The following is a 57,671-nucleotide window of genomic DNA, read 5'->3' as shown; positions in this document are numbered from 1 at the left end:
GCGCTGAACGCCATGTGGGATCTGGACCTTTCCCGAGCGGAGTTGACCGATCTGGCCGCCAAGCTCGGCAGCGATGTCCCGTTCGTTTTGCACGGCGGAACTGCGATGGGGACCGGCCGAGGGGAGAAGCTGCTTCCGATCCTCTCGCGCAACACATTCCATTGGGTACTCGCGTTGGCCAAGGGCGGACTGCAGACCCCTGCCGTGTTCGCCGAGCTGGATGAGCTGCGCGCAAAGGGCAACCCGCCGCGCCTCGGTGAGCCCGAGGCACTGATGCATGCGCTCGCGACCGGTGATGCGAATGCGCTTGCGCCGCTTCTAGGTAACGATCTGCAGGCTGCTGCTGTATCGCTGCTTCCGCAATTACGCCGGACCTTGCGCGCAGGGGTGAGCGCCGGCGCTCTGGCCGGGATCGTCTCCGGGTCGGGTCCCACGTGCGCTTTTCTGTGTGCCGACGCTGATACAGCAGTGTCGGTCAGTGCTGAACTATCCGGTGCGGGTGTCTGCCGCACCGTACGTGTCGCGAGTGGCCCGGTTCCCGGCGCTCGCGTAGTAACTAGTGAATCGATTGGTTTCTCCTGATGGTCAATCTCGTCAATCTCGAAAACGTCTCCAAGTCTTTCGGCGTCAAACCGCTGCTCGACGGAGTGTCCCTCGGTGTGCAGGAGGGCGAACGCATCGGCATGGTCGGCCTCAACGGTGGTGGTAAGACCACCACGCTCGAGGTCCTCGCCGGCATCGAGCCGCCCGACTCGGGGCGGGTCAGTCGGGTCGGTGGACTGCGGATGGCCGTCGTCACCCAGCGCGGTGTGCTGCCTCCGGGTTCGACCGTCGGGCAGGTCGTTCTCGATCCACTCGGCATGGCCGAGCACGAGTGGGCAGGCGACTCGCGCGTACGTAACATCCTGACCGGCATCGGTATTGCCGACCTCGGTCCTATCGGTAGCTCAGGGCTCGATGCGTCCATCGACAACCTGTCCGGCGGTGAGCGCCGAAGAGTCGCGTTGGCGGCGGCGCTCGTCCAGGATCTCGACCTGTTGGTGCTCGACGAGCCGACCAACCATCTCGACGTGGAAGGCGTGCAGTGGCTCGCCGCGCATCTGGTGTCGCGTCGGAGCGCTCTCGTCGTCGTCACTCACGATCGTTGGTTCCTCGATACGGTGGCGAACCAGACGTGGGAGGTCGTCGGCGGCGGCGTCGAAACCTACGAGGGTGGATACAACGACTGGGTGTTCGCCCGTGCCGAGCGCAGCAGGCAGGCCGATGCTTCCGAGGAGCGTCGACGCAATCTTGCGCGTAAGGAGTTGGCGTGGTTGCGTCGCGGCGCACCGGCCAGGACCTCGAAGCCCAAGTACCGGATCGAAGCCGCCGAAGCGTTGATCGCCGACGTGCCTGCGCCGCGCGACTCCGTTGCCTTGGCGTCGTTCGCGCAGCGTCGCCTCGGCAAGGTCGTCATCGAACTGGAAGATGCGCGACTCGAAACTCCGGACGGCCGTGAACTGGTCCGCGACTTCACCTGGCGCCTGGCGCCGGGTGAACGAGTGGGTCTGGTCGGGGTGAACGGTTCCGGTAAGACCACGCTCCTGCGCACTCTTGCCGGTGAGTTGGAACCCGCCGCCGGCAAGCGTATTCAAGGTCAGACCGTCAAGATCGGTTGGCTCAAGCAGGAATTGGACGATCTGCCCAAGAAGCTGCGAGTTCTCGACGCAGTCAAAGAGGTAGCTGAGCGAATTACCTTGGGCGACAAAGAGGTATCGGCGGGTCAGCTCGCCGAACGCCTCGGGTTCACCCCGGCCCGTCAGCGCACTCCGGTCGGTGATCTGTCCGGCGGTGAGCGTCGACGCCTGCAGCTCACACGGGTATTGATGGCGGAACCCAACGTGCTGTTGCTCGACGAGCCCACCAACGATCTCGATATCGACACACTGCAACAGCTCGAGGACCTGCTCGACGGCTGGGCAGGGACCATGGTGGTCATCAGTCACGACCGGTACCTCATCGAGCGGATCTGTGACTCGACGTGGGCGCTGTTCGGTGATGGCAAGCTCACCAACCTTCCCGGTGGCATCGAGGAGTACTTGCGTCGGCGCGCGGTGATGGCGGCTGAGGCCACACCGGATTCGCTGACTACCGGCGGTGTCGTCAAGACCGCTGTGCGTGATGCCGGATCCGAGAGGGCTGCTCGTAAAGAGCTCAGCAAACTGGAGAAGTCCGTCATTCGTTTGTCGAAGCGGGAAGCGGAGCTGCACGCCGAACTGGCGGAGGTGGCCACCGATCCGGGCAAGCTCGTGGCATTGGACACCGAGCTCAAGCAGGTGGTGGCGGACAAGGACGTCGCCGAGGAGCGTTGGATGGAGCTGGCCGCCGAGCTGGAGTGACCTGCACATGATGGCGGGGCACGACGGCAGTAGGTACTTTCGAGAGCAGGACGGTTCGGCGGATCGCGCACACCGGATACGAGAGGACCTACGAGTACATCGTGTCCACACTTTTAATACCCAGCTTCCAGCTGACAGCCAAGATGGAGTCCAGTCAGTGACGTCCGTGGTGCGCAAAGCCATGGGTGATTCGTTCGAGGATCTCCATCCCAAGGTCCAATGGCGCTTCGGGCTGTCCGCGGCGGACGGGCTCTGCCAGATCGGCGTCGGCGTCATGGAAGAGATGACCCATTCGGCGTTGGTGCCGCGGCCCGTTCTGTCGCTCGGGGCACGTCGGGGTTTGTTCCCCGGGGGCCGAGGAACCGACATTCCCTTTACCGTCGCCAACTACGCGTACACCGACGATCTCGGTCGGGAGACGATGTCGTTCGTGCGCCGATTTTCCTTCGTCGGAAAGCCACAGGGCATGAACTCGGTGATGGTCACACCGGCAGTGGCACAGGGGCACGATTTTGCGCTGGATTATCTGGGATATAGCTCGGACATGCTGGTACACACTCGATGCAGCGCGGACTCCGATGGTGGAATCCTGCTCGAGAGCGGCGCTCCACGGATACGCGGGCTACATGTCCCTGCGTTCGCGTCTGCCCTGACAACCGGACGTGAGTGGTGGGACGAGAGCGAGCAGCGTCATCGCATTCAGATCGACGTCACCAGCCCGATATTGGGTCGGCTGTTCCACTACCGAGGATGGTTCACAGCCGAAGAACGGGCGTGTGCTCCCGCCGACATTCCCGAAGATGCACGGCCGTCGCGGCTGGAAGAGCACGAATAGCCCTGGAAGCGGTGGAACCCTCTGGTGCTGGACATGGTCGAGCCAGAGGGTTCCGTCACATGTGGTGAGAGATCAGCGGTAGCCCTTGGCTGGGTTGAGCAGATCGAGCACGATGGTCTGTCCGTTGGACCGGACATGGATCTCAGGGTTCTGCAACCCACCGGAGGTGAGGTACTCACCGAGGAGCTGAAGTAGCTCGTCGGGGCCGACCGAGGTGTCTGGCGTACGGATGTCACCGGTGCGGCTGCCCAGCTCGTTCTGAGTGAGTCGGCCCGCTATGCGTACCGACGCAACACCCATAGCGGTCCGGCGGTCGGGGGCTGCGCCGCGCGCCGGGCTCGACGACGGGCCGCTGCCGGCGCCGTTCGATGCGTAAGTGCTCGATCGGCCGTTGGTCGGCAGGCCGTGCTCGGAGATCTGATCGCTAGTAGTCACTTCAACCTCGTTCGAATCTTTGGACGGCTGCTCGGGGGCGGCACTTGCGGGTTCCTGCTTCATGCCCGAATGCTCCACTTCCTGCCTGATCGCAGGCTTTGTGGGCGTAGTGGGTGCCGTCTCGACGGGATCCTTCGCCGGGGGCGTCGCGGTCTTCGGATTGGTCGATGCAGGCGACTCAGCCCAAGGCGGCAAGATGTCTGCGGCCAATTTCGGGGTCGGCGTACTCAACCGGTGGGCCGGTGTTTGGCCGATCTTGATTCCCGCCTGCGGATAGCTGGAACCCTGCGTCATAGAAGACCTCGCGTCGTGAAGAACCTGTGTCATGCCACGTCTCGGCGTGCAATGCTCTGCACTCGAGAATGAAACGTACCCGAAGCCCGTTCGGACTTCGGAAGCGTAACACTATGACTGTTTAGCCGGTCCGATTGCGAGTATTTTCCCGTTGCGGGTCACTCACCCGCAGCGACGAGGGGTTCCAGCGTCAGCTCGGGCATCTCCTTCTGGAGATACTGCAGACGCCACTTGTCGCTGACGAGAGCGAGCAGCACGCCATCCGTTCGCGTGAAGACCTCCACCCCGCGCTGGCGACCCAACTCGACCGCAGACTCGGTGTCGGTCCGACGAGCCAGTGAATAACCCAAGGGCTCCAGACGAGCATCGACACCGAACTCAGCTTTCATTCGGGCCATGACCACCTCGAACTGCATAGGACCGACAGCTGCGAGAACCGGCGAAGCGTCACCGCGAATATCGTTGCGCAACACCTGAACAACGCCCTCGGAGTCCAACTGCTCCACGCCGCGACGGAACTTCTTGTACTTGTCGGCGCTGTCCACACGCAATAGTGCGAAGTGCTCGGGCGCGAACGAAGGAATCGGCGGGTACTCGACCTTCTTCTCCGTGTACAACGTGTGCCCAGGCGCGAGCGCAGTGGCGTTGACGAGTCCCACGACGTCGCCGGGATACGCGTGCTCGACGGTGGTCCGCTCCCGGCCGAACACGGTCAAGGCGTACTTGGTGGTGAACGGCTTGCCGGTCTGCGAGTGCGTTACGACCATGCCGCGCTCGAATACGCCCGACACGACGCGCATGAACGCCAACCGGTCCCGGTGCGCGGTGTCCATTCCAGCCTGCACCTTGAACACCACAGCGCTGAACGGATCGGTCACTTCCCTCGCCGTGCCCTTGACGTCTTCCCTCGGTCCTGGCTGAGGCGCAAGCGCCACCAGGGTGTCCAGGATCTGGCGAACCCCGAAGTTGAGCATCGCCGAACCGAAAATGACCGGTGACGTCTGGCCGGCGAGGAACATTTCCTGGTCATGGCCCTGGCCGCTTAGAACCAGGAGTTCGCTCTCTTCCACTGCCGTGTCCCACTCGATGCCCTCACGCGCAGCGGCAGCGTCGGCATCCATCAATTCCTCGGGGGCGATCGTTGCGCCACCAGCGGTGCGAGTGAATCGGATGTAATTGCCTGCCCTGACGTCGAGCAGACCTCGGAAGTCCCCTGCGATGCCGACAGGCCAGTACAACGGCGTCGGTGTCAGTCCGATGCGCTGTTCGATCTCGTCGAGGAGTTCGAGTGGTGACTGGCCCGGCCGGTCCCACTTGTTGATGACGGTGATGACCGGAATGCCGAACTGGCGGCAGACCTGAAAGAGCTTGAGCGTCTGTGGTTCCAGACCCTTGGCTGCATCGATGAGCATCACTGCCGCATCGACAGCGGTCAGAACCCGGTAGGTGTCCTCGGAGAAGTCGGCGTGGCCGGGAGTGTCCACGAGGTTGATGACGTTGATCTCGTCGACGCTCGGGTCGAGCTGGTAGTTGAACTGCAGCGCGGTCGAACTCACCGAGATGCCGCGTGCCTTCTCCATCTCCATCCAGTCCGAGACCGTGGCGCGTCGACCGGCTTTGCCATGGGTGGCGCCCGCTTCCGAGATCACTCGCGCGTGCAGTGCGAGCGCTTCGGTCAGCGTGGACTTACCGGCGTCGGGGTGGGAGATGACGGCGAACGTGCGCCTGCGATGGACTTCGTGGACGAGTTCCTTGTGCGGGTTCTTCGGCTGCGCCGTCGACTCGGTGGCGGTACTGCTCTTGTCGACCGGAGCGTCTACCGAATCGGGCGGCGTACTCAAACGAACCTCAATCTCACGTTGTGCGGCATCGGGCTCGTACCAGGGTACTCGGACGAATCAGCGGTAACGGTTCACCTCCGCGCGAGGATTGAATAACCTGAACACCACCTGCCGCGACCACGCTCGCTCGACGAGGAGATGGCATTGAGTAAGTTCACCGAAGAAATGTTCGCGACGGCAAAATCCAGTCGTCGCGGACTCGTGACCGGCGAGCCTGACCAGCCGCTCCGTCAGTCCTGGGGTGAGATCCACCAGGATGCACGCGCTATGGCAGGCGCTCTGGCAGAGGCAGGCATCGGGCACGGAGACGCGATCGGTGTCCTCGCCGGGCAGCCGGTGGATATCGCACCTGCCTGTCAGGCGACGTGGATGAGGGGCAGCTCGGTCACGATGCTGCACCAGCCGACGCCGAGGACCGACCTTGCCGTGTGGGGGCAGGACACCGAATCCGTCGTGAAGATGATCGACTGCAAGGCCGTCGTTCTCGGCGCTCCATTCGACGTCGCCGCGCCGATTCTGGAGGAACGCGGTATCGCCGTATTGAAGATCGAAGACATGCGTCGCGGCACTCCCGTCGACCCGATCGACACCTCGGAGTCCGACATCGCGCTCCAACAGTTGACCTCTGGGTCCACCGGGTCACCCAAAGCGGTGCGGATCACCCATGAAAACTTTTTCGTCAACGCGTACGCCATGATCGATCGGATCGAGTTCGACGTCGACCGCGATGTGATGGTCAGCTGGCTGCCGTTGTTCCACGACATGGGTATGGTCGGGTTCCTCACCGTACCCATGCAGGTCGGTGCCGAGGTCGTCAGCATCACCCCACTCGACTTCCTGCGGTCGCCACTGCTGTGGGCCAAGCTGATCGACAAGTACCGCGGAACTGTCACGGCGGCACCGAATTTCGCCTACTCACTGCTCGCTCGACGGCTACGACAAGCCGATGACGATTTCGATTTGGATCTGAGTTCTTTGCGCTACGCCTGGAACGGCGCCGAGCCGGTCGATCCGGACACGATGATCGCGCTCGCCGAGGCCGGGCGGCCGTATCAACTCGACCCGCTGGCCCTTGCCCCTGTCTACGGTATGGCGGAAACGACTCTGGCCGTATCGATTCCGGATCCACTCCAAGGACAGGTGCTCGACGTCGTCGATGCAGACCTTCTCGAGGCGATGGGTCGGGCAGTACCAACCACCAAAGGCAACGTGCGGACCCTGGCGACGCTCGGCAAGATGGTGCCGAACCTCGAGGGGCGCGTGGTGGACAAGGAAGGGCAGGTACTGACACCGCGTGGTGTCGGCATCATCGAAGTACGCGGTAAAGCGGTGACTCCCGGATACATCACCGTCGACGGCCCGGTAGCAACCCAGGACGAGGACGGCTGGCTCGATACCGGTGACGTCGGCTATTTCACCGAGGACGGTCTCGTCGTGGTGTGTGGACGTATCAAGGACGTCATCATCATGGGCGGCCGCAACATCTATCCCACCGACATCGAGCGGGCTGCAGGGTCGGTGCGCGGAGTACGCCCGGGCAATGCCGTCGCAATCCGTCTCGACTCCGGTGACAAGCGGGAAAGTTTCGCAGTTGCCGTGGAAACCAACGATTTTCAGGATCCGGAGGAGGTCAAGCGGATCGAGCGTGAAGTGGTCCACGCCGTGCACTCGGAGGTAGGCGTGCGGCCCCGCACGGTCGCTGTCCTGGGACCTGGGTCGATCCCGAAGACGTCCTCGGGCAAGCTCCGTCGGGCCAATTCGGCTGCGTTACTGGGGTAGCGCGCACCCTTTTTGTAAAGCGCACACACCTGCTCGGATGCGAGCAGGGCGCGCAGGTTGGGAAAAACGGTGTTAGCTTCAGCGCGGCAAGCTCAGCGCGGATGAACTTGGTTCTGCGCAGCTTCGAGCCCGTCGCGCAGAAGCAGTTCCGCCGCATCGGCAGCTTCCTCGCAGATCACGCCGAGATCCTTGCGTTCGGCTGCGGAGAACGGCTTCAGGACGTACGCGGCAGCATCCATTCGACCTGGCGGTCGGCCGACCCCGACGCGTGTGCGCAGATAGTCCTTGGTGCCCAGCTGCTGCGAAATCGAACGCAGGCCGTTGTGTCCGCCCTCGCCGCCGCCGAGCTTGAGGCGAATCGATCCGAACTCGATGTCCAGTTCGTCGTGCACGATCACGATATTGCCCGGATCTACGGAAAAGAACCGCGCAAGTGCGGCCACCGGTTGGCCCGACAGGTTCATGAACGTGCGCGGCTTGGCCACCACAACTGGTCGATCGCTCAGGCGGGCCTGAATCACCTCGGAATTGGACTTCTTGTGAGAAGAAAACTTTGCACCGATTCGAGCGGCCAACACGTCGGCGACCAAAAAACCCACGTTGTGCCGCGTCGCCTCGTATTGCGGTCCGGGGTTCCCGAGTCCGACGATCAGGGCTGGCTCTACATTCACAGCGACCATGCTTCCATTACGTGACAAACAACGACGCGCCGCTCCCCAGTGCAGGGGAACGGCGCGTCGGCAGTACAGGGCCGAGATCAGCTCTCGGACTCTTCCGAGCTCTTCTCGTCTGCAGCTTCTTCTTCGGTTTCGGCCTCGCCCGTCTCGGAGATGGGCTCGGTGCCTTCGCCTTCGGCCTCGAGGTCCGCCTCGGACGGAGCCTCGACGACATTGACGAGCAGCATTTCGACGTCGGACACCAGAGTGACATTCTCAGGCAGCGTGACGGCGCCTGCGAGAATCTGCGATCCGGCCTCGAGGCCCTCGACCGAGACGGTGATCGACTCGGGGATCGACAGTGCGTCGGCGTCGATTTCGATGACGGTCGAGTCGGTGTAGACCAGGGTGCCGGCAGCGGCGTCGCCCTCGACGACGACGTTCACCTCTACGGAAACTCGCTCACCCTTCTTGAGGACGAGGAGGTCGGCGTGCTCGATGCTGCGGCGGATCGGGTGCACGACGATGTACTTGGTGAGTGCGACCTGCTCTGCGCCGTCGATGTCGAGCGTCAGCACGGCGTTGGTGCCGTGGTTACGGAGCACGGCAGCGAAGGCGCGGGAATCGAGTGCGAGGTGCTGCGGGTCGGTTCCGTGTCCGTACAGAACGGCAGGAACAAGGCCGTCGCGACGTGCGCGGCGGGCTGCACCCTTACCGAATTCGGTGCGAACGATCGCCTTGAGGTTGTTAACAATTTGCGCCATGTGGTGAATGCTCCTGGTGTATCGCTTGTGGCGGATAAGACTCGTCGGGGCTGACACGTACGAGCAAGGCCAGGGGCCGAGCCGCGTCGATCACGGTAGTTCCTGTGTAGGTTCTACCCTCGCCGAGACAACCCGGAAGACTTTACACGACGGCTCTACCGACACTGCGAGTGCATCGGTAACTCACCGGTCCCGGAGCACCTCGACCATCTCGTCCAGCTGCGCGAATGTGACGAAATAGTGTGGTGACGCCCGTACGACGGCGTCGAGCTTCCGACGCGTCATGTCGACAAGTGTCGAGCTGCGGGGACTCACGGTGACCGTGACGCCCTTGGCCGCCAGGAGGTCGCGGACGGCGGTCGGTGCGAGCGCCTCGACCGTGAAGGACACGATGCCGCTCTTGCGGTCGCCCAGATCGTGCACGGACACACCATCGACACCCCGTAGCGAAGTGCGCAGGTATTCGGCACGCTGAGATATCGCTTCTTCTGCGTTGTCGATGCCGATGTCGAGCAAGTAGTCGACGGCGGTACCGAGCGCTAGTCGAGCTGCGACGTCGCATTCCCAGAATTCGAATCGAGTGACGTCAGGCGCCAGTCGGTACTCGGACTCACCGATCCACTGGGCGCTGTGTAGGTCGAGGGCCGGCGGCTCCAGAGATGCGGACAGTTCCGGGCGCAAGTACAGGAAGCCGGTTCCACGGGGCCCGCGTAGCCATTTTCGTCCGGTTGCGCTCAGAGCGTCCACTCCGAGCTCGGCGACATCTACGCGAATTTGACCGATCGATTGACACGCGTCGAGCAATACGAGTGCGCCGAATCGATGCGCCAGATCGGCCACTGCGCGCGCCGGATTGATCAGACCGCCGTTGGTCGGAGCGTGCACGAGTGAGACAATTCGGACGCGTTCGTCGAGCATTGCTTCGAGCGCGAGGAGATCTATCTGCCCTGTCGGATCACTCGGCACGATCTCGACCCGCGCGCCCGTCGCCGCAGCGCGTTGCAGAGCTGCGATCGCGTTGCTCGCGTACTCCACTTCGCACATCAGAATTCGATCACCCGCGGTCAGTGGAATCGAATAGAAGAAGTCGCTCCATGCGCGGGTTGAACTGTCGCTCAACGCAATATCCGAAGTCCGCGCGCCGATCAACGTCGCGATCGAAGTCTTGACGGCGGCGAGATCGTGCGTGCGCTCGATGGCAGCGCGGTAACCCCCGACGACGGCTTCACGACGCAAATGCGCAACGGCTGTCTCGACGACGGGGGTCGGAGGCAACGAGGACCCTGCACTGTCGAGGAAGACTGAGGTCTCTGCAGCAGGGGTGTCGTGGCGAATTCTCTCGGGATCCAACACCGTAAGTGTGCCTTCCTGTACGAGAAAGTTGTCGGTGCGCTGTGATGCACTTCTGGTTATTGTCGATGCAGGGTTCCACAGTATCCGCGTTTCGTGCAGCACGGCTCTGGGTAGTTCGAGCTCTGGGGTAGTCCGATCCACCTTTGTACAGAAGCACGGGTCATGCGAGGAGGCACTTTTGTCGTCCAACGAGAAGTCGCTCGGGCTGAGTTCTCGGCCTGCGGCCGAGGCCTATGTGTCGCGGGTCTGCTTCAAGCTCGGGCCGCCTCAGCTCATCGGTGCCGAATTGGAATGGTTGACTTTTGCCGCGGACGGAGACAGACCGTCCCTCGAACATCTTGCCGCCGCGCTGGGGGACTACGCACCGCGCAGCATCGCACCTGATTCACCCGCCCTGACGTTGCCGGGCGGAAGCGCCGTCACCATCGAACCGGGCGGCCAGATCGAACTCTCCAGCTCACCGCATGCGTCGGTGACCGAACTGCAGAGCGCGTTGGATTCGGACTCCCGTGTAGTCACCGCCGTCATGGAAGCGGGCGGCATCTATATGGCATCGATGCCCGCAGACACCGAGCGTGAAGCGCGCAGAGTGCTGGTCCTGCCGCGCTACTGCGCAATGGAAAATCGCTTCACCACCATCGGCCCGTTCGGAAAGCTGATGATGTGCAACACCGCGGCAGCTCAGGTCAGCGTCGACGCAGGAGTCGATCGTGCCGAGGTCGCTGCACGGTGGGAGATGTTGGAGGCCGTCGGTCCCGCATTCGTGGCCGCGTTCGCTTCCTCGCCTCGTCTACGGGGCGCACCGAAAGGCACCTGGGCGTCGCAACGCATGCGTACCTGGCTCGAACTCGATGACAGTCGTACCGAAGTTCCCGCCACCGGTGATCCCATTGCGGACTATGCGAAATGGGCGCTCGACGTTCCGCTGCTGTGCATTCGTAGCGAAGGGGAAAGCTGGGAGGCGCCGTTCGGATCGACGTTTGCGGATTGGCTTGCAGGAGATGTCGCTGAACTGGCCGAAAGGCAGCCGACCACTGCCGACCTCGACTACCACCTGACCACACTGTTTCCGCACGTCCGCGCCTGCGGACACCTCGAGATTCGTTACCTCGACGCCCAACCCGACGGGCAATGGGTCGTTCCGGCGTCCGCGTTCGAATCGTTGTTGTCGACTCCGGACGTCGTCGAAGCGGCAACCGCGCTCGCGCACCGGACTGCAGGCCGATGGATCGATGCCGCACAGTTCGGGTTGGCGGATGCCGACCTACGTGAGACTGCCGTCGAGCTGCTGCGGTTGTCTGCAAGCGCGGGAGGTGATCACGGGGGCTCGTTGTCAGCGGCCTCTGAGCGATGTCGCCGGGGGGAGTCGCCCGAACCAGGAGACGCAGTGGCCCGTTCGATCAACGCGGGCCATTCCATGAGCAAGGAGACGGTGTCATGACAGTCGAGCAGCTTCGTGATCGAGTCGAGGCCGTGCTTACCCGTAGTCGTGCACGTAGTGCGCTGCTGACCGAGAGTGTCGACGAAAAAGAGCTGACCGCGCAGCACTCGCCACTGATGAGCCCGTTGGTGTGGGACCTCGCGCACATCGGCAATCAGGAGGAATTGTGGCTCGTCCGCGACGTCGGCGGCCGTGATCCGGTTCGCCGGGACATCGACGAGCTGTATGACGCGTTCAAGCACTCGCGTTCGAGCCGCCGGTCGCTGCCTCTTTTGTCACCGGATGAAGCTCGTGCCTACATCGGCACCGTGCGAGAGAAGGTGTGGGACATTCTCTCGTCCAGCCCGCTCGACGGGCGCAGACTCGAGCAAGATGCATTCGCGTTCGGCATGGTTGCACAGCACGAACAGCAGCACGACGAGACGATGCTTGCGACGCACCAGCTTCGGCTTGGGCCGGCGGTCCTGTCGGCGCCCGAGCCTCCCGCCCCGACCGTCGAAGCGACGGGCGAGGTCGTGATCGAGGGCGGCCCGTTCACGATGGGCACCACTTTCGATCCGTGGGCACTCGACATCGAACGGCCGGCGCACTCGGTGTTCGTTCCCACGTTCGCCCTCGACGTCGCACCGGTCACCAACGGTCGGTATGTGGACTTCATCGAAGACGGTGGTTACGACCGAGAAGATCTGTGGAGCGAGCGCGGTTGGTCACACCGGATCGCCGAGGGACTTCGAGCGCCGTTGTTCTGGGAGCGTGACGCAGGTGGTGCGTGGTGGCGCCGCCGATTCGGTGTCACGGCCCCGATTCGACCGAGCCAGCCTGTGGTTCACGTCGGCTTCTTCGAGGCGGAGGCGTACGCGCGCTGGGCAGGCAAGCGCTTACCGACCGAGGCCGAGTGGGAGAAGGCGGCGCGTTTCGACTCGTCGACCGGCTCGGTCCGCAAGTATCCGTGGGGAGATGCAGAGCCGACGCCATCCCACGCAAATTTGGGTCAGCGGCATCTGGAACCGGCCGACATCGGGGCCTATCCAGCGGGGGCGACACCGCAGGGTGTGCAGCAACTCATCGGTGACATGTGGGAGTGGACGTCTTCGGATCTGGAGCCCTACCCGGGATTCGAGCCCTTTCCGTATGCCGAATATTCCGAGGTGTTCCTCCGCGGTGACTACAAGGTGTTGCGCGGCGGTTCGTTCGGTACCGACGAGGTCGCCTGCCGAGGCACGTTCCGGAATTGGGACCACCCGATTCGTAGGCAGATCTTTGCCGGCTTTCGGTGCGCACGCGATGTCGAGTCACGCTGAATGTGTCGTCATCTCGGTTACCTCGGCCCGCAGCGTAGCGTAGCTGACGCTGTGACGGTGGGTAGCAATTCGCTGCGTGTTCAATCGTGGGCGCCCAAGGACATGCGGGGCGGGGGCACCATCAATGCCGACGGCTTCGGTGCCGCGTGGTGGGATGCAGATACCGTGCGCCGCTACCGAAATCCGATGCCGATCTGGTCGGACCCAGCTATCGACGAGGTCCTCGTCGACGCACGGTCGACGGCGATCGTTGCGGCAGTGCGCTCGGCGACCGTCGGAATGCCGGTGGAGCGCAGTGCGTGTGCCCCGTTCACGGACGGCACCTGGGCATTCAGTCACAACGGTGTCGTCTTCGGTTGGCCGGAGGTGATGACGGACCTCGCCGAGCAAGTGCCGTTGGCGGACCTCCTGCGTCTACCGGCACCGACGGATTCGGCAGCATTGTGGGTCATCCTGCAAAACCTTCTTCGTGACCACGAACCGGATAAGGCGTTGCGCATCCTGGTGAACCGCGTCGAATCCGTTTCGCCGAGTCCGCGGCTGAATCTTCTGCTCTCCGACGGGCAGACGCTCTATGCCACCACCGTCTATCACTCGTTGTCCGTACTGCGAGGCGAAGACACGGTCACCCTCGCGTCCGAACCGCTGGACGACGATCCGTCGTGGGAACCGATTTCGGATCACCAGTTCGTGGTGGCCCGGCCCGGCTACCTCGATATCACCGACCTCGATTGAAGGAGCATTTTCGTGTCAGATAGTGCGTTGGATGTCCACATCTCGCCGGAACGGTTACTGGAGGACTTGCGATCGGATGTGAGGCAGGGTCTGACTGCGTCGCCGAAGTGGCTCTCGCCCAAGTGGTTCTACGATGCCACCGGCAGTGAATTGTTCGAGCGGATCACCGAGTTGCCCGAGTACTACCCGACTCGAACCGAGCGGGCACTCATCGAGGCCCATGCACAAGACATCGCCGAGCGCACCGACGCGGCGATCCTCGTCGAACTCGGTTCCGGTTCTTCGGAGAAGACCAGATTGCTGATCGAGGCCGGAATCAAACATGGCTCGCTTGCAAAGTACGTTCCGCAGGATGTCTCGCCGTCGGCGTTGTCCGGCGCAATCGAGCAGATTTCGCGCGAATTTCCTGCGCTCGAAGTCCATGGGATCGTCAGCGACTTCACGGACACCTTGCAGAATCTGCCCGCCGACGGGCGGAGAACCATCGCCTTCCTCGGCGGCACACTCGGTAATTTGACTCCCGAGGAGCGCGCGGGGTTCCTGTCCGACATAGCCAGTGCACTGATAGCCGATGAATTTCTTGTCCTCGGAGTGGGCCTCGTCATCGACCCGGATGTTCTGGTCCCGGCATACGACGATGCAGCGGGTGTGACGGCAGAGTTCAACGTGAACGTGCTGTCGGTACTCAACGATCGGCTAGGGGCGAATTTCGATCGCTCCCAGTTCGAACACGTTGCGGTGTGGGATGCGGACAACGAGTGGATCGAAATGCGCCTTCGTGCGAAGGAGGCTCAGCACATTGTCATCGCGGATCTCGCCCTCGATATCGAATTCGCCAAGGGCGAGGAGTTGCGCACCGAGATCTCGGCCAAATTCCGGCAAGAGGGGATAACGGCAGAACTGGCCGACGCAGGCTTCGGTGTCGACCAGTTCTGGACGGACCCGCAGGAACGATTTGCGCTGATCCTTGCTCGTCGCGGCCGCTGAACCTTTCCCGCCCGCATCTCTCGTCCCGACGGTCCGTGGTCGGCGCTGGTAGTAATGAGGTAGGTACCACGCGATAAAGATCGGACTGGACTATGTCGAACAAAATTGTGTCCACTATCGCTCAGGTGGCCGAGTCAGGCTTGGGCATCGTCGGTGTTCGCGTCGGCACTGAGGAACCCGCTCACACCAGTCGGCGACTGACCGATGAGGTGGAAATTCGTCGCTACGACCCGCGAATTGCGGCATCGACCACGGTCCATGCCGACGAAGAACAAGCACGCCGGGACGGGTTCCGTCGCCTGGCCGGTTACATCTTCGGTGGCAACACGGGCTCGCAGAAGGTCGCCATGACCGCGCCCGTCAGTCAATCGTCCGCCGACTCCCAACGGATCGCGATGACCGCACCGGTGTCGAGCAGCGCCGACGGCGACAGTTGGGTAATCCGGTTTTTCATGCCGTCCACTTGGACGATGGACACGTTGCCGACGCCCAATGACGACCGCGTGAAGTTGGTCGAGGTTCCGGCGGAGACGGTCGCCGTGCTGCGCTTCAGCGGTGGCCGTGGTCGGGACAACGTTGCGCCGCAGATCGAGAAATTGTCAGAAGTGCTGCGCGCCCACAACATCGAGATGTCGAACGAGCCGATGACGTGGTTCTATGATCCGCCCTGGACGCTGGCATTCCGGCGTCGCAACGAGGTAGTTGTGTCGGTGCCCGAAGGTTCCTGAGCCTCGACTCGGGTGTACCGACACTGCAGGTGAGGCGATGCCGGTGAGTGCTCGGTTTCTTTTTCGACCGGCAACGCGACTACCCCCTGTGTGCCACCCTCCCTCGAACACACATGCTTCGGTGTGCGGAGGGAGGGGAAGTCTCAGCTGGTACGGCGGCGAGCCTTTTCGAGCGCGCCCAGTGTGCCCATCACACTTGTCCGCTGACTGGTGAGGTCCTTGAGCCGCGCACGGGCCGGCAATCCGGAGCTACCGTCGAGTGCGGCGATCTTCTCGTCGATGCTCGCCAACTGCTCGAGGAGTTTCTGTCCACGTGACTGAAGTTCGATCAGGTCGACACTGCTCACACCTGCCTGGGATTTCTTGGGGGCGGCTTTCCCCGATGCAGATGCCGACGTCGGGGCTGCGGCAACTGCGGCAGCTGCCCTGGGCCGCAAAGCTTTGCGCACGGCGGCAGGATCGGGAAGCTTCTCGAGGCGGATGCGATTGAGAACCTCACGTGCGTCGCGAGCAGTGACGCGGTACTCGCGCTCTTCCTCGTCTTCGGACGCGAGGGTCCCGCCGAGGGGGCGCAAACCATACATTCCGATGAAGTGCTTGGCCTCATCGATGATGGCTTCGTGTTCGCGGCACTGGCCGCAGCGTGGCTCGTTTCGATACATTTCGATCGAATCGGTGCTCCCACACCACACGCACGCGCCCGGAGTCCAGCGGGCGATTCGGACGGTAGAAGTTGCGGTCGGGCTGTCCATAGTTTGTGCGTCGATCACGACGAGTCATCCTAGGTTACAACGAAACCCGCCCCGCACACCCCTCCCTGTCGAACTGCGGTTTTCGAACCTGTTAGTGACCAAGTTCATGCAGTGGGGGAGAGATGGCGGAGCGGGTGTGACGAAACTGAGCCTGCGGAACAACCAGATAGTGCTGGGTGCTACGCGACGCCGTTGAAGAGGCTTGTCACCGAACCGTTTTCGAAGACCTCGCGGATGGTGCGAGCAAGCAGAGGCGCGATGGAAAGCACGGTGAGTGTTTCGAAGTGCTTGTCTTCGCTGATCGGGAGGGTGTTGGTGACGACAACTTCCTTTGCCCCGCATTCTGCGAGACGTTCGGCGGCGGGGCTGCTGAGGACGCCGTGGGTGGCTGCGATGACGACGTCACCGGCTCCGGCTTCCTTTAGCACCTTCACGGCTCCCGCGATCGTTCCACCGGTGTCGATCATGTCGTCGATCAGGATGCAGGTGCGTCCTTCGACGTCTCCGACGACGCGGTTCGACTTGACCTGATTGGGCACCAACGGATCGCGTGTCTTGTGAATGAACGCCAGCGGTGCGCCGCCGAAGCTGTCGGCCCATTTCTCGGCAACGCGAACGCGCCCAGAGTCGGGGGAGACGACGGTGATGTGTTCGAGGCTGTACTTGCTCCGAATGTGATCGGCCAACTGGCTGTGCGCATGCATGTGGTCGACGGGGCCGTCGAAGAAGCCTTGAATCTGGTCGGTGTGCAGATCGACGGTGATGATGCGATCGGCGCCGGCAGTCTTGAGAAGGTCGGCGACCAGACGCGCGGAGATGGGCTCGCGTCCGCGGTGCTTCTTGTCCTGGCGGGCGTACGGGTAGAACGGCAGAATTGCGGTGATGCGCTTGGCCGATCCGCGCTTGAGCGCGTCGATCATGATCAGTTGTTCCATCAGCCACGTGTTCAGCGGGAACGGGTGACTCTGCAGAACGAAGGCGTCGGATCCGCGGACCGATTCCTCGAAGCGAACGAAGATCTCACCGTTGGCGAAGTCGCGTGCGGTCTGCGGGGTCAGGCCGATTCCCAGTTCCTTTGCCACCTGCTCGGCAAGCTCTGGATGTGCTCGACCCGAGAAGAGCATGAGGTTCTTCTGGTTGTCGATCCAATTGGGGGTGGTCACTGCTGTTCGCCATCCTTTGATTCGTGCGCGTTTGTCGACTTGGCAGCCACAGCCCGAACAGCAGCTTCCGCCGCCGCCGTTCCTGGCCGTTTCTTTTCGACCCAGCCCTCGATGTTGCGCTGGGAACCCGCGGAGACGGCGAGCGCCCCCGGGGGTACATCGTGTCGGAGCACTGTCCCGGCTCCGGTGTAGGCCCCGTCACCTACTCGGACCGGGGCGACGAACATATTGTCCGATCCCGTCCGGACGTGCGAACCGACGATGGTGCGGTTCTTGTCGACGCCGTCGTAGTTCACGAAAACACTCGACGCGCCGATATTGGAGTGCTCACCGATGGTCGCGTCGCCGACGTAGGTCAGGTGCGGCACCTTCGAGTGGTTTCCGATTGTCGAATTCTTGGTTTCGACGAAGGTTCCCACCTTGGCGCAGTTCCCGATGTCGGACCCTGGACGTAAGTATGCGAACGGTCCAACAGTGGCACCGGAGCCGATGGTGGCGAGATCGGCTTGGGTCCGCACCACCGACGCGCGCTCGCCGACGACGACGTCTCGGAGCGTGGAGTCGGGTCCGATGACGGTGTCCTCGCCGATGTGAGTGCTTCCCAACAACTGGACGCCGGGTTCGAGACGGACATCCGCGCCGAGAGTGACATCGACGTCGATCCAGGTAGTGGCGGGATCGACGACGGTGACGCCTGCGCGCATGTGTCGCTCGATGATGTGGCGGTTGAAGATTGCGGTGACGCGGGCGAGCTGAACTCGGTCGTTGACACCCAGAACCAGGTCCGGATCAGCGAGCTGAGTGCCGTAGACCGCCAGGCCGCTGTTCTTGCTGATCTTGACCACATCGGTCAGGTACAGCTCGTGCTGCGCGTTCTGGGTGCTCAGTTTGCCCAGCGCAGTTCGCAGTGCAGCGGCATCGAACGCGTAGACCCCGGAATTGACCTCGTCGATTCGGACCTGTGCCGGGCTCGCGTCGGCATGCTCGACGATTTCGGCTATTTCACCGTCGGCGGTACGTACGATTCGGCCGTATCCGTTGGCGTCGGCCGGCACGAATGTGAGGACCGTCGCAGCGGCAGGCTTGGGTGCGCTCAGATGCTCGTCGAGCAACGCTTTGAGCGTGTGGCCGTCGAGAAGGGGGACGTCGGCTGCAGTGACGAGGACGGTGCCCTCGAAGTCGTCCGGTAGCGAACGTAAACCGCACTGCACTGCGTGACCGGTACCGAGTTGTTCGTTCTGTACGGAGGTGGAGATGGTGCGTCCGAGTTCGACGCTCAACTCGTCGACCGATTCCGTTACTCGCTCACGATCATGTCCGACGACGGTGACCAGGTAGTCCGGCCCCAGATCGGCAGCGGCATGCAAAGCGTGGGCAAGCATTGTGCGGCCGGCGAGGGGGTGGAGGACTTTGGGAGTCTTGGACCGCATTCGGGTGCCTGCTCCCGCTGCGAGAACGACCACGGCGGTGTGCAACGGCAACTGAGCTCCTTGCGAATTGCTGGTTACTTTTTCGACAGAAATTCTTCTCGCTCCGCCGCCAGGACTCGAACCTGAACTATCTGAACCAAAATCAGAGGTGCTGCCATTACACCACGGCGGATCGTGGACCAGCGGTTTCTCCGGTGACCGAATACCTTTGTGAATCAGGTCTACGGCCGCGGCTCTCCCACCGAGCGCAACGAGTCTCGCATGAACGGTAGTTGCCAGTCGAACCGCGCCCAAAATTGAGCACTAGGCTTGCCGAACGAGGCTCCTTGCAAGCAAGCGAGCGAAGAATTTCGGTGGGAGGCATTTTGTCCGAACCCGAGCGGGTACCGCGCGTTCGTATGACGGGGACGCAGCGACGTGAGCAATTGATCGAGATCGGGAGGTCCCTGTTCGCCGAGCGCGGGTACGAGGCGACGTCGGTGGAAGAAATCGCAGGTCGGGCACACGTGTCCAAGCCCGTCGTGTACGAACACTTCGGCGGGAAAGAGGGCCTGTATGCGGTGATCGTCGATCGAGAGATGTCGACGTTGCTGCAGATGATCACGTCTTCGCTGGAACAGAATCGCTCCCGAGTCCGCGTCGAGCTAGTCGCTCTGGCCCTGCTTACCTATGTGGAGGACCGCACCGACGGCTTTCGAATTCTGGTTCGGGATTCACCGGTCGCCGCGGTTGCCGATGGCAAGTACTCGTCGTTGTTGAACGATGCCGTGTCTCAGGTAGGCCACATTCTGGCAGGCGACTTCACGCGGCGCGGGTTCGACGCAGGGTTTGCCCCCTTGTATGCGCAGGCGCTGGTCGGAATGGTCTCGATGACGGCCCAATGGTGGCTCGACGTGCGAGAACCCTCGAAAGAAGTTGTTGCGGCTCACGTTGTCAACTTGTGTTGGAACGGATTGACCAATCTGGAGGCTGCGCCGCAATTGGGCGGCAAATGAGCGGTCGATTTTCGCACTACCGCCCGAAAGAGCGGGTAGGGTCAATTTTGTGGCACTGAGAGTTACGTCACAGATGCTGGATTTAGTTGTACGGACCGTTAGCAAGTTGACCGAGGCGCGAAAACCACTGGATGGTACCGTTCGCAGCATTGCGCAATGGCAGTCCCAGTATTCCTAAGGCGGATCGAATGGTCAGACAGGCCCGCGCTGAGATTACTCGCGATACGGTGTTGTCCGGTGCAGCAAACGTGTTTCTGCGTCTCGGATACGCGAACGCGAGTCTCAGCGAAATCATCTCTCAATCTCAGGTCACCAAGGGTGCTCTCTACTTCCACTTCGGCTCGAAGGAAGAACTCGCGCGTGCCGTGATCGACGAGGGTAACGCCAGGCTCACCGCTGCGTGCCAGCAATTCAACGACGGCCGCATCCCGGCTCTCGAAGCTGCCATCGGCATCTCGTACATCGTGGTCGACATGTCGGTCACCGACCCCATGGTCTCGGCGATGATGCGTCTGAGCCACCAGATCGGTGATTACAGCGGCACCAAGGGCAATGTCATGGCCGGCTGGAGCGTTGCATTCGACGCACTTGCAGCCAAGGCGATCAAGCAGGGCGATATCGAACAGGATGCCGACCCGAACACCATCGGATCTCTCGTTCTCGAGATCCTTACCGGCGTGCACATGGTTGCCGTCGCTACCGGAACCACCGAGGAGTTGCCGTCACGCATGGAGCGCCTCTGGTACTACCTCCTTCCTTCGCTCGTCACGGCAGGCAAGCTCGACTACTTCCGCGAATTTGCGGCGAGACGGGTGATCCGGCACTAGCACCCCGGCTCGATGGGCCTGCCCAGCCGTCGCCGGGTCGGTCTGCTCCCATAGAATTGTTTGCGACCGCCGGTTTGTTCCGTTCGCCATGATTGTGGTGCGCTTTCGAACCGGATTACCTTCGTGTCGTCCTTCGTTCAGGAGCCCTGCTGTTGTCTTCCGATTCCTCGCTTCACCTGTCGGGCGTCGCGCGCGTCGCTCTGGCAGATTCCGCCTTGATGACCGTCAGCGAGGCCGTCGGGACTGCGGAATACACGCTCGTCGCGCCGAACTCCTCACGGCCGTTCGTCGCTGCCGCGATCGCGCAGCAGGCACAGGTGCTCGTCGTCACCGCGACGGGACGTGAAGCCGACGACCTCACCGCTGAACTCGGCCAGATGTTCGGCGACTCGGTGGCGCAGTTTCCATCATGGGAGACGTTGCCGCACGAGCGGCTATCACCCAGTGCGGACACCGTCGGCCGCAGACTCGAAGTGCTGCGTCGGCTCGCACGGCCGGACGACCAGGATTACGGTCCACCTCTCCAGGTCATCGTCACCACGGTGCGATCGCTCGTTCAGCCGATGGCCCCGGGGCTCGGGGAGATCGAGCCGATCGGATTGAAGGTGGGCGTCGAGATCGACTTCGTCGGCCTGATCCACCGACTCGTCGAGTTGGCGTACACCCGAGTGGACATGGTCGGCAAACGCGGCGAGTTCGCCGTCCGTGGTGGGATCCTCGACATCTTTTCCCCGACGGCCGATCATCCGGTGCGTGTCGAGTTCTGGGGTGACGAGGTCACCGAACTCCGGGCCTTCTCCGTGGCCGATCAGCGTTCCCTGCCCGATGTCGTCGTCGAGTCGGTCATCGCACCCCCGTGCCGTGAACTGATTCTCACTCAGGATGTTCGTGATCGTGCGGCGGTGCTCGCCGGCGACAATCAGGCCGACGCGGCGCTGGTGGAGATGTTGGACAAGATGTCTGCCGGGGTGCCGGTGGAAGGCATGGAGGCGTTGCTTCCGCTGCTGCAGCCCGGTGAGCTCGAGCTGCTGGCCGATGTGCTGCCGAAGGGTGCGCATGTCCTGCTGTGCGATCCCGAGCGAATTCGCACGCGTGCAACTGATTTGGTCCGAACCGGCCAGGAGTTCCTCGAAGCGTCGTGGACGGCGGCGTCCGTGGGCGGAGCGGCACCGCTCGACACCTCGACCGTGGACACCACCGGTCTGGGCGGGGCGAGTCTCGACCTCGGAGCGTCCGCATACCGTTCGCTACGCCAGATCCGCGAATCGGCGCAGGCGCTCGGGCGGCCGTGGTGGACCATCAGCCCACTGGCTTCGGGGAGCGAGACCGAGGTCGAGTTGGCCGTCGAGACCGTACCCGAGGTCCGTGGCTCGGAGGAGTTGCTCACCGGACTCTTTGCCATGCTTCGCGGTCATGTTTCCACCGGCGGTCGCGCTGTGATCGCCGTCGCGGGGGCGGGAACCGCAACGCGCATCATCGAACGGCTCGGCGAGGCGGAAGTGCCTGCTGTCGCAATCGATTCGGGTTCCGAGCCATTGCCCGACGTCGTGAGCGTCCTGTGTGCCTCTCTCCACGCCGGTCTGATCCTGCCCGACGCGAAGCTTGTGATCGTCACCGAAAGCGACCTGACGGGTAACCGCGTTGCCGCCGCCGAGGGCCGAAAGCTACCGGCCAAGAGGCGAAATCAGGTCGATCCACTTGCGTTGAAGGCCGGCGACAGTGTCGTGCACGATCAGCACGGTATCGGCCGGTTCGTCGAAATGGTCGAGCGGACCATCGGTGGAGCTCGCCGCGAATACCTCGTCGTGGAATATGCACCCAGCAAGAGGGGGCACCCGGGGGATCGATTGTTCGTGCCGATGGATTCCCTGGATCAGCTCTCCCGCTATGTCGGCGGGGAAATGCCGTCACTGAGCAAGCTTGGTGGTTCGGACTGGTCGAACACGAAACGTAAGGCGCGCAAGGCTGTTCGAGAGATCGCCGGAGAGCTCGTGCAGCTGTATGCGGCTCGTCAGGCGGCGCCGGGCCATGCTTTCGGCCCGGATACTCCATGGCAGCGTGAAATGGAGGACGCGTTCGCGTTCACCGAGACGATGGACCAGATGACGGCCATCACCGACGTCAAGGCGGACATGGAGAAGCCGGTCCCGATGGACCGTGTCATCCTCGGCGACGTCGGTTACGGCAAAACCGAGATCGCTGTTCGCGCCGCTTTCAAAGCAGTCCAAGACGGCAAGCAGGTCGCGATACTCGTGCCGACTACCCTGTTGGCGCAACAGCATCTGCAGACCTTCACCGAGCGCATGGCGGCCTTCCCTGTGACGGTCAAGGGGCTCTCTCGCTTCACCCACGGTTCGGACTCGAAGCTGGTCATGGCCGGGCTCGCCGACGGGACGGTCGATATCGTCGTCGGTACCCACCGGTTGCTGCAGACCGGTGTGGCGTGGAAAGACCTGGGGTTGGTGATCGTCGACGAGGAGCAGCGATTCGGCGTCGAGCACAAAGAGCACATCAAGTCCCTGCGTACGCACGTCGATGTCCTGACCATGTCGGCGACGCCGATTCCTCGTACTCTGGAGATGAGCCTGGCCGGCATTCGAGAGATGTCGACGATTCTGACTCCGCCGGAGGAGCGTCACCCGGTACTCACCTATGTGGGTGCCTACAACGACAAGCAGGTCGCTGCGGCCATCAGGCGCGAACTGCTCCGTGACGGTCAGGTCTTCTTCGTGCACAACCGAGTCAGCTCGATCGACAAGGCAGCCAAAAAGATTCGTGACCTCGTACCGGAAGCTCGGGTGTCCACCGCGCATGGTCAGATGAACGAGGAAACCCTCGAGCGAACCGTGCAGGGGTTCTGGGAACGCGAAACGGACGTACTAGTCTGTACCACCATCATCGAAACCGGTCTCGATATCTCGAATGCGAACACCCTGATCGTCGAACGCAGTGATTCGCTGGGCCTTTCGCAGTTGCACCAGCTTCGTGGTCGGGTCGGGCGTAGTCGCGAACGTGGCTACGCGTACTTCCTGTACCCGCCCGAGAAGCCGCTCACCGAGACGGCGTACGACCGGCTGTCCACCATCTCGCAGAACTCCGATCTGGGTGCCGGTATGGCGGTGGCGATGAAGGATCTCGAAATTCGTGGTGCCGGTAACGTTCTCGGCGCCGAACAGTCCGGGCACGTGGCCGGTGTCGGTTTCGACCTGTACGTCAGACTGGTCGGAGAAGCTGTCGAGGCCTACCGGGCAGCCGCTGATGGGAAGCCGATCACCACCGACGAGGCCCCCAAGGAAGTTCGGATCGACCTGCCTGTCGACGCCAACATTCCGCCGGACTACGTCACCAGTGATCGGCTTCGCCTCGAGGCATATCGAAAGCTGGCCGCTGCTGCGGATTCCGAAGCCATCAATGCCGTCATCGAGGAGTTGGTGGACCGTTACGGCCCGCTGCCCGAGGAAGTCGGCAGGCTCGTCTCCGTCGCGAAGCTGCGGCTCATTGCGAAGGAATACAACCTCACCGACGTCAACGTCGCTGGTACACAGGTCAAGCTGGCGCCGATGGATCTGCCCGATTCCAAGCAGATTCGGCTCAAGCGTCTCTACCCGAGCGCGCAGTACCGTGCGACCACCGGCGTCGTACAGCTGCCACTACCGCGCGTCGAAGGTGGGGGAGTCGGAGCGGCCAGGGTTCGTGACGTCGAATTGGTGCAGTTCATTGCCGACCTGATCCTTTCGCTCGACAGTAAGCCGTCTCGATCGGTTCTGTTGGAGCACACTGTGGGGGTGTGATGACGGTAGTCCTGCTCGACCCGACTCGGCCCGGTCAAGTTCCCGCAGAGGCCGTCGAATTCCTCAGTGGTGTAGTCGAATTTACCGAGGAAGTGCCCGTCGGTATTCGGTGGCTATTCGCCGGAACGGCACGTTCCGACGACTCCGGCGGCGTGCTCGTCAGTACCGACCCACGTAATCGTGATGTCCTCGAGCGCATTCGGCGAGGCCACTGGGTCATCGCGTCCCCGAAGCTCCCCGGTGACGATCTCATCGCAGCTGTCGTGCTGATGGATCGACTCCGAACGATCGGGGGCTGGGAAGCGCAACAGACGCATGCCTCATTGAGCGGTTATCTCCTCGAGGAAACCTACGAGTTGCTCGACGCAATTCACAGTGGGAACCTCGTCGATCTGCAGGAAGAACTGGGCGATCTCCTGCTGCAGGTTCTGTTCCACTCGAGGATCGCTCAGGACACAGAACACGGCGGCTTCGACGTCGACGATGTCGCTGCTGGTCTGGTCGAGAAACTGACGCACCGCACACCACACCTGACCGACGGTTCGACGGGACCCATCGACGTCGCGGCTCAGGAACGGGCGTGGGAGGAACGCAAGGCGGCAGAGAAGGCGCGCGGATCTTGCCTCGACGGAATTGCGATGGCCCAGCCCGCACTTGCATTGACGCAGAAGGTCATTGCGCGCGCGTCCAAGGCAGGTCTCCCGCCAGAGTTGGTGCCCGACGACCTGCGAACAGTGCACATCGGCCTCGATCACAGCAGTGGGGGCGAGAGTGCGGAGGATCTGCTCCGCCGTCGGGTGCTGGAGTTCGCCGAGCGTATCCGTTGTGCCGAAGTATCGGCCAAGGATCGCGGGGCTGTTCCCGGGCAGCTCTCCGCGATCGAGTGGATCGAAAACTGGGGTCTGCGGGCGTAAGTTTGCCCCGCACCCTCAGCCTGCCCCGCGCCCTCAGCCTGCCCCGCGCCCTCAGCTTGAATGGCGCATTCAAACTATCTGATCGTATGAATGTGCCATTCAAGCGATTACGCGAACAATGTAGAACCCCAGTACTCCGATTCCCCGAGCCCCGGTGGGCACGCGAAGACTGCGGAGCCGACGTGCTGGATGTACTCGTTGAGTAGGTCCGTTCGCGCCAGTGCGAGTTGCAGCGGCACGAACTGGGTCAACGGATCACGGCAGTACGCGATGAAGAAGAGTCCGGCGTCGAGGTGGCCGAAACCGTCGGATCCGTCGGTGAAGTTGTAGCCGCGCCTCAGGATCTGGATGCCGCCGAGCTCTTCTTTGGACGCCAGCCGGACGTGTGCGTCGACGTCGATGAGGGGCCCGTCCGGACCCTTCGAATCGAGATCGAGCGCATCGAATTCGTCGGTCAGGCCCAGTGGAGCGCCGGTTCCCTTGCTACGCCCGATTACTCGCTCTTGCTCTTTGAGCGTCGTGCGGTCCCAGGACTCGATGAGCATACGGATTCTTCGTGCAACGAGGTACGAGCCGCCACCCATCCACTCCTGGTCGTCGGCAGGATCGACCCAGACGTTCTCGTCCAGCATCTGCGGATCTTCGGCTTTGAGGTTGGCAGTTCCGTCTTTGAAGCCGAACAGGTTTCGAGGCGTGGCCTGAGCCGTCGACGTCGACGAGGTGCGTCCGAAACCGAGTTGCGACCACTTGACCGACACCGTCCCGAATCCGACGCGAGCCAAGTTGCGAATGGCGTGCACGGCAACCTGAGGATCGTTGGCACATGCCTGAATACACAGGTCGCCGCCCGATCGCGCAGGATCGAGGTTGTCGGCGGGGAAGTGCTGGAGGTCGGCCAACGAAGCGGGCTTTTTGTCTGCGAGACCGAACCGATCGAACAAACCTGGACCGAATCCGATGGTCAAGGTCAGTGATGAGGCTGCGAGGCCGAGGGCTTCGCCGGTGTCGGACGGTGGCTTGTACTCGCCTGCCCCGACGGCGCCGTCCTCGAATGTTTCTTCGCCCTTGGTCAGTCGCTCGGCCATATCCGTCCACTTGCGGAGCAGTGCGACGAAGTCCTCGCGCGAGTCGGTGGTGATGTCGAAGGCGACGAAGTGCATGCGGTCCTGTGCGGGCGTGACGATGCCTGCTTGATGGTCACCGCGGAATTCGACGACGTCGGACGTCTGGGACTCGGAACCGGCTGCTGTGGCGTTGCCTGCGATGGCCCCGACACCGACAAGCGCGGCCCCAGCCCCGACGGCACCGAAGAGGCGCCGTCGGGAGAAGCCTGAGGCGGCCGAATCTTTGCTATTACTCTCCCGCGACGACACCCTGCACCTGACTCACTTCGGCGGACAATGCGTCGATCTTGTTCGAAAGTTCTTGGCGCTGTGGTTCGGTCACGGTGTCGTAGAACACGAAGCCGTCGCCGACACGGTACTTGGCGAGTTCGGCGTCGAGTTCGGCGAAGCGAGTGTCGATCGATGTTCCGAGTTCGGGTTCACGCTCGTCGATGATCGGGCGCACTGCGGCGATCGCGGCCTGCGCGCCGTCGACGTTGGCCTGGAAGTCCCAGAGGTCGGTGTGCGAGAAGAAGTCCTCTTCGCCGCTGATCTTGGTCTTGGCTACCTCGTCGAGCAGTCCCTGAGCGCCACCGGCGACCTGGATCGGGTCGATGGTGAAGTCGTCGGCCTTGACCTTCTCGGCGAGTTCGTCGATGTTGGCCTGCAGCTGATCGGCCATCGCGTTGGTGTCCGGCTGCAGTCCCTGCGCCCACAGGTCCTTCTCGATGCGGTGGAAGCCGGTCCATTCCGCGCCCGGCTCGACGTCGGGCTCGCGGAGGTCGATGCGGGGATCGAGGTCGTCGGGGAAGCTCTCGGCGACGGGCTCGATGCGCTCGTAATAGCTACGCGCGATGGGGAACTGGGCCTTGGCGCCCTCGACGTCGCCGGCCTTGACCGCTGCCACGAAGCTTGCCGTCGTCTCCTGCAATGCATCGATCTGGCTGACAACGTAGCGCTTGTAACCCGATGCGGCCTCCGCGAGCAGGCCGTCGTCGTCGGCCTGGCGAACGGCGTAACCGCTGACGACGAAGTCTGCGCGGATACCGTCGCCCACCATGCCTGCCTTGCATGCAGTTTGGTACGTGCCGGGGTCGGGCAGCGCGACGATGAGCTGGCGTGTCAGGCCGGGGCCGATGTTCTCGACCTCGCCCATGACTCGATCACCCTCGCCGTAGACATAGAACTCGGTGACCTTGCTGCCGTTGTTCGTGATCTGGAAGGTGGAGTTTCCGGTGGCACCTTCGGAGGCACCGATGTCACATCCGCTGTCGGTGGCGGTGACCGTGATGTCCCCGTCACTCGCCTCGGAGGACGATTTTTCGGTACAACCGGCCAGAGCCAGCGGAAGAACCGCAACCGCTGCCAGAGCGTAGGTGGTACGACGCATTTTCTTCAGTGCCTTTCGGAAGCGTGGAGAACAGGCTCTGGTGTCGCGGGGACGCGAACCGGCCGGAGAAAGAGAAATAGGACGATGACGAGATATGCCAACCAGCAGACGGCTTGCAGGACCGTCGGCTCGGGTCGGAAGTTGAAGATGCCTGCTAGCACGGTGCCGTACCAGCTCGAGGCGTCGTAGTGCGCGGTGACGTCGAACGCCACCGAAGATCCACCGGGAAGCACTCCGCCGATCTGCAGGGCCCGTATTCCGTAGGCGAGAATCCCCGCGGCGACGACGATGAGGAAGATGCCGGTGTATTTGAAGAACACGGCGAAGTTGATGCGAATCGCACCGAAGTACAGGAACACCGTCAGCATGGCCGCAATGACGATGCCCACGAGGAGTCCGAGCAACGGCCACAGGCTGCCGTTGGTGTTCTCGGCGTATCCGACCATGAGAAGCGCGGTTTCGATTCCCTCGCGCCCGACGGCGAAGAAGGCGAGTGTCAGAACTGCAATCGGACCGACGGTCAGTGCACGTTCCATTCCGCCCTTCAGCTCGCCCGAGATGTCCTTGGCTGCGGTGCGCATCCACAGGACCATGGCTGTGACAATCGCGACGGCGACGAGGGAAGCGAGGCCGGCGATGATCTCGGCGGTGAGACCGGTGACCGTCGACGTGCCGTAGTGAATGACGAAGAACACGACCGCGACCATGGCGACCGCAGCACCGACTCCCAGCCACACCCATTTGAGTGCATCCCGGCGATCGGCTTTGACGAGGAAGGCGACGAGGATCATCACGACGATCCCGGTTTCGAGCCCCTCACGAAGTCCGATCAGTCCACTGCCGAACATTTGGGTTGCGATCGACGGCGCAGTTCCGGCGGCAGCGAGTACGGACACGGGGGACCTTCCTGGAATGGCACTGAGTTCGGTACGCCTGGCCTTCCGTAGGGTAGGCGACCCTCATCTGTTAACTATTACAGGAACATACACCCAGATAGCCAGCGCAAAAACATCACAAACGGGCTCTTATATAGAGCTTTAGGTTTCTATTACCTTTGATGTGCAGGATGGGTGGTGTGACCCATCGACCCCGCCGAGCCGCGATCTTGCTGTCCACAGCCTTGGCAGTGGCGATCATGGCCAGCGCATGCGGTTCCTCCGAACCTCCGCGAGTTATTCCCGAGGGCATACCTCCCGGCCCAGGGGCTCCGGTTCCGGACATCGACTTCAACGCTCCGGGACGCACCGCAGATCTGTTGCTCGCGTGGGCTGCACCGCAGTCGGATGCGCTGAGCATCTCCGGTCCGGCGCTCGCGGCATACGCGCATGCGGCCGCGGTCATGTCCGCCACGGCACCGGACTGCGGGATCGCCTGGACCACTCTCGCCGGCATCGGATTCATCGAGAGCCGCCACGGTACTTACCAGGGCTCTGCCGTCGCGCAGGATGGCACTGTTGCGCCGACCATTCGCGGAATCCCGCTCGACGGCGCTCCCGGCGTCGCCGAAATCCCGGATACCGACCGCGGTGCCCTCGACGGCGACGACATCCACGACCGCGCCATGGGACCGATGCAGTTCATTCCTGAGACATGGAAGAAGTGGGGTGTCGACGCCAACGGCGACGGCGTCCCGAATCCGGACAACCTGGACGACGCGTCCCTTACCGCAGCCCGGTACTTGTGTGCGCGTGGTGGCGACTTGCGCACCGCTGAAGGGTGGGAGCGGGCCCTGATGGCGTACAACCAGTCGGGCGTCTATCTCCGCGATGTCCGCGATGCTGCCGCGGCCTATTCGGTGGGAGCCGGCGCCTAGCTCCATGTCGTATGCGGGTAGGTGAGCGAAGCGGCTAGTCTGACACACGGCACAGTCCGCAACTCGGTCGTGGCGTCGTGAACAGCGGCGTTGTCGGTCCCCGTTTATAGGAGAAGCATTCGTGGCCATCATTGAGCAGGTCGGAGCTCGCGAGATCCTCGACTCCCGTGGCAACCCCACTGTCGAGGTCGAGGTCGCATTGGACGATGGAACCCTTTGCCGTGCGGCAGTTCCTTCCGGTGCATCCACCGGCGAGCACGAGGCCGTCGAGCTTCGTGACGGCGGCGACCGCTACGGCGGCAAGGGCGTGGAGAAGGCCGTCAACGCTGTTCTCGACGAGATCGCACCGGCCGTCATCGGCCTCGACGCCATCGAGCAGCGCACCATCGATCAGGCCCTGCTGGATCTCGACGGCACCCCGGACAAGTCCCGACTCGGCGCGAACTCGCTGCTGGGTGTTTCACTCGCTGTCGCGAAGGCTGCTGCAGAGTCTGCGGGCCTCGAGCTGTTCCGCTACCTCGGCGGACCGAACGCGTACATACTTCCCGTCCCGATGATGAACATCATCAATGGCGGCGCGCATGCGGACAGTGGCGTCGACGTCCAGGAGTTCATGATCGCTCCGATCGGTGCACCGACGTTCAAGGAATCCCTTCGTTGGGGCGCCGAGGTCTACCACTCGCTCAAGTCGGTTCTCAAGGCCAAGGGGCTCTCGACCGGACTCGGTGACGAGGGTGGATTCGCTCCTGACCTCGCCGGTACCAAAGAAGCACTCGACCTCATCCTCGAAGCCATCAAGAAGACCGGACTCGAGCCGGGACGCGATATCGGCCTGGCTCTGGACGTCGCAGCCACCGAGTTCTACACCTCGGGCACCGGCTACGCCTTCGAGCGTGACACCAAGACCGCCGAGCAGCTGTCGGCGTTCTACGGCGAACTCGTCGACGCATACCCACTCGTGTCCATCGAGGATCCGCTGGACGAGAACGACTGGGACGGCTGGGTTGCACTCACCGAGTCCATCGGCGACAAGGTTCAGCTCGTCGGCGACGATCTCTTCGTCACCAACCCTGAGCGTCTGGAAGACGGCATCGTTCGCGGCGCCGCCAACGCACTGTTGGTCAAGGTCAACCAGATCGGCACCCTCACCGAGACCCTCGACGCAGTCGAGCTGGCGCATCGCAATGGTTACAAGACCATGATGAGCCATCGCAGCGGCGAAACCGAGGACACCACCATCGCTGACCTGGCAGTTGCCGTCGGAAGTGGTCAGATCAAGACAGGTGCACCCGCTCGAAGCGAGCGAGTCGCCAAGTACAACCAGTTGCTGAGAATCGAAGAAGCTCTCGGCGACGCGGCGCGTTACGCAGGCGAGCTGGCCTTCCCCCGGTTCAATTACGAGGGATAGATTTCTTACGCAAGCGTTGAAGGTGGGTCATGGCGGCAGGACGAGGTAGACCGGGGACAAGTCCAGGTGGGCGTGATCCTCGGCCTCGCGGCCGCTCGGCTTCACCTCGTAACCGGCAGACCGAAGCTGCGCGCGGCGACGCGCGCAGCACCGGTCAATTGCCGCCCGAGCCGTCCGATCAGGCACGCGATGCCGTCGTGGCGGGCAGGGCAGCGCCACGACGCGTCGGCGTCCAGGCGTCGACGCGTCCGGAGCGGAGTTTTTTCGGGCTGTCCACCGGTCGCGCTGTGATCTTGGCGGTCGTGGTGTGTGCGTTGGCGTTGACGCTCGCGATGCCGCTGCGGACGTACTTTTCGCAGAGGACCGAGCTCGCTTCGGTCCTTGCGGAGCGTAAAGGGCTCGAAGACGACGTAAAGAATCTCGAACGTGAGAAGTCGCAACTGAACGAACCAGCACGCATCGACGCCGAGGCACGCAGTCGGCTGCGGTGGGTGATGCCGGGGGAGACGCCCTATCAGGTGCAGCTTCCCGGTGACATGGCAAAGTCCGACGCCGAAGCGAAATCGATCGAACAATCCGAGGGCCCGTGGTATCGGGATCTTTGGGAATCAGCAGTGCAGCCGCAGCAGAGCGACGAGCCGGAGCAGCAACCACTGCCCGCACTCGTTCCTGCGCCTGCACCGGTACTAGAAGGAGGACCTGTCGGGTGACCGGTGCAGGAAAATCGGCAGTCTCGCCGGAGGATCTAGAGGCGGTTGCGACCCAGCTGGGGCGTGAGCCTCGCGGGGTCCTCGAGGTCGCCTACCGATCCCCGGACGGCAGGCCCGGTGTGGTGAAAACTGCACCCAAACTCCCCGACGGCACGCCCTTCCCGACCCTGTACTACCTGACCGATCCGCGGCTCACCGCAGAGGCGAGCAGGCAGGAATCTGCAGGCGTCATGCGTGAAATGACCGAAAGGCTGGGGACCGACACGGAGTTGGCAGCCGGATATCGGCGAGCCCACGAGTCCTACTTGGCCGAACGCAACGAGATCGAATCGTTGGGAACGGACTTCACCGGTGGAGGTATGCCGGACCGCGTGAAATGCCTGCACGTCCTCATCGCGCATTCGCTCGCCAAGGGCCCAGGTCTCAATCCACTCGGCGACGAGGCAGTTGCTCTCGCCGCCGAAAACCATATGCGCGGCAAGGCCATTCCAGCGGACTGGCCGACCGTCGCAGAACTTCGCGGGGAGACACAATGACCAGAGTTGCCGCCATCGATTGCGGAACCAACTCGATCCGGCTGCTCGTCGCCGATGTCAAGGACGGTGTCCTCACCGACGTCGCCCGTGAAATGCGCATCGTGAGGCTCGGCCAAGGCGTCGACGCGACGGGAGCGTTTGCGCCCGAAGCCATCGAGCGAACCCGAGATGCCTTGCAGGAGTACGCCGGAATCATCCGCGAGAGCGGTGCATCGGCACTACGCATGGTGGCCACCTCGGCCACGCGCGACGCGTCGAACCGCGAGGACTTCTTCGCGATGACGCGCGAAATACTCGATCCGATCGTCGCGGGCTCGGTCGCCGAGGTCATCACCGGTGACGAGGAAGCCAGACTGTCCTTTGCCGGAGCCGTCGGTGAACTCAATGCTGCCGGTGCACCTTTCCTGGTCGTCGACCTCGGAGGCGGTTCCACCGAACTGGTGCTCGGAGACAACAAAGGCGTCAAGGCTGCTTTCTCGGCGAACATCGGCTGCGTCCGGCTGACCGAGCGGTTCCTGCACAGTGATCCGCCCACCGCAGACGAGATCGCCAGTGCCCGTGAGTATGTGCGCGCCAAGCTGGAAGAAGCCTTCGAGGAAGTGTCGATCGGAAACGCGACGAGCTGGGTCGGCGTCGCGGGAACCATGACCACCATTGCCGCCATCGCCTCCGGACTCACGGAATACGACGCCGAGAAGGTGCACCTCACCCGGGTGCCGTTCGCGGTCCTGTTCGAGGTATGCGACCGGCTGGTCAACATGACGCGTGCAGAACGAAGCGAGTTGGGCCCCATGCACCCAGGGCGGGTCGACGTCATCGGCGGCGGTTCGATCGTCTGCAGCGTCTTGGCCGAGGAATTCGAACGACGCGGAGCGGTCAGCACACTGATCGTCAGTGAACACGACATTCTCGACGGGATTGCCCTCTCGGTGAAGGTCTAGGCAGGTAGAACTCCCCGGTGCCGCGGGTATTTTCCGTGTTGCTGTTCGATCGGATGAGCTTGCAGTAGTTCATCTTCCACCTTCAGCTGCGAAGAGAACCCGCGATCGTGACGCCGGTGATTCCAGGGCGGATACAGCCTTATAAGATGATCGACGCGGACCTGCACGTCCGCGGTGGCCCCTATAGCCCAATTGGCAGAGGCAACGGACTTAAAATCCGTCAAGTGTCGGTTCGAGTCCGACTGGGGGCACCGGAGTCCATATGGATCCAGAATCATGGACCGGGGCAGAGGTTTCGGGTGGTAACGCGGACGTCAGTGGCCTCCCGCGGATCTGAGTAGACAACTGAGGCAGCGGATTTCAGATCCACGCGGGGACGTCGCTGTCCAGCGGCTGGGCGGATTGCACATCCGCCTAAGGAAATCGAAGACCTACCAAGAGTGCAGGTGGGCAGCGAAAGCCCTGTTCTACGCCGACTCCCGCGAGACCTGCCCGCCCGGCGCCGACGTCCGCTGGGCCCAGGTTGTCGTCGCCTACGGCACCGGGGCCGACTGTCTGCCATCCGACTACTCCGGAAATGCGAGCAGTTCGGCAGGCATGGGTGCTGCGGGGTTATTGGATTGCTCCGGATAACCTAGAACGTGTTCTAAACTCAGGTCACCCGCCTCGAGATCGCGGCGCAGTCACTTGGAAGGAATGACGATGCAGTTCAACCTTGCGGACGTTTTCGAGACAGTCGCCGATGCCGTACCTGATCGCGTTGCATTGACCTACGAGGGTGAGAACTTCAGCTATGCCCAGTTGGACGCGGAGGCCAACAGGACCGCCCAGCTGCTCACCCAGGCCGGCATCTCCCAAGGCCACCATGTCGCACTGTTCCTCAAGAACAGCGTCGAGCACGTAACCTCCATCCTGGGATTGCTCAAGATCCGCGCGGTCCCGATCAACGTCAACTACCGGTACACGCCCGCCGAACTCGAGTACATCTTCATCAACTCCGATTCGGCCGCGGTGGTCGTCGAAATCCCCGAGCACCAGCGCGTCCTTGCTTCCCTATTGGAGGCGTGCCCGATGATCCGGACGGTGATCGTGATCGGCGAGATCGCTGCCGAACTGCTGTCCGCCGCGAAGGGACACGCAGTTTCCGTGGTTTCATTCGCCGATGCTCGTGAATTGTCGCCCACAGCCGAGTTCGATTCCCGTACGGGCGACGACCTGTACCTGCTCTATACGGGCGGGACCACTGGATACCCGAAGGGCGTCATGTGGCGGCAAGATGACTTTTTCCGCAAGCCTCTTTCCGGCGGAAACCCATACGGCGAGGGGGCCCGGCAAGACCTCGCCGAGATCGCCAGTGCTGCAAGGGAATTTCCCGAACTCTCGTTCCTCATCGCCGCGCCCCTGATGCACGGTGCGGCGTTGTATTCGTTGTTCACCTTTTTCACCCTCGGTGCTCGCGTGGTCCTCAGGCGAGACTTCGATCCGCGGAAGGTCGTCGAATCGATCGAGAAGGATTCGGTGCAGGTGATCCTGATCGTCGGCGATGCTATGGGGTTGCCGTTGGTCGATGAGATGGAACGCCGAAAGGGCGAGGTCGATCTCAGCTCGCTGTTCTCGATCACCTCGGGCGGCGCGATCTGGTCCACCAGCGTTCGGAACCGCATGTTGGCGGTCAAACCGGACCTGCTGTTGCGGGACAACTTCGGCGCCTCGGAGTCTGGGAACGACGGCGCCTTCACCATCGACGAGGTCGGCACTCTGCGAATGCCACCCTCGCCGAGCATGACACTCGTCGACGAGTCTCTGAACGAGATTCCTGCCGGCTCCGAGGAAGTGGGCTATATCGCCCGGATCGGCAACGTCCCTCTCGGCTACTACAAGGACGAGGAGAAGACCGCCCGGACGTTCCCGACACGCAGTGATGGCACGCGCCTGTCGGTGCTCGGCGACATGGGGAAGGTCGAAGCGGACGGCACGATAGTCTTCCTCGGACGCGGCTCTCAATGTATAAACACCGGCGGCGAAAAGGTTTTCGCCGAGGAGGTCGAGGCCGCCCTCCACGCGCACCCGTCGATCGCCGACGCACTCGTCGTCGCAACACCCGACCAGCGCATGGGCCAGCAGGTTGCCGCGGTGATCGCAACCTATCCCGAGTCACCTGAACTAACCCTCGACGACGTTCAGGAGCACTGCCGCAAGACGCTGGCCGGCTACAAGATCCCGCGTTCGGTGGTGCTGGTCGAGGAGGTCAAGCGAACCCCTGCCGGCAAAGCGGACTACCGCTGGGCGACGACAGTGGCGAGCTCCTAACGCCCAGCCGGAGCAGCGGTTGCACGAGCAGAACGCATAGCGCGCAACCGCTGTTCCGTGTCCCAGGTAGGCGAAACCGGCGGCCGGTCGGTCAACTTATGGCAGGCGCCCGTCCGTAACGATCTTGATCGGAGTCGGCCAAAACGGCGCGAAGTGCGGCAGCTGCCGTTGATACTGCACCCGTGACTTCGACCAAACGAACCTGTTTGTCCGCGATATCTACAACGCTACTTGTTTTCGCAGCCACGTTGGTTGCAGGCCCGGGAAGCAGTGCTGCACAGCCGGCCTCGCGCTACACGATGGTGGCGTTCAGCAACGCCAGCGACCGCGATATGGATGTCTACGAGTCGGGCGACGCTACGTCGTTCCAACTCGTCCAACATTCGGCGTATCGGCCGCCGTCAGGGCTTGTACGTGACCCGAGCATCTTCAAGAACACAGACGGGCTGTATTACGTCACCTACACCACGGCCGAAGGGGCGAATATCGGCTTCGCTCGCAGCCCCGACCGCATCAACTGGACGTCAATGGGAACGTACCCGGTCCCGTTTTGTTGCGCCTTCATGCCAGGTACCGGAGACGGTGTCGGTTTCGTGAATCTACCGGGCACCGGATCGGCAGGGTCTTCGGACGGGCCGTCGCTGTCGCCGTTCGTCACCAAAGCGTGGGCGCCCGAATGGTTCGTGGACGGCGACCGTGTCAACGTCATCCTTTCGTTGTCGACCGGGGGAGGGTTCGTGCCGTACATGATGACCGCGCTCGATCCATCGCTCAGAATGTGGAGTCTGCCTGTTCCGCTCGCCGGGATCGGCGCGGACCATATCGACACCACTGTGGTGCAGGTTGGATCGACCTATCATGCGTTCACCAAAAACGAGACGAAGAAGATAATCGAGCATGCGGTCGCGTCGTCGCCGGCGGGACCCTATTCCTTCGTCCCGTCTGGAGACTGGGGCACGATGCTGGAGGGGCCGGCCCTGGTGCAGTTGCCGAACGGCGCCTGGCGGATATATCTCGATGCATACACCGAAAACAAGTATCTCTATTCCGACAGCACGGATGGCTTACGAACGTGGTCGGCGACGCAAGAGCTTCCAGGCCTTTCGGGGACGGTGCGCCATCTGGGCGTGATGAGTGAGCCGGCGTAGCGACGGCTCGTCGAGTTAGGTGCTATATGCGAAAACGTCTATCGATGCTGCCGGTTGTAATCCTCGGATGTGCACTGGCGGTAGCCGCCCCCGCCGCCGCACAACCGACGGCTGTGCCTGGCGGATTTTTCGCGGGATACGGCGCCGAGGCGGCGAATCCGGGAGGCGATCCGCCAGGCGTCAACGACTGGGATTGCCGGCTCCCTCCTGAGCACCCTCGCCCGGTCGTGCTGCTGCACGGTACCGCCGCCAATGCGCAGATCAATTGGAATGCGATGGCCCCTGCGCTGAAAAGCGAAGGCTACTGCCTCTTCGCTCCCACCTTCGGAGTCCTTCCGACGGCTACCAGTTGGCCTATGAACGTTATCGGCGGCTTGGGATCGATGTATGACAGTGCCGCTCTGGTCCGAGAATTCGTGGAGAAGATTCTCGCGGCGACAGGTTCCAATGAGGTCGACATCGTGGCCCACTCGGAGGGCACCCTGGTGGGCGGTTATTACGTGAAGTTTCTCGGCGGCGCTGATGTAGTCGACAAGTACGTCGCGTTGACACCGCCGTGGAAGGGCAACGAAGCCTATGGTGCCGGCGTTGCGCTCGATCTCGCGTCGCAACTCGGTGTCGAAGAGACGATGTCGAACATCTGGGACCCCATCGCCCCGGCGCTGCTGCAGATGGCGAAGGGATCCGACTTCATGAACGAGATGACCGAGAGCGGACCGTACGCGCCCGGCGTCACCTACACGAATGTCATGACTCGCTATGACGAGTTGGTTATGCCGTATACCGCGGGTTACGTCGAGGCGCCGAACGCGACGAATATCGTAATGCAGGACAGTTGCGAGCAGGACTTTTCGGTCATGCGTCCGTCGGGGCCAACGTGCGAGGCCAGCAATTCGTGCTCAATGCACTGGACCCGGTCAACGCGCAGCCTGTGCCATGTGTCTTCGTGCCACCGATGGTCGGCTGACCAACTAGCCGAATACGCCTGGGCGGGCCGCTGTAGTTTGCTGCTCAGCTCGAGGGCGACGCGTAGAACTTTCCGCCACTTAGTGTTTCGCGCGAGTAGCCAGTGTCGGTAACCCTGCTGTTCTGAGACTGAACATTTTGTCACAGCTGGAACGCACCCAGGAAATGTGCTTTAGCTCGGACACACGAATTGGCTGCAAGGTAACTACTTTGGATCAGTCTCTGGATTGCTGAGAAGATCTGGAGTGGCTCCTTTATTCGAGGGGGAAATCGACCCCGTGCTCGGACTCGGGACGGGACCCGAAGTAGCGCCGCTGTGTTTCGACTATTTCGCGATCGTTGATGCTTGCTTCACGTATGCGCATGAGTCCGTTGCCGTCGAATTCCCAGAGTTCATTGCCGAAGCTGCGGTGCCACTGCCCGCTGGTGTCGTGCCATTCGTATTGAAACCGCACTGCGATCCGATTCTCGTCAAATGCCCAGAGGTTTTTGCGTAGTACGTACTCGAGTTGCGTTCCCACTTTCGGGTGAGGAACTCTACGATAGCGACGCGGCCGCAGACGAACAGGTCGCGGTTTCGCCAGACGGAATCCGGTGTGTACGCCAGGCTGACGCGATGGGGATCCCTTGTGTTCCAGTCATCCTCAGCGGCCTGGACTTTATGCAATGCACTACTCAGATCGAACGGTGGCACTGGCGGTCGTTGCTCAGTCATCAAGATGTCCATTCGATTTCAGTAGGCATGAATGGTCGGTGGGTGGTAGATCAGCGGCATCTCAGGTGCGAACTGTACTTCGTCTGAACCGGTGCGGACGGCAATCACCCATGTCATCAAACTGTCACTGCAGCAGAACCGTCCGCTGAGAGCTCGCAAGCCCTCGTCGACGCCAAGTATCGGTGCGACCAGGCCTGCTCATCGTGAGGGCAAATAACGCTGCCCCTGGTGGGTACCGTGAAACTCATGGCCATCAAACTCGAGAATGTTGGTATCGCAGTCCGTGACCTCGAAGCGACGATCGAATTCTTCACTGATCTCGGTCTGACCGTCCTCGGCCGCGACACGGTCAGTGGGGAGTGGACGGATACGGCGGTGGGTCTCGATGGCAATCACGCCAAGATTGCCATGCTCGCGACACCCGACGGCGACGGTCGTCTCGAGCTTTTCGAGTACATCCACCCCGAAGCGATCGAGACGGAGCCCACCCTTCCGAACGAGGTCGGCATGCATCGCGTCGCTTTCTCGGTCGACGATCTCGACGCGGCCCTCGAGATCGCTGCGAGGCACGGCTGCTACCCATTGCGCGGGGTCGCGAGATACGGGGACGTCTACAAGCTCACCTATGTCCGCGGACCCAGCGGCATCATCGTGATGCTCGCCGAGGAGCTGAACAAGAGCTGACGCACGTTCTCGATCGGTGACGGCAGGCCCTGGTGAAGCCTGCCGTCACGCAAGTCGTTATCTAGAGGTCTCCCGCGCTCTAGGTGTCAGGCAGGCACCGGCGTCCGCAATTCCCGCCGGGCCGCTGCTTGGAGCGCAGTCAATGCTGCGACGGCGAGTGCCTGGGCCAGAACGAACAGCACGCCCCAGCCGGTGAGGCCGCCCCAGCCGCCGATGGCGAAAATGATGCTCGCGGCAACCCAAACCAGGTTCAGAACAACAACTTCCAGCACCATTGATGGACTCGGATGGACAGCGACCCAGGCGAGAAAGCCGGCCCATGCCAAGAGGCCGACGCCGACCACGACGGACAACGTCACGTCCAGTCCCAGTGGGCCTTCCAGTACATCAGCGAGAGCGACCAGTAGAACTCCGAGGCCGCCGGAAGCCAGGGCGTCGAGTCGAAGGAGAGTGCGAATCTGGTTCATGGCTTACTCCTCAGGAATGTCGGTCGACGGCAGGTCCGTCGACCATGACGACAACGGTGCCTTCCGCGCGGAGCAGAGTCGATTACCTAAGAGGTCATGGTGGTAATGCCGATCCGTTGTCAGACTGGTCCGATGACGACCACTACCGCTCCGGTCACGTTCGGCGCTCTGCTGCGGCAGTGGCGATCTCATCGACGAGTGAGTCAGCTCGAACTGTCGAGTAAGGCCGAGGTGTCGACCCGACATCTGAGCTTCGTCGAAACCGGCCGATCCCAACCCAGCCGTGAGATGGTGCTGCGGATGTGTGTGCACCTCGATGTGCCTCTGCGCGAGCGCAACCGGCTTCTTCTCGCCGCTGGATTCGCGCCGGTGTATCCCGCGAACGACTTGGCCTCACCGCAGATGGAGCCGGCTCGTATCGCAGTGCGTGAGGTTCTCGAAGCACACTCGCCCTATCCCGCCGTGGCAGTCGACCGAACCTGGAACATCGTCGACGCGAATGCCGCGGTCGCTGTCCTCACTCAGGTCGTTTCGCCGGCCCTGCTGGCAGACCAACCGCTCAACGCGCTGCGGCTGACCCTGCACCCCGACGGCATGGCGCCGCACATCACCAATCTCGGCCAGTGGCGCGCCGCGGTACTAGCTGCGCTGCTGCGTAGTGCCCATGCCCGAGCTGACGCCGAGATGCTCGCATTGCACGACGAACTTCTCACTTACCCAGGGGGTGAATTGGATAGCGATCACGCGGTCACCGACCCAGGTGCCGTCTACGTGCCGTTGAAACTCCGTGTCGGAGATACCGATCTATCGTTTCTGGCGATCATCGCTACCTTCGGAACCGCATTGGACATCACTTTGTCCGAACTCGCCATCGAGTCGTTCTTTCCTGCAGACGCCGTCACCTCGGACTATCTACGCAGGTTCGACCGGCAAGACCACGGGACCCAGCCAGCGTTGTAGGTAGCGGCGCAGGTCTTGCTCGCTCCGGGGTGGGTTCCCCGGGGAGATGAAGAACGACTGCATGGTTCGAAGTTGATGTTCGACGAGTTCGCGGAGGGCCTGCTCGTCGTAACCGTGGTGTTCCCAGTCGACGTCGAAGCGTCTGATCATGGTCATCCCGAAGGCCATGGCCTCGTCGGAGGCGATGCCTTCGGTGTGTGAGTGCGCACCCGACAGCATGATCGCCAGGTGGGGGGTTCTGGGTACGTCGCCGAGTGCGAACATTACGGCTTCGACGACGGCTTCGGCCGGATCCTCGATGCCACGCACGTATTCGGTGAGGCGATCGAGGAAGGCGCCGACGGACGCTATGGCAGCGGCTCGGAAGAGTGCGTCGGCGCTGGGGAAGTACCGGTAGACAGTTTGCCGGATGACACCGAGAGACTCCGCGACGTCGGCGATGGTGACTTCGCCCTCCGTGCTGCCGATGAGTTCGACTGCAGTATCGACGATGCGCCGCGCGGCGTCTTCATCGCTCTCAGGTGGTGCCCCACCCCACCCGCGCCTGCGTGCCACTGTTGGTGTGTCCTCGTTTCGCCCGTCGGGTCGTCATCGTTCGTTGCCGGACCGAGAGTATCGCGAATGAGTACGGCACTGTGGCACCTCGCCACTCGTGCCGTAACCGGATTCAGTGGATTACACCAACCTCAACATACGTAGCGACACGGAGATGTATGTTCGTCGTAATAGAGGTCCCGGCTCTTCCGCTCGAAGGACCTCAGCCCTACGTCAGCAAGAGAGAGGTGTCGTACATGACCGACCTTCATCCCCGAAAGATGGATTTCGGATTCGAGGACGCGGACGTCCCATTCGTGTGGAACCCGGAGAACCCTGCGTGGTCGAGCATGTCGAACGCGGTGTCGTTCCTTGCGATCGGTTTCGAAAAGATGATCGTGAAAGCAATCCTCCAGTCCAAACCGTTGATGACCGACCCTGTGGTCGCGGAAGAGGCCATGGCGTTCATGCGTCAGGAAGGTCATCACTCGACCGCTCATCGACAGCACGTGAAGGCCCTGATCAGGCGGTATCCCGGACTGCAGAACACGCTCGATGCAGTACTCGGTGAGTACGACGTACTCACCGAGGCGACCTCGTTGAACTATCGACTCGCCTACACCGCGGACCTCGAGGCGACGTTCACCCCGGTGTTCAAGCTGATGCTCGACAACGAAGCCACCTTGTTCGCGCCGGGCGACGACCGTGTTGCATCACTGTTCCTGTGGCACTTCGTAGAGGAAGTCGAGCACCGCAGTTCTGCGCTCATCATCTTCGATGCCCTCGTGGGCAATGAGGGCTATCGCGTGCGGATGGCGCCGTCGATTTTCGCCCACGTGATGAAGGTGATTCGGATTGCCTGCGCGGGGTTCAACCAGCATGTTCCGCTCAAGGATCGGCAGGTCGACTCGTTGTCGATGTTCGCCGCCCACCGCGCGAAGCAGAAAGTGCTCACCCTCTTCGTTCCCTACCTGAGCAAGGGGACGATGCCGCGAGCTTTCGACGGCCTGCCCCTCAAAGAACAGCTCACTGCCCTCGCAGGGGCCGCCCGGAGCCAAATGCCCCGGCACAAGCCTGAACACGAGAAGCTCCCGGCGCTCGCAGACGAGTGGTTCAAACGCTACGACGAGGGTTACGACTGCACACGCTGGTACAGCGCAGCGTCGTCCGATCAGTCGGTCGCATCGGGGGCCAACTGATGGCAGGTTCATGTTCACCTACCTTCGATCAGCTCTCCACGGCGTTGGGATTTTCCTGCGGGGAAGCCGGTGGACTGTTCGAGCTTCGCAGTCCGTTCGGGTTGGAGAACTGGACTCTGCCGGTGCTCGAGATGATGATCGTGCTCGGGTCGGTGCTCGCGCTCGTCTACGCGATCGTGCGATTACGTCGTCACGGTGACCCCACCAATCTGGTCGTGTGGTTCGGCGCGACGGCCTTCCTGTTCATCATCGAACCGCCGCTGTATTTTCCGGCAGCGTTCGGGATCGAGGAACATGTCGACACGATGTTCGCGCACAACCTCTTCACCGTCGAATTCTTGTGGGGACGACTTCCGCTCTACATCGTCGCCATCTATCCGCTGATGGCGACGCTCGCTTTCGAAATCGTCCGGATGCTCGGGGTGTTCCGAAAATATGGCGTGATCCTCGGTGCTGTGTGTGTCGGATTCGTCCACCACGCGTTCTACGAGATCTTCGATCACCTCGGCCCCCAGTTGCGGTGGTGGGAATGGTCGACCGACAACCCGATCAACCAGCCCATGTTCGATGCCGTCCCGATACCGAGTGTCGTGGTGTTCGCCGCGCTGTGGCCGATGTCGCTGGCGCTGTGCGCGCAGTTCTTCGTCGGCCGTCACGTCGATCAGGGTCGACGCTTCACCGGTCTCGAATTGGTTTGGCGCACCGTGGTAGTCGGATTGCTGGCATCGGTCGGCACGTTCGTCCTGCCACTTCCAGCGACGGTTTTCGGGATGGGTAGCGATACCGTGCGAGGCATTCTTTACGCGGCCGAGCTTGTAATTCTGGCGCTCGTGGCGATCCCCATCCTCATTCGCCAGTGGCGTGCATTGAGGGTTGGGCAACCGCGCGAGCCGGTGTATTCGGACGGCTTCGTCCGTATCTACAGCCTCGTGTACCTCGGCGTTATGGCGGCACTGTGGGCGAGCGCGCTGCCGGACTACTTCGCCGCCGTCGACGGTGTCACTGCCAACGGCGATCCGATCGGCAACCTCTGGTACACGCTCGGATGCTTTGTCGTCGCAATAGCATGTGTTGCAGCAGTATTCACCATCCCAAGGACAAGCTCAGATGTTCCAAGCGCTGAATTGAACTCCGCAACTCAGCCGCATATCGACGCGAAGTAGGCCGTGCCCTGCGAAACCACCTATCACGTAGGACTCCCGCGGGCTTTCGATATGCGATTACATGGTGGGTGTACCCGATCGACGTGCCGTTCCCGGCGTCGGTCTCGATGTACTCACAGTTCACGGACGGAGATTCTCGATGAAAATCGTTCGCAGTTCGATCAAGACGGTCAAGGGCCCACAGGAATGGTTCACCGGTGATGTCTACATGGATGCGGTCGCGGCTGCTCCACCGCCGTCGCGGGTATCGGCCAATATGGTGCACTTCATGCCGGGCGCGCGTACTCATTGGCATCGGCACTCGCTCGGTCAGACCGTGTTCGTCACCGAGGGTGTCGGACTGTGCCAACGTCGCGGCGGCCCGGTAGAGGTGATCAGGCCAGGCGATCGTGTGCTGTTCGAGGCAGATGAGGAGCATTGGCACGGTGCGTCGCCGGATCGTCTGATGGTGCATCTGGCAATCAACGAGGGTGACGACATCCACGATGCAGTTCTTTGGCTGACCCCGGTCTCCGACGACGAATACCCAACGGCCGGTAGTGCCGAGTGATCTCGGATCGGCAGGCGAAGGGGAGACTTGTGTTCACACCGATTTTCGTGATGAGCCGCATCACGGGGTGGACTGCGCACATCATCGAACAAGGTGCGTCCAACGCACTGATCCGTCCGCTCAGCGAATACTCGGGAGTGCCGCAGCGCGCCGTCGTTGCCTGACCGTCGGCGGGGCAAGTGAAGGTCGACAACGTGGTTCGTAGCGCTGAGGACCGCGCATAGTGCGATCACCGGAGGTCGTTGGCCCTCGTTGTGATCGAGAGTGACCACGTCGTGGTTAGGCTCTAGTGCGTGACGACCTCCGCCGACGACCCCCCTGAGAAGCGTCGGTGGTTCTTAGACGCCGCGAAGTTGACTCCGGTTCGTTTCGTTTCTCTGGGATTTGCGGTTGCCATCGCGGTCGGGACGGGTCTTCTCAGCATCCCCTGGGCCAGCCAGCCAGGATCGAGCGCGAGTCCACTACAGGCATTGTTCACCGCGACGTCGGCGATGTGTCTTACCGGTCTCGTCGTGGTAGATACGCCGACCCAGTGGTCGGGTTTTGGGCAAGGCATCATTCTTGCGCTGATCCAGCTCGGCGGGCTCGGCATCATGACCATGGCCTCGTTGGTGGGGCTGATTCTCGCGGATCGAATCGGTCTGCGGAGTCGGCTCAACACGGCCGTGGAGTTGCGAGCAACGGGACTGACCGACATTCGCAGCGTCGTGACCGGAGTCGTCCGCACCAGTTTCGTCATCGAAGCCGTCATAGCATCAGGTCTCGCACTACGTTTCTGGTTGGGATACGACGAACCGCCGCTGCGAGCGGTGTGGCTGGGCGTTTTTCATTCGATCTCGGCGTTCAACAATGCTGGGTTCGTCCTCTTTCAGGGCAATATCATCGGCTTTGCCACCGACCCTTGGATTTGTATACCCCTGATAGTCGCCGTTGTGCTGGGCGGACTGGGCTTCCCGGTGCTCTTCGAGGTGATCCGGCAGATTTGTCGCCGCCCGTCAGAATTGCCGCGGCGTTGGTCCCTGCATTCTCGACTGACGCTGTCGGTGACCGGAGTGCTTCTGATCGTCGGACCCGCGCTGGTACTGGTACTCGAATGGTCTCGGACCCTCGCGACCTTCGGTGTCGCAGATAAAGTGCTGGTCGGTAGTTTCCAGGGAATCATGTCGAGATCCGCGGGCCTGAACAGCATCGACTGGGCGGAGGCCGACCAGGCAACGCTGCTCGTCACCGATGTGCTGATGTTCATCGGTGGGGGAAGCGGCGGCACGGCCGGCGGAATCAAAGTCACCACGTTCGCAGTGCTGTTGTTCGTCATCATCGCCGAAATCCGTGGAGATCGGACAGTGACGGTGTTCGACCGGCAGATCAATGCACGCGTGCAGCGGCAGGCCTTGACCGTCGCATTGTTCGGTATCGCACTTGTGGTGATTCCGACCGTGGTCCTCTTGGCAGGCACACCTTTCGGCCTCGACGAGCTGTTGTTCGAGGTCGTATCGGCTTCAGCGACTGTCGGACTGTCGACCGGGATCACCGGCCAGCTTCCACCTTGGGGGCAGTTGATCCTGATTCTGCTCATGTACGTCGGCCGAATCGGGTCGATCACCCTGGTCAGTGCACTTGCGGCGCGTGATCGTGGGCGCCGCTACACTCTCCCCGAAGAAAGGCCGTTCATTGGTTAAGAAACCTTCCTCCAACGTGGTCGTCGTCCTCGGGCTCGGCCGATTCGGCAATTCCCTTGCACTCGAGCTCATGTCGCAAGGTACCGAAGTTCTCGGCATCGACTCCGACGAAACGCTCGTACAACGTATGTCGGATCGCCTGACTCACGCAGCCGTTGCCGACACCACCGACGAGGAGGCACTACGGCAGCTCTCGGTGCACGAGTTCGACCGCGCGGTGGTGGCCATCGGTTCGAAACTGGAAGCGAGTCTGCTCACCGCCTCGGCCCTGATCAATCTGTCGGTCACCAACATCTGGGCCAAAGCCACCAGCAATGCGCACGCAAAGATCTTGACGCAGATCGGTGTCCACCATGTGGTGCGACCCGAACACGACATGGGCAAGCGGGTAGCGCACCTCGTTCGTGGACGAATGATGGACTACATCGAGTTCGACGACGAATTTGCCATGGCCAAGACGTCGCCACCGAAATTCGTCATCGGAATTCAGTTGGGTGACAGTGCTGTTCGTACCAAACATAAGGTAACAGTGGTGGCGATCAAACGGTCTGGCGAAGGTTTCACCTACGCTGCCGCTGACACGATCGTCACCGCGGGGGATACCATCATCGTCTCGGGAAAGGTCCGCGACATCGAACGATTCAGTGAATTGCTCTGAAAGTGTGCCGACATACGGTGGACGGGTCCAGGCGGCCGTGTCAAGGATCGAAATCATGAGAATCGAAGGAGTTGCGAGTGCGCCTCTCTAGCTTTTCCGGTGTAAGTCCGTGGTGAGCGCTCTGCGTGTCCGGCTCCTCCGGGCGCGTGAATCGTTCTGGTTTCTTCCCGCGCTTCTCGGTATCGTGGCCATTGTTCTGGCACAGCTTCTGATCACACTCGACCGCCGTCTCGACGGTAAAGACTTCGGCGCGTGGGGTTTTCTGCTCTATCGGGTCGGAGCGAGCGGAAGCCGTGACATCCTCGGTGCCATCGGTGGTTCGATGCTGGCGGTGGCTGCAACGTCATTTTCTATTACGATCTCGGTCCTTGCGACCGCAAGCTCCACCTATGGTCCGCGGCTCGTGCGAAATTTCATGTCGGACCGAGGGAATCAGTTCGTACTCGGAATTTTCGGAGCGACGTTCCTCTACGCGTTGATGGTGCTGCGTTCGATCCGTTCCGAGTCGAACGACGGGATCTCCTTCGTTCCCGACATTGCCGTCAATGTCGCAGTCCTACTGGCAGTACTCGACGTCGCGGTATTGGTGTATTTCATTCACCACATTGCGAATTCGATCCAGGTCTCGACTCTTTCCGCTCGGGTTCGCGGTGAGTTGGTCGCGGTGGTCGATTCGTTGTATCCGCAGACCTTGCCCGAGGACGCGGTCGCCGCACGTTCTCTGCCTGAACCTTCGGTGAATGTGCTGGCGCAGTCCTCGGGTTTTGTCGTCGGTGTCGACGAACAGGCATTGCTCTCAGCAGCCTGCAACGGTGATTGCATCATCGAACTGCGGATCGGACCGGGAGACCACCTGATCGCGGGCGAGCCTATCGCTGTGATGAGTCGTGGTACGGATTCGGATACCGAAGATGCGGTCAGGGCAGCAGTGAACCTGGGGGACACCCGTACCCCGAATCAAGACATCCAGTTCGCGGTACAACAGTTGACAGAGATGGCCGTGCGGGCAATGTCACCGAGCACCAACGACCCTTACACTGCCCGAAACGCGCTCGCCGAACTCGCCGTGGGACTGGTTCCGCTCAGCACGCGGCCGACACCCCTGCTCGGACGCGTCGATGGCGCGGGGAACTATCGAGCTACCGTGACTCGTGCGACAGCGACGGATCTGATCGACCAAGTCTTCGACGCCATGCGCCACTACGGTCTCGGTAATCCGCTTGCAGTGATTGCAGCCGCGGAGTTGGGTCAGCGCATCGGGACTGCCGCAGTGCATTCCGACATCCGCGAAACGGTTCTGCGTCAGTTGGCGGCTCTGAACCGAGCCTACGGAGACAGTGACAGCGACCCGATCGACATCGAAGCCGGTAGAGCGCGCATCGTCGCGGCAACCACCGCGATCACCGCCCAGCGTTGATCACTTCCGGTAGAAGCAAATACGCTGGTGAAAAATTTGGACACGAGAAGAAGGAAGTACATGCCGACACGTGCATTTGTCATCGCAGGGTCCGAAGCCACGGGTGGCGCCGGGCTGCAGGCCGATCTGAAAACCTTCGAAAAGCTCGGTGTCTACGGCGTCGGCACCATTACCTGCATCGTGTCGTTCGATCCTGCTTCGGGTTGGGGGCATCGATTCGTTCCGATCGAAGGCTCGGTCATTGCCGACCAGATCGAAGCAGCAACTTCCGCACACAACCTCGATGTCGTAAAAATTGGCATGCTCGGCACGCCGGAGACCGTTGCCACCGTGGCAAAGTCGCTGGGTGGACAGGCTTGGCGTCACGTCGTCGTCGATCCGGTTCTGATCTGCAAGGGTCAAGAACCGGGTGCTGCCCTGGACACGGACACCGCGTTGCGGACGGACATACTGCCGCTGGCCACTGTCGTAACCCCTAACCTGTTCGAAGCCCGAACGCTCGCCGGGATGGACGCTATCGAGACTGCCGAAGACCTGGCCGAGGCGGCAAAGAGAATTGCCGACCTAGGGCCTCGGTATGTTGTCGTCAAAGGTGGCACAGGCCTGCCCGGTGACGACGCGGTGGACGTGCTCTACGACGGGCAGGACATCACCTTCTTTCGGGCGCCGAAGATCGGGAACGAGCGGGTATCCGGTGCGGGCTGCGTCTTCGCGGCCGCCATCACAGCGGAGCTCGCCAAAGGCGCGAGTGTTCTCGAAGCAGTGTCCACGGCCAAGGATTTCGCGCATGCGGGCATCGTCGGTCGGATCACGACGAATGCTCCGTTCGCCGCTGTCGGGTGGCATGACTGAGTAGTTCAGTGCCCGGTGAGATCGAGGGCAGCGTCGACAATGGAATCGGTGTCGATGTGGTGATATTTGTAGACTTCGTCGAGTGAACCGGCCTGCCCGAAGTTGCTCACTCCCAACGATGTCGACGCGACACGATTGACGGTCGCCAGGAATGCCAGCGAATGGGGATGCCCGTCGAGGACCGTCACCATCGGGGTGGCTCGTTCCGCAGGAAGTAGTCGATCGAGGATCCACGATTCGCCCGTGCTGTGCCCTTGTCTGGCTCGGAGGGCTCGGTAGAGTTGGCCCGGGCTGGTGATGCACAGTACGTCCGCGAATACTCCCATCTGTTCGAGCCGTTCGGCCGCGGCCAGAGCTTCGGTCATCAGCGCACCCATCGCGGCGATCGTGACTGTTGCCTTCTCATTGCGGGTCAACGCATAACCGCCTGCAATGACTTGGCGTCGACGACGGTCGCGCGCTGCAGGGTCTGTAGGGACGTCGGCGAGGGTTTGATCGACCGGGCGTGTCGAAAGGCGCAGATAGGCCGAGGTGCCGTCAGGACGGCCGAGGAGCGAGATGCTGGCGAGCAGAGTCCACTCGACGTCGATGGCGAATGCCGGCTCGTAGCTGATACATCCGGGTTGTTCCAGGCCAATCGAAGGTGTCTTGATCGATTGATGTGCACCGCCCTCCGCGGCAAGGGTGACGCCGGACGGGGTGCCGATGAGAATGGACTGCCCGCCGGCGTAGATTCCGAACGACCACGGCTCGAGAGCTCTCTCGACGAACGGGTCGTACATGACGCCGATGGGGAACAGCGGTTGTCCCCATCGACTCCAGGTGGAACCGAGTTCGCCCATCAGCCCGACCACATTCGTTTCGGCGATGCCCAGTTCCATGTGCTGTCCGGTCGGCTTTTCGCGCCAGTGCACGATCGTTTCGGAATCGTCGTCGAACCAGTCGCGACGTTCGGCGGAGGACCAGACGCCGACTTTGTTGACCCAAGCGCCGAGGTTGGTGGTTGAGCTGACGTCGGGGCTGACGGTGACGATGCGTTCAGCGGCCTCCGGTGCTTCACGGGTGAGATCGATCAACACTCGGCCCAGCGCAGCTTGGGTGGTTGCAGTTCCCTTCGGCGTTCGTCCGATATCTGTCGGTATGACGGGATGCTGCGCTACGGGGATTTCGCCTCTGCGTAGGCGGTGCGCAGTGTCGCTACAGATGCGCCCGGCCGGGCTGTCGGCCGAGAATTTTGCCCACGGGTGGGTGGGATCCGTGTCGAGCGAGACGGCAAGAGTGTTGTATTCCTCGATGGTGAGCAGTGACGAGTGATTCTGCGGGTGGCCCTGAGTCGGTAGACCGAACCCCTTGACGGTGTACGCAATGATCACGGTCGGGCGGGCGTCGTCTATGCGGGAGTACGCCTCGCGCAGCGCAGCGAGATCGTGACCGCCGAGGTTGCGGATGGACTCGGTCAACGTGGTGTCATCGAGAGATGCGACGAGTTCGGCAATGTCTGCGGCCCCAGGTCCGTCGCCGGGTAAGCGAACTCGCACTTGGTCTGCAGTGCAGCGCAGGAGGCGTTGATATTCGGGGTTCGGCATGTCGAGGATGCGCTCGCGTAGTGCACTTCCGCCGGCGCGGGTGAAAAGCTCTTCGAGGAGGTGGCCGAACTCGACGGTGACGACCTGCCACCCTGCAGCGTCGAACATCTTCTCGAGGCGGCGGGCGGCGATGTTGGGCACGACGCGATCGAGTGATTGCCTGTTGAGATCGACGATCCATACGATCTCGCCGAGGTCGGCGGTACCTGGATCGAGGATGGCCTCCCACACTGCGCCTTCGTCGAGTTCGGCGTCTCCGACCAACGAGTACTGACGTCCGCTGAACCCTTTGGCCGTTCCGCTGGCGCCACTCCTGTCCGCGCCACCGAAGCTGGTCTCGATGTAGCGGCGCGACATCGCGCCCCATATCGGTGCAGTCGCGCCGATGCCGACAGACCCGGTTGAGTAGTCGACAGGATCAGGATCTTTCGAGCGCGACGGGTAGGACTGCAATCCTCCGAATGTCCGAAGCGTCGTCAGGTACTTTTCGTCCAATTCCCCCAGTAGGTAATTTATTGCATGCAGGACCGGGGATGCATGCGGTTTGACCGACACACGGTCGCCTGATTCGAGTTGCTCGAACCACAGTGACGTCATGATCGACACCATCGATGCGCAGGATGCTTGGTGGCCACCAACTTTGAGGCCGGTTGGATTGGGGCGGACTCGGTTGGCGTGGTGGATGATCGAGGTGGACAGCCACAGCACTTGCTCCGCGATGTCGTGTAGCGCGTCGTGGGTGACCGGCGGTGAGTTCTTCTCTCCGGCAGCGATGCTTGTCATCGCGTTGCTCACCTCCTTCGGGTCGCGCTACGGCAAGCAGACATCACTCTTCGTCGGTATCTTCCTCTGGTTCGAACGAGGACTCGGAAGAGTGTCCGACTGCTATTCCATCTTCGGTATTCGGAATCGTGTTGTCCTTGCCGAGATTGTCGGCTGTCGAGCTGGATTCGGTTTGGTTCTTACTCATGGTCTGTCCCTTTCGGTAGGCATTTCACGTGTAGGTAGCCAGAATGGTCCGTAACCAAACTACGACCACCCAGGCGCCTTCGCTTGACGGGCGAAGAGCACCCTTCTGTCACGTGCAATCGCCGAGTCGACCGGATCGGCGTCGAGAACGAAGTAGGGTCGGGAAAAGATTGGCGGGTCAGAGCACGTTCAGGCGATGGGTGGGGACGATGAGTTTGAAGTCACCTGATCGGCGGGCGCTCGACGGAGCGCTGAGTCGAGGGATGTCGGAAATGGCGCGTGTTCTTCAGCAGAACTACGCGAGTATCGAAGACACACTGGTCTCGATCACCACTATGGCGGTCGGGATGGTCCCAGGTACCGATCACGCCGGAATAACGTTGGTCATCGGACGCAGCACGGTCGAGTCGAGGGCCGCGACAGGTGAGTTACCGCGTCGACTCGACTCTCTACAACAGCAATGTGGGCAGGGGCCATGCCTGGACGCAGTCTGGGAGCAGCGGACGGTTCACGTCGAAGACATGAGATCGGAACAGCGTTGGCCGCAGTTTGCCTCTGCGGCATGGGAAATGGGTGTGGGTTCGATGCTGGCATTCCAGCTCTACACCGGGCGAGACAATTTGGGAGCCCTCAATCTGTACTCCGAGAGGGCCAACGGGTTCGATTCTGCAAGCGAGGAACTCGGCTTGTTGTTGGCCACGCAAGCTGCCGTTGCACTGATCGCTGCTCAACACGAGGATCAGATGCAGTCCGCGCTGGCCTCGCGTGACCTCATCGGCCAGGCAAAGGGCATGATCATGGAAAGATACGGCATCGACGCGGTCCAGGCGTTCGATCTACTCAGCAGGCTCTCGCAGGACTGGAATATCAGCGTCGCCGAACTGGCGGGCCGAGTGACGCAGCGGCGGTGAACGTCGAGATTGCGCGGTCGATTTTAGGCGGTGACCGCCGTGTTTCGTTCGAGAACCAGGGTGCGCTCGATGGCTGTGCGGCCCAGTGTCAGAATGTGCTGGTGAACGTGCGCGCGAAGAACAATGTGAGGATCGTCGGAGCTGCCGACGGTCCGGTAGTGATGCTCTCGCACGGTTTCGGTTGCGATCAAAATTTGTGGGGTTCGGTCACCGATCGCCTAGTGGATTCCTTCAAGGTAGTTCTGTTCGATCACGTGGGTGCCGGCGGATCGAACCAGGACGCATGGGACGCCGCCAAGTACGCTGACCTCGAACAGTATGCCCGCGACGTACTCGACATCGTCGAGGAACTCGATCTACGCGATGTCGTGTTCGTAGGTCACTCGGTCGCATCGATGATCGGGGTCCTGGCTGTGGCCGAGGCGCCCGAACGATTCTCGAAGTTGGTTTTGTTGACGCCGTCGCCTTGCTATATCGACGATGGCGATTACCGAGGTGGGTTCACCAGAACCGACATCGACGAGTTGCTCGATTCGCTCGACAGCAACTATCTGGGTTGGTCAGCGGTCATGGCTCCGACCATCATGGGTACACCGGATCGACCCGAACTCGGGGAGCAGTTGACCGATAGTTTCTGCCGAACGGACCCGGCGGCTGCCAAAGTGTTCGCGATAGCGACGTTTCTTTCGGACAATCGCGCCGACCTGAAGCGCGTAACCGTGCCGACTCTCGTGGTCGACTGTGCGCGCGACACGCTCGCCCCGGCTGAGGTCGGCCGATACGTGCACGAGAACATCGCCGGCAGCACGTTGCAGACACTCGACGTCAGCGGACACTGCCCGCAAGTCAGTGCCCCCGAACTGACGGCCACCGCAATAGCCGCGTTCGCGGCGCGGTCGTGAGCGCGTCGAAGGAACCCTCTACCAGCGACGCCCTCGAAGAAAACCTGCTCGATCTGTACGAGAACGCGCCGTGCGGGTACCTCTCATTGTGGCCGGACGGCACCATCGCGAAGCTGAATTCGACAATCGCTACCTGGCTGGGCCATAAACAGGACTCGATGATCGGGACGTCGTTCACCCGACTGCTCACTGCGGGCGGTCGCATTCACTACGAGACTCATTTCGCGCCGATTCTGCACGTTAACGGTCACATCGACGGCGTCACAGTAGATCTCGTCACCGCGGACGGCGACCGGTTGCCGGTGTTCTTGACCGCGAACGTCAAGACCGACGAGTCCGGTGAACCAGTGTTGATTCGGATCACTGCTCTCGACGCGCGCCATCGGCGGGCTTACGAACGTGAATTGCTCCAGGCCCGTAAGCGTGCAGACGACAGTCGAGCACGAGTCGAACTGTTGGCTAAGACCTTACAGCGCTCGCTACTGCCGTCCTCGCTGTCTCCGCCTGCGGGATTGGACGCGCAGGCCTCCTACCACTACGCGTCGACGGAGGACGTAGGTGGCGACTTCTACGACCTCTTCCCGCTCGCGACCGGCCAATGGGGGTTCTTTCTCGGTGACGTCTGCGGAAAAGGTGCGAGCGCGGCGGCGGTGACGTCGTTGACGAGATACACACTCCGCGCGGCTGCGGTGTACGACAGGGACCCAATTGCAGTGTTGCACAATCTCGATACCGTGCTGGAGCAGGAGTTCCACGCAACCGAACCACAGTTCTGCACCGTGATTTTCGGCGTTCTGACGATCGCCGACGGCGGGTTCGAGGTGGAGTTGGCCGGCGGCGGGCATCCTCCGGCGCTCCTTCTCCGAGCCGATGGCAGTGCACGTTACGTGGAGACGACAGGTGGCCAGTTGGTCGGCATACTTCCCGATGCCAGGTTCGTCTCGACGCGACTGTCACTGCGGCCGGGAGACACTCTCGTGCTCTACACTGATGGATTGACAGAAGCGCGTGTCGGGCCCGGCCGTGAACGTTACGACGACACCGGAGCACTACTCGACTTCGCGCGGTCACATTCTCCGACTACTGCCGACGCGATCATCGATGACATCCGCGCACTCCTGGACAGCTTCGGGTCGGGCCTCGAGGACGACGCCGCTGTACTGGCGCTCGGTGTGCCCGCCGGACCCGATCCTCAGCTCGGTGAGTCGAGTGCCGCGAGCGCAGTCGGCAGGTCTTCGTAGAGAGAGAAGACCTGATCCAAGCCCATCAGCCGGATCGGACGACTGGTGGCAGGACCGTCGGCAACCACGGCGAACTGTAATGTGTCGCCGAACTTGTTCTGAGCGACAGTGAGCACGGTCATCGCGGCCGAGGCCACGAATGTCACCTTGGCCAAATCCACCACCAGGGCGGCGGGCGCCGTGAGTGCACCTTTGGAGATCGCTGAGTCGAGCGCAGGCGCGGTCCGCATATCCAGCTCACCGGACACGGTGAGCACGAGCGTCGACCTGTCCAGATGAATCGCAATATCGAATTGCGCTGCCTGTGTCTCGTCGACCGGCATGGGCACTCCTCGCTCAGAAGCGGTCCGAATGTGAACGCTTACCGGTCGATTAAACCAGGCCCTCGTTGCTGACCGGACGGACATCGAGAGCTGAGTGATTGCCCCGGCCCTCGATCGCCGTCAGAGGCGCCCTTTCAAGATCGAATTCCAGTAGACCCGAGGTAGCACGTATCGATCGAACGCCCACGCGCTGCGACGGGGAGTGAGCGGATCGAGAAACGACGGAAGTGATGAGGACACCGCACCCGTTCGGTCGAATTCTCCCGCTATGAGTCGATGTGCGTCGACCGTCACCGGGGCGACGGTGTACCCGTCGTAGGAAGACAGTTCGGTGCCGGCGCGAGCGGCCAGCATGTTGTCCACCAGTATCGAAACCTGTTGGCGTAAAGCGCCGCCAGAAGGATCTGTGTGTACGGCCGCACCGTCTCCGACTGCCCACACGCTCGGGTGCGTGCGATGCGCGAAGGTCAGCGGATCGATGTCGACCAATCCATGTTCGTGGTCGCCGGCCAGATCCGAGGATTGCAACCACAGTGGGCCTCGGAAGGGCGGCACCAGGTGAAGGAAGTCGTACTGCAGTTGCTCGGCGTTACCGTCGACATCTGTCACCGTGATTCGGCGTTCTTCCGGCTCCAGCGACGTGACCGCCGTACCGGTCAGTATCCGGACGCCGAGTTCCCGCAAGCGGCTCAGCAGCCGAGCATCCAGTTCTGGAACCCCGAGGAGACGGGGGTGGTCGATGACGAGAGTGATCTCGATACTGTCCAACCGGCCGGTCCGTTGCCAGTGAGCGACCGCGAGGAACAAGGGTTTGAGCGTCGTACCGGTACAACTGACAGGAGCCCTGGGCACGGTAAATACTGCGTGACCGGAACTGGGCATCGTTTCTACCAGCGCCCAGGTCTTCTCAGCACGGTCGAGGTAGTTGCTGGCCACCGCAGGCGAGTCGAGCGCGGTGTAGATGCCCGGTAACGCGTCGACATCCGGAACTAGACCGGGGCCCAGCACCAGGTCGCGGTATCGGTAGCGTCTCCCCGATGCGCACGTCACGGTGCGCTCCGCAGCGTCGACGACGGTGACCGAGTCCTCGATCCAGGTGCATCCGTGCGGCGTCACCGATCTTTGGGTGCGTTGCGCGCTGTTCAGCGAAGCCTGGCCGCCACCGACGTAGGACAACAGCGGTCGGTAGGTGTGAACTTGCTGGGGTTCGATCACCGCGACGGAATTGATTCCTTTACGGATGAGGCGTGCGGCAGCGCTGACACCGGCGTTTCCACCGCCGACGATCACAACGTCGAAGAAGGTAGCGGTGTGGTCCTTCACGTGGGGTCTTCGTGTGCCAAAGCGCGATAACCATGGGCGCCTGCGCGATCGATTGCAGCTTTCACCAGCCCGAATACGGCTCCATGCACTGCTGCGGCGATTAACACCTCCCGTGCGGAGCGTCCGAGATCCTTCGGGTCCGGGGCTTTGTCGTCGTCGTCCCCGATACGCTTCCACACCTGTTTGAACACCATTCCGGCTACTACTCCGCCGAGCACGCTCATTGCCAACGACAGCGGCTTGTACATCGTCTTCGATACCGTGCTCATCGGAGGACCCCTCGTCTCGACTTGCGTCGCCGGACGACGACGTATGCAATCACTGCACCGACCGCAGCCGCCGCCAGAGCAGCGACGATTCCCGGATTCGATTCGGCAGTGATCTTGGCCTTCTCGACGCCTGCCGACGCGCTGTCGTGCACGCGGGCCGGGACGTCGGCCTTCGCTGCGAGCGCTGCGACGGTTTCGGAAAGTTCGGCACGTAGCTCGTCGACGTTGGGCGTCTGCTCGTGCAAAGGCTGGGCTTCGTTGGAGTGTTTTCCGGTCATCGGATGCCTTCCTTGATTGCGGTGATGTCCTTGTCGACGCTGGCGACAGTGTTTTGGGGAACGGGAGGGAGCGCGTTCTTCGCACGCTTGGCCCCGACGAGCGCAAGAATTCCGCCGACAACGGTTACCGCCGCCGCGATGATCAACGCGGCGAGCCATGGGTCCAGCACGGTCGCCAGACCGAGAACAGCCGTGGCGATGAAGGTGGCGAGCCCGAAGAACAGTAGTAGCGCGCCGGCGCCGGAAATCCCGATTCCGATTCCCAGGCGGGTGCCTTTGGTTTTCACCTCGTCCAGACCGGCCGAGATTTCGGTGCGTACCAGGGTCGAGACTTGCTGGGTGAGCCGTTCGACGAGTTGGACGGTGGAGAGATCTGCAACCTCGCTCCTGCTTGCGTGCCGTATGTCGTCCGGTCGAGTATCGGGTCGGTCTGTCACGGTAGTTCCTTCCGTGCCGGTTCGAGAGTCGGCTTCCTCTGACTGATCGGGATTGTGTTGGGTGCGTAACAGGCGGCCTTGTTCGACGGCTTCAGCATCCTTTTGCTCGTTCTTGTCCGAGACCCGCGTATCGCGTGGCGGCAATTGGAGCTGGTCCTCGGCGACGATCCCTGCCTGTAGCTGACGGCCTCGTTCCAACTCGGAATCGAGTTCTGCTCCGAACAACAACGCCAGGTTGGTAATCCACAGCCACAGCAGAAATATGATTGCACCGGCGAGCGACCCGTACGTCTTGTTGTAACTGCTGAAGTTGGCGACGTAGAAACCGAAACCAGCCGATGCGAGAATCCACGCGACGATGCCGATTGCAGCGCCTGCGCTGATCCAGCGAAATTTCGGCTGTTGGACATTGGGTGTTGCGTAGTAGAGAACGGCTACAGCGAGAACGACCAGTATGAGGACGACCGGGAAACGGGCGATGTTCCAAACTGTCAACGCGGTTTCACCGAGGCCCACCGTTTCGCCAACCGCTCTGGCGACCGGGCCGCTCAAAGCCAACATAGCTGCCGCGCATGCCAGCAGGGCGAGGGCAACCAACGTCACCACCAGCATTATCGGACGCAGCTTCCAGACAGGTCGACCTTCGTCGACCTCGTACATCCGATTCATCGCTCGGCCGAATGCACCCACATAGCCTGACGCCGACCACAGTGCGCCCAATAGCCCGGTGATCAAAGCGAACCCAGCCGCCGGAGCTTGAACCAGCTGCTCTATCGGTCCGCGCAACGTATCCACCGCAGAGGCCGGACCGAGATCGCCGACGACCTGAA

Annotated in this window: 53 protein-coding genes, 2 tRNA genes and 2 pseudogenes (2 of these 57 running past the window's edge); 35 read left to right on the top strand and 22 right to left on the bottom strand. The window is 62.1% G+C overall.

Annotation, left to right across the window (positions count from 1 at the left end):
* The 3 genes from O1W68_RS00720 to O1W68_RS00710 form a co-directional block, all read left to right on the top strand.
* Positions 1–582: the 3' portion of a 4-(cytidine 5'-diphospho)-2-C-methyl-D-erythritol kinase gene (locus tag O1W68_RS00720; protein WP_269300993.1), read on the top strand. Its footprint begins 354 nt before the window's first position; the window shows 582 of its 936 coding nt (coding positions 355–936); its start codon lies off the left edge, out of view; it ends in the stop codon at positions 580–582.
* A complete protein-coding gene (locus O1W68_RS00715) occupies positions 582–2,378 on the top strand; it encodes an ABC-F family ATP-binding cassette domain-containing protein (protein WP_269300992.1) in 1,797 nt (598 codons plus the stop codon). The genes O1W68_RS00720 and O1W68_RS00715 overlap by 1 nt, the downstream gene beginning before the upstream one ends.
* A gap of 157 nt (positions 2,379–2,535) precedes the next feature.
* A complete protein-coding gene (locus O1W68_RS00710) occupies positions 2,536–3,213 on the top strand; it encodes a DUF4166 domain-containing protein (protein WP_269300991.1) in 678 nt (225 codons plus the stop codon).
* A gap of 72 nt (positions 3,214–3,285) precedes the next feature.
* Here the strand turns inward: O1W68_RS00710 and O1W68_RS00705 are convergent, their stop codons facing one another.
* Positions 3,286–3,942, bottom strand: a complete 657-nt coding sequence (locus tag O1W68_RS00705; RefSeq protein ID WP_269300990.1) for a hypothetical protein — start codon at positions 3,940–3,942, stop codon at positions 3,286–3,288.
* Positions 3,943–4,100: 158 nt separating this feature from the next.
* Entirely contained in the window at positions 4,101–5,783 is a 1,683-nt protein-coding gene (locus O1W68_RS00700; protein ID WP_269300989.1) for a peptide chain release factor 3, read from the bottom strand.
* Positions 5,784–5,927: 144 nt separating this feature from the next.
* On the opposite strand from O1W68_RS00700, the gene O1W68_RS00695 reads away from it, so the two are divergent.
* A complete protein-coding gene (locus O1W68_RS00695) occupies positions 5,928–7,562 on the top strand; it encodes a fatty acyl-AMP ligase (RefSeq protein WP_269300988.1) in 1,635 nt (544 codons plus the stop codon).
* Between the two features lie 92 nt (positions 7,563–7,654).
* Here the strand turns inward: O1W68_RS00695 and pth are convergent, their stop codons facing one another.
* The 3 genes from pth to O1W68_RS00680 all read right to left on the bottom strand — a co-directional run bounded on the left by pth (position 7,655) and on the right by O1W68_RS00680 (position 10,335).
* Entirely contained in the window at positions 7,655–8,233 is a 579-nt protein-coding gene (pth, locus tag O1W68_RS00690) for an aminoacyl-tRNA hydrolase (RefSeq protein WP_269300987.1), read from the bottom strand.
* An 86-nt stretch (positions 8,234–8,319) separates the two neighbouring features.
* Complete coding sequence (locus O1W68_RS00685; RefSeq protein WP_269300986.1) at positions 8,320–8,982, bottom strand: 50S ribosomal protein L25/general stress protein Ctc; 663 nt, start codon at positions 8,980–8,982, stop codon at positions 8,320–8,322.
* Between the two features lie 183 nt (positions 8,983–9,165).
* Positions 9,166–10,335 (bottom strand): aminotransferase class V-fold PLP-dependent enzyme, encoded by a 1,170-nt coding sequence (locus O1W68_RS00680; protein ID WP_269301745.1) that lies wholly within the window; start codon positions 10,333–10,335, stop codon positions 9,166–9,168.
* 178 nt (positions 10,336–10,513) lie between these two features.
* Between O1W68_RS00680 and egtA the strand changes: the two genes are divergently transcribed.
* From egtA to O1W68_RS00655, 5 genes are all read left to right on the top strand, one after another.
* Positions 10,514–11,776: an ergothioneine biosynthesis glutamate--cysteine ligase EgtA gene (gene egtA, locus O1W68_RS00675; RefSeq protein WP_269300985.1), complete on the top strand. Its 1,263-nt coding sequence runs from the start codon at positions 10,514–10,516 to the stop codon at positions 11,774–11,776.
* Positions 11,773–13,077, top strand: a complete 1,305-nt coding sequence (egtB, locus tag O1W68_RS00670; protein ID WP_269300984.1) for an ergothioneine biosynthesis protein EgtB — start codon at positions 11,773–11,775, stop codon at positions 13,075–13,077. Before egtA ends, egtB begins: the two co-directional genes overlap by 4 nt.
* Entirely contained in the window at positions 13,078–13,812 is a 735-nt protein-coding gene (gene egtC, locus O1W68_RS00665; protein ID WP_269300983.1) for an ergothioneine biosynthesis protein EgtC, read from the top strand.
* 12 nt (positions 13,813–13,824) lie between these two features.
* Positions 13,825–14,799, top strand: a complete 975-nt coding sequence (gene egtD, locus O1W68_RS00660; protein WP_269300982.1) for an L-histidine N(alpha)-methyltransferase — start codon at positions 13,825–13,827, stop codon at positions 14,797–14,799.
* A 92-nt stretch (positions 14,800–14,891) separates the two neighbouring features.
* Entirely contained in the window at positions 14,892–15,527 is a 636-nt protein-coding gene (locus O1W68_RS00655; RefSeq protein ID WP_269300981.1) for an SOUL family heme-binding protein, read from the top strand.
* A 143-nt stretch (positions 15,528–15,670) separates the two neighbouring features.
* Here the strand turns inward: O1W68_RS00655 and O1W68_RS00650 are convergent, their stop codons facing one another.
* The 4 genes from O1W68_RS00650 to O1W68_RS00635 all read right to left on the bottom strand — a co-directional run bounded on the left by O1W68_RS00650 (position 15,671) and on the right by O1W68_RS00635 (position 19,044).
* Positions 15,671–16,297, bottom strand: coding sequence for a hypothetical protein (locus O1W68_RS00650; protein ID WP_247596169.1), 627 nt, complete (start codon positions 16,295–16,297; stop codon positions 15,671–15,673).
* A 161-nt stretch (positions 16,298–16,458) separates the two neighbouring features.
* Positions 16,459–17,442, bottom strand: coding sequence for a ribose-phosphate diphosphokinase (locus tag O1W68_RS00645; protein WP_269300980.1), 984 nt, complete (start codon positions 17,440–17,442; stop codon positions 16,459–16,461).
* Positions 17,439–18,923 carry a bifunctional UDP-N-acetylglucosamine diphosphorylase/glucosamine-1-phosphate N-acetyltransferase GlmU gene (glmU, locus tag O1W68_RS00640; protein WP_269300979.1) on the bottom strand — a complete coding sequence of 495 codons (1,485 nt, stop codon included), beginning with the start codon at positions 18,921–18,923 and terminating at the stop codon, positions 17,439–17,441. Before glmU ends, O1W68_RS00645 begins: the two co-directional genes overlap by 4 nt.
* A gap of 50 nt (positions 18,924–18,973) precedes the next feature.
* Positions 18,974–19,044, bottom strand: a tRNA-Gln gene (locus O1W68_RS00635).
* Between the two features lie 226 nt (positions 19,045–19,270).
* Between O1W68_RS00635 and O1W68_RS00630 the strand changes: the two genes are divergently transcribed.
* From O1W68_RS00630 to O1W68_RS00615, 4 genes are all read left to right on the top strand, one after another.
* Complete coding sequence (locus O1W68_RS00630) at positions 19,271–19,867, top strand: TetR/AcrR family transcriptional regulator (protein WP_269301744.1); 597 nt, start codon at positions 19,271–19,273, stop codon at positions 19,865–19,867.
* A 188-nt stretch (positions 19,868–20,055) separates the two neighbouring features.
* On the top strand, positions 20,056–20,694 hold the full coding sequence (locus O1W68_RS00625) for a ScbR family autoregulator-binding transcription factor (protein WP_269300978.1): 639 nt from the start codon (positions 20,056–20,058) through the stop codon (positions 20,692–20,694).
* A gap of 218 nt (positions 20,695–20,912) precedes the next feature.
* Entirely contained in the window at positions 20,913–24,485 is a 3,573-nt protein-coding gene (gene mfd, locus O1W68_RS00620; protein ID WP_269301743.1) for a transcription-repair coupling factor, read from the top strand.
* The gene (locus O1W68_RS00615; RefSeq protein ID WP_269301742.1) at positions 24,485–25,399 is read left to right on the top strand and encodes a MazG family protein; all 915 of its coding nucleotides are present in this window, start codon (positions 24,485–24,487) and stop codon (positions 25,397–25,399) included. Before mfd ends, O1W68_RS00615 begins: the two co-directional genes overlap by 1 nt.
* Positions 25,400–25,506: 107 nt before the next feature.
* On the opposite strand, the gene efeB is transcribed toward O1W68_RS00615, so the two are convergent.
* From efeB to efeU, 3 genes are read right to left on the bottom strand one after another with little or no spacing between them, the layout of a single operon-like run.
* Positions 25,507–26,772 (bottom strand): iron uptake transporter deferrochelatase/peroxidase subunit, encoded by a 1,266-nt coding sequence (gene efeB, locus O1W68_RS00610; RefSeq protein WP_269300977.1) that lies wholly within the window; start codon positions 26,770–26,772, stop codon positions 25,507–25,509.
* On the bottom strand, positions 26,753–27,892 hold the full coding sequence (gene efeO, locus O1W68_RS00605) for an iron uptake system protein EfeO (RefSeq protein WP_269300976.1): 1,140 nt from the start codon (positions 27,890–27,892) through the stop codon (positions 26,753–26,755). The genes efeB and efeO overlap by 20 nt, the downstream gene beginning before the upstream one ends.
* Before the next feature lie 5 nt (positions 27,893–27,897).
* The gene (efeU, locus tag O1W68_RS00600; protein ID WP_269300975.1) at positions 27,898–28,788 is read right to left on the bottom strand and encodes an iron uptake transporter permease EfeU; all 891 of its coding nucleotides are present in this window, start codon (positions 28,786–28,788) and stop codon (positions 27,898–27,900) included.
* A gap of 170 nt (positions 28,789–28,958) precedes the next feature.
* Here efeU and O1W68_RS00595 point away from each other — a divergent pair, with 170 nt between their 5' ends.
* The 9 genes from O1W68_RS00595 to O1W68_RS00555 all read left to right on the top strand — a co-directional run bounded on the left by O1W68_RS00595 (position 28,959) and on the right by O1W68_RS00555 (position 37,837).
* The gene (locus tag O1W68_RS00595; protein ID WP_442972256.1) at positions 28,959–29,705 is read left to right on the top strand and encodes a lytic transglycosylase domain-containing protein; all 747 of its coding nucleotides are present in this window, start codon (positions 28,959–28,961) and stop codon (positions 29,703–29,705) included.
* 121 nt (positions 29,706–29,826) lie between these two features.
* Positions 29,827–31,113, top strand: a complete 1,287-nt coding sequence (gene eno, locus O1W68_RS00590) for a phosphopyruvate hydratase (protein ID WP_269300974.1) — start codon at positions 29,827–29,829, stop codon at positions 31,111–31,113.
* Between the two features lie 29 nt (positions 31,114–31,142).
* Positions 31,143–31,823, top strand: a complete 681-nt coding sequence (locus tag O1W68_RS00585) for an FtsB family cell division protein (RefSeq protein WP_084347904.1) — start codon at positions 31,143–31,145, stop codon at positions 31,821–31,823.
* Positions 31,820–32,359 carry a DUF501 domain-containing protein gene (locus tag O1W68_RS00580; RefSeq protein ID WP_269300973.1) on the top strand — a complete coding sequence of 180 codons (540 nt, stop codon included), beginning with the start codon at positions 31,820–31,822 and terminating at the stop codon, positions 32,357–32,359. The genes O1W68_RS00585 and O1W68_RS00580 overlap by 4 nt, the downstream gene beginning before the upstream one ends.
* Positions 32,356–33,300 (top strand): Ppx/GppA phosphatase family protein, encoded by a 945-nt coding sequence (locus O1W68_RS00575; RefSeq protein ID WP_269300972.1) that lies wholly within the window; start codon positions 32,356–32,358, stop codon positions 33,298–33,300. Before O1W68_RS00580 ends, O1W68_RS00575 begins: the two co-directional genes overlap by 4 nt.
* A 177-nt stretch (positions 33,301–33,477) precedes the next feature.
* Positions 33,478–33,551 (top strand) — tRNA-Leu (locus tag O1W68_RS00570).
* Between the two features lie 451 nt (positions 33,552–34,002).
* Complete coding sequence (locus tag O1W68_RS00565; protein ID WP_269300971.1) at positions 34,003–35,610, top strand: AMP-binding protein; 1,608 nt, start codon at positions 34,003–34,005, stop codon at positions 35,608–35,610.
* Between the two features lie 299 nt (positions 35,611–35,909).
* The gene (locus O1W68_RS00560) at positions 35,910–36,758 is read left to right on the top strand and encodes an arabinofuranosidase (protein WP_331283574.1); all 849 of its coding nucleotides are present in this window, start codon (positions 35,910–35,912) and stop codon (positions 36,756–36,758) included.
* Between the two features lie 44 nt (positions 36,759–36,802).
* A complete protein-coding gene (locus O1W68_RS00555; RefSeq protein WP_269300969.1) occupies positions 36,803–37,837 on the top strand; it encodes an esterase/lipase family protein in 1,035 nt (344 codons plus the stop codon).
* A gap of 141 nt (positions 37,838–37,978) precedes the next feature.
* Here the strand turns inward: O1W68_RS00555 and O1W68_RS00550 are convergent.
* A pseudogene (locus O1W68_RS00550) lies at positions 37,979–38,439 on the bottom strand (nuclear transport factor 2 family protein).
* Positions 38,440–38,685: 246 nt separating this feature from the next.
* Here O1W68_RS00550 and O1W68_RS00545 point away from each other — a divergent pair.
* A complete protein-coding gene (locus O1W68_RS00545; RefSeq protein WP_269300968.1) occupies positions 38,686–39,123 on the top strand; it encodes a VOC family protein in 438 nt (145 codons plus the stop codon).
* Positions 39,124–39,209: 86 nt separating this feature from the next.
* On the opposite strand, the gene O1W68_RS00540 is transcribed toward O1W68_RS00545, so the two are convergent.
* A complete protein-coding gene (locus O1W68_RS00540) occupies positions 39,210–39,590 on the bottom strand; it encodes a hypothetical protein (protein ID WP_269300967.1) in 381 nt (126 codons plus the stop codon).
* A 132-nt stretch (positions 39,591–39,722) separates the two neighbouring features.
* Between O1W68_RS00540 and O1W68_RS00535 the strand changes: the two genes are divergently transcribed.
* Positions 39,723–40,550 carry a helix-turn-helix domain-containing protein gene (locus O1W68_RS00535; RefSeq protein WP_269300966.1) on the top strand — a complete coding sequence of 276 codons (828 nt, stop codon included), beginning with the start codon at positions 39,723–39,725 and terminating at the stop codon, positions 40,548–40,550.
* Here O1W68_RS00535 and O1W68_RS00530 read toward each other — a convergent pair.
* Complete coding sequence (locus O1W68_RS00530) at positions 40,503–41,105, bottom strand: TetR/AcrR family transcriptional regulator (protein WP_269300965.1); 603 nt, start codon at positions 41,103–41,105, stop codon at positions 40,503–40,505. The two genes, O1W68_RS00535 and O1W68_RS00530, sit on opposite strands and share 48 nt — an antisense overlap.
* A gap of 236 nt (positions 41,106–41,341) precedes the next feature.
* Here O1W68_RS00530 and O1W68_RS00525 point away from each other — a divergent pair, with 236 nt between their 5' ends.
* From O1W68_RS00525 to thiD, 8 genes and pseudogenes are all read left to right on the top strand, one after another.
* A complete protein-coding gene (locus tag O1W68_RS00525; RefSeq protein WP_269300964.1) occupies positions 41,342–42,283 on the top strand; it encodes a metal-dependent hydrolase in 942 nt (313 codons plus the stop codon).
* Complete coding sequence (locus O1W68_RS00520) at positions 42,283–43,446, top strand: DUF7802 domain-containing protein (RefSeq protein WP_269300963.1); 1,164 nt, start codon at positions 42,283–42,285, stop codon at positions 43,444–43,446. Before O1W68_RS00525 ends, O1W68_RS00520 begins: the two co-directional genes overlap by 1 nt.
* A 139-nt stretch (positions 43,447–43,585) precedes the next feature.
* Positions 43,586–43,996, top strand: coding sequence for a (R)-mandelonitrile lyase (locus tag O1W68_RS00515; protein ID WP_269300962.1), 411 nt, complete (start codon positions 43,586–43,588; stop codon positions 43,994–43,996).
* A gap of 29 nt (positions 43,997–44,025) precedes the next feature.
* Positions 44,026–44,160 (top strand): annotated as a pseudogene (locus O1W68_RS00510) (citrate/2-methylcitrate synthase); the annotation flags it as partial.
* Positions 44,161–44,289: 129 nt separating this feature from the next.
* Positions 44,290–45,675: a TrkH family potassium uptake protein gene (locus O1W68_RS00505; RefSeq protein WP_269300961.1), complete on the top strand. Its 1,386-nt coding sequence runs from the start codon at positions 44,290–44,292 to the stop codon at positions 45,673–45,675.
* A gap of 16 nt (positions 45,676–45,691) precedes the next feature.
* On the top strand, positions 45,692–46,333 hold the full coding sequence (locus O1W68_RS00500) for a potassium channel family protein (protein ID WP_442972271.1): 642 nt from the start codon (positions 45,692–45,694) through the stop codon (positions 46,331–46,333).
* A gap of 112 nt (positions 46,334–46,445) precedes the next feature.
* Positions 46,446–47,750 (top strand): DUF2254 domain-containing protein, encoded by a 1,305-nt coding sequence (locus O1W68_RS00495; protein WP_269300959.1) that lies wholly within the window; start codon positions 46,446–46,448, stop codon positions 47,748–47,750.
* 60 nt (positions 47,751–47,810) lie between these two features.
* Positions 47,811–48,602: a bifunctional hydroxymethylpyrimidine kinase/phosphomethylpyrimidine kinase gene (gene thiD / locus O1W68_RS00490; RefSeq protein WP_269300958.1), complete on the top strand. Its 792-nt coding sequence runs from the start codon at positions 47,811–47,813 to the stop codon at positions 48,600–48,602.
* 5 nt (positions 48,603–48,607) lie between these two features.
* On the opposite strand, the gene O1W68_RS00485 is transcribed toward thiD, so the two are convergent.
* A complete protein-coding gene (locus O1W68_RS00485; RefSeq protein ID WP_269300957.1) occupies positions 48,608–50,971 on the bottom strand; it encodes a transketolase-like TK C-terminal-containing protein in 2,364 nt (787 codons plus the stop codon).
* Between the two features lie 43 nt (positions 50,972–51,014).
* The gene (locus O1W68_RS00480) at positions 51,015–51,158 is read right to left on the bottom strand and encodes a hypothetical protein (protein WP_269300956.1); all 144 of its coding nucleotides are present in this window, start codon (positions 51,156–51,158) and stop codon (positions 51,015–51,017) included.
* Positions 51,159–51,366: 208 nt separating this feature from the next.
* Here O1W68_RS00480 and O1W68_RS00475 point away from each other — a divergent pair, with 208 nt between their 5' ends.
* From O1W68_RS00475 to O1W68_RS00465, 3 genes are all read left to right on the top strand, one after another.
* Positions 51,367–52,068, top strand: a complete 702-nt coding sequence (locus O1W68_RS00475; protein ID WP_269300955.1) for a GAF and ANTAR domain-containing protein — start codon at positions 51,367–51,369, stop codon at positions 52,066–52,068.
* A gap of 101 nt (positions 52,069–52,169) precedes the next feature.
* Positions 52,170–52,970 carry an alpha/beta fold hydrolase gene (locus O1W68_RS00470; protein ID WP_269301740.1) on the top strand — a complete coding sequence of 267 codons (801 nt, stop codon included), beginning with the start codon at positions 52,170–52,172 and terminating at the stop codon, positions 52,968–52,970.
* Positions 52,967–54,211, top strand: coding sequence for a PP2C family protein-serine/threonine phosphatase (locus tag O1W68_RS00465; protein WP_269300954.1), 1,245 nt, complete (start codon positions 52,967–52,969; stop codon positions 54,209–54,211). Before O1W68_RS00470 ends, O1W68_RS00465 begins: the two co-directional genes overlap by 4 nt.
* On the opposite strand, the gene O1W68_RS00460 is transcribed toward O1W68_RS00465, so the two are convergent.
* From O1W68_RS00460 to O1W68_RS00440, 5 genes are all read right to left on the bottom strand, one after another.
* Positions 54,163–54,534, bottom strand: coding sequence for an STAS domain-containing protein (locus O1W68_RS00460; RefSeq protein ID WP_269300952.1), 372 nt, complete (start codon positions 54,532–54,534; stop codon positions 54,163–54,165). The two genes, O1W68_RS00465 and O1W68_RS00460, sit on opposite strands and share 49 nt — an antisense overlap.
* A 120-nt stretch (positions 54,535–54,654) precedes the next feature.
* Positions 54,655–55,857 (bottom strand): NAD(P)/FAD-dependent oxidoreductase, encoded by a 1,203-nt coding sequence (locus O1W68_RS00455; RefSeq protein WP_269300951.1) that lies wholly within the window; start codon positions 55,855–55,857, stop codon positions 54,655–54,657.
* On the bottom strand, positions 55,854–56,126 hold the full coding sequence (locus O1W68_RS00450) for a DUF4235 domain-containing protein (RefSeq protein WP_186628993.1): 273 nt from the start codon (positions 56,124–56,126) through the stop codon (positions 55,854–55,856). Before O1W68_RS00450 ends, O1W68_RS00455 begins: the two co-directional genes overlap by 4 nt.
* A complete protein-coding gene (locus O1W68_RS00445; RefSeq protein ID WP_269300950.1) occupies positions 56,123–56,404 on the bottom strand; it encodes a DUF3618 domain-containing protein in 282 nt (93 codons plus the stop codon). The genes O1W68_RS00450 and O1W68_RS00445 overlap by 4 nt, the downstream gene beginning before the upstream one ends.
* Positions 56,401–57,671 carry the 3' portion of a YhjD/YihY/BrkB family envelope integrity protein gene (locus O1W68_RS00440; protein ID WP_269300949.1) on the bottom strand. It continues 262 nt past the right edge of the window, so only the last 1,271 of its 1,533 coding nucleotides appear in the window; its start codon lies beyond the right edge, outside the window; it ends in the stop codon at positions 56,401–56,403. The genes O1W68_RS00445 and O1W68_RS00440 overlap by 4 nt, the downstream gene beginning before the upstream one ends.

The organism is Rhodococcus sp. H36-A4 (genome assembly GCF_027158005.1).
Taxonomy (GTDB): domain Bacteria; phylum Actinomycetota; class Actinomycetes; order Mycobacteriales; family Mycobacteriaceae; genus Rhodococcoides.
Note: the sequence above shows the minus strand (reverse complement) of the source record. Positions and strands in the feature narration are given on the sequence as shown.

Excerpts from the sequence above, each read along its gene's own strand:
- O1W68_RS00715 (WP_269300992.1), top strand. The coding sequence starts at position 582 with ATGGTCAATCTCGTCAATCTCGAAAACGTCTCCAAGTCTTTCGGCGTC.
- O1W68_RS00705 (WP_269300990.1), bottom strand. The coding sequence starts at position 3,942 with ATGACGCAGGGTTCCAGCTATCCGCAGGCGGGAATCAAGATCGGCCAA.
- O1W68_RS00685 (WP_269300986.1), bottom strand. The coding sequence starts at position 8,982 with ATGGCGCAAATTGTTAACAACCTCAAGGCGATCGTTCGCACCGAATTC.
- egtB (WP_269300984.1), top strand. The coding sequence starts at position 11,773 with ATGACAGTCGAGCAGCTTCGTGATCGAGTCGAGGCCGTGCTTACCCGT.
- egtC (WP_269300983.1), top strand. The coding sequence starts at position 13,078 with ATGTGTCGTCATCTCGGTTACCTCGGCCCGCAGCGTAGCGTAGCTGAC.
- O1W68_RS00655 (WP_269300981.1), top strand. The coding sequence starts at position 14,892 with ATGTCGAACAAAATTGTGTCCACTATCGCTCAGGTGGCCGAGTCAGGC.
- O1W68_RS00630 (WP_269301744.1), top strand. The coding sequence starts at position 19,271 with ATGACGGGGACGCAGCGACGTGAGCAATTGATCGAGATCGGGAGGTCC.
- O1W68_RS00625 (WP_269300978.1), top strand. The coding sequence starts at position 20,056 with ATGGTCAGACAGGCCCGCGCTGAGATTACTCGCGATACGGTGTTGTCC.
- mfd (WP_269301743.1), top strand. The coding sequence starts at position 20,913 with ATGACCGTCAGCGAGGCCGTCGGGACTGCGGAATACACGCTCGTCGCG.
- O1W68_RS00615 (WP_269301742.1), top strand. The coding sequence starts at position 24,485 with ATGACGGTAGTCCTGCTCGACCCGACTCGGCCCGGTCAAGTTCCCGCA.
- efeO (WP_269300976.1), bottom strand. The coding sequence starts at position 27,892 with ATGCGTCGTACCACCTACGCTCTGGCAGCGGTTGCGGTTCTTCCGCTG.
- O1W68_RS00595 (WP_442972256.1), top strand. The coding sequence starts at position 28,959 with ATGGGTGGTGTGACCCATCGACCCCGCCGAGCCGCGATCTTGCTGTCC.
- O1W68_RS00585 (WP_084347904.1), top strand. The coding sequence starts at position 31,143 with ATGGCGGCAGGACGAGGTAGACCGGGGACAAGTCCAGGTGGGCGTGAT.
- O1W68_RS00575 (WP_269300972.1), top strand. The coding sequence starts at position 32,356 with ATGACCAGAGTTGCCGCCATCGATTGCGGAACCAACTCGATCCGGCTG.
- O1W68_RS00565 (WP_269300971.1), top strand. The coding sequence starts at position 34,003 with ATGCAGTTCAACCTTGCGGACGTTTTCGAGACAGTCGCCGATGCCGTA.
- O1W68_RS00560 (WP_331283574.1), top strand. The coding sequence starts at position 35,910 with ATGGTGGCGTTCAGCAACGCCAGCGACCGCGATATGGATGTCTACGAG.
- O1W68_RS00555 (WP_269300969.1), top strand. The coding sequence starts at position 36,803 with ATGCTGCCGGTTGTAATCCTCGGATGTGCACTGGCGGTAGCCGCCCCC.
- O1W68_RS00545 (WP_269300968.1), top strand. The coding sequence starts at position 38,686 with ATGGCCATCAAACTCGAGAATGTTGGTATCGCAGTCCGTGACCTCGAA.
- O1W68_RS00540 (WP_269300967.1), bottom strand. The coding sequence starts at position 39,590 with ATGAACCAGATTCGCACTCTCCTTCGACTCGACGCCCTGGCTTCCGGC.
- O1W68_RS00535 (WP_269300966.1), top strand. The coding sequence starts at position 39,723 with ATGACGACCACTACCGCTCCGGTCACGTTCGGCGCTCTGCTGCGGCAG.
- O1W68_RS00525 (WP_269300964.1), top strand. The coding sequence starts at position 41,342 with ATGACCGACCTTCATCCCCGAAAGATGGATTTCGGATTCGAGGACGCG.
- O1W68_RS00520 (WP_269300963.1), top strand. The coding sequence starts at position 42,283 with ATGGCAGGTTCATGTTCACCTACCTTCGATCAGCTCTCCACGGCGTTG.
- O1W68_RS00515 (WP_269300962.1), top strand. The coding sequence starts at position 43,586 with ATGAAAATCGTTCGCAGTTCGATCAAGACGGTCAAGGGCCCACAGGAA.
- thiD (WP_269300958.1), top strand. The coding sequence starts at position 47,811 with ATGCCGACACGTGCATTTGTCATCGCAGGGTCCGAAGCCACGGGTGGC.
- O1W68_RS00485 (WP_269300957.1), bottom strand. The coding sequence starts at position 50,971 with ATGACAAGCATCGCTGCCGGAGAGAAGAACTCACCGCCGGTCACCCAC.
- O1W68_RS00480 (WP_269300956.1), bottom strand. The coding sequence starts at position 51,158 with ATGAGTAAGAACCAAACCGAATCCAGCTCGACAGCCGACAATCTCGGC.
- O1W68_RS00475 (WP_269300955.1), top strand. The coding sequence starts at position 51,367 with ATGAGTTTGAAGTCACCTGATCGGCGGGCGCTCGACGGAGCGCTGAGT.
- O1W68_RS00460 (WP_269300952.1), bottom strand. The coding sequence starts at position 54,534 with ATGCCGGTCGACGAGACACAGGCAGCGCAATTCGATATTGCGATTCAT.
- O1W68_RS00450 (WP_186628993.1), bottom strand. The coding sequence starts at position 56,126 with ATGAGCACGGTATCGAAGACGATGTACAAGCCGCTGTCGTTGGCAATG.
- O1W68_RS00445 (WP_269300950.1), bottom strand. The coding sequence starts at position 56,404 with ATGACCGGAAAACACTCCAACGAAGCCCAGCCTTTGCACGAGCAGACG.